The sequence below is a fragment of the Mycobacterium sp. NGS22 genome, from assembly GCF_059813095.1.
Genome location: NZ_JCALDY010000012.1, coordinates 57,672 through 115,342 on the forward strand (window position 1 = coordinate 57,672; position 57,671 = coordinate 115,342).

The window sequence follows — 57,671 nt, forward strand, 5'->3', positions numbered from 1 at the left end:
GCCGTGGTTCGACCAGACGATCCGCCCCCTCGACGAGGTGGTTGCCGTTCTCGAAGCGCAGCAGCATCGTCGCTTCATCAAGACCCACACCCCGCTGGACGGCCTGGTCCTCGATGACCGGATCACCTACATCTGCGTCGGTCGTGATCCTCGCGACGCCGCGGTGTCGATGCTGCATCAGTCCGCCAACATGGACCGGGACCGCGCCCGTGCGCTGTATGAAGCCGCGCTGCCGGCCGGCGAGCAGCACGGTTCGACGCGCTCGCCGGAACCCTGGCCGGCCATGCGGCACCCGGTCGAGGAGTTTCGGGACTGGATGGAGGGACCGGCGCATCCGCCGCCGGGACTGGGATTCGCCCCGCCGCGCGGTATCGGCACGTTGGCGAACATCCTCGACCAGTTCGGCAAGTCCTGGGAACTGCGCCACAGACCCAACGTCGCGCTGTTTCACTACGTCGACTTTCAGACCGACCTGGTCACCGAGTTCGTCCGGCTCGCGGCGGCCCTCGGCATTGACCTGACGCGGGACCGCGCGCAGCAGCTGGCCAGGTACGCCTCGCTGGACGAGATGCGCTCGCGTGCCACCGAGATCGCGCCGAACACCACCGACGGCATCTGGCACAGCGACGAACGGTTCTTCCGCCGGGGCGGGTGTGGGGAGTGGCAGCAGTACTTCGGTTTTCCCGAGTACCGCCGCTACAACGACCGGATCAACCAGTTGGCTGCGCCGGATCTGCTGGCCTGGGCGCACGAAGGACGCCGGGGGTGTGATCCCGAGATCTAGGCGTCGCGGAGCACGGTTCACGCGGTCGGGCGTTTGGGCCGGCGGCATGACTTCGGTTGTGAAGTCTTGGGGTTGATTGTGAACTGAGGGCTTTGAGGGTGAAGCCTGGGCGAGAAATTCGGCAGGATCCCGCCCAGGCTTCACGCGCAACGCCCAGGCTTCACGCGCAACGCCCAGGCTTCACGCGCAACGCCCAGGCTTCACGCCAGCCCGTCCGAACCGCCTGCGCCGAACAGGAATCCGCCGGCCGTCCGTGTCCTCTCGCTGTCCAGAGAACGAACACTTGCCAGGTTCGGCCACGCCGACAGCGAGCACGACTGATGATCTGACGGGGTCGTGTGTCGGTTTTGGGAGGGAACCTGCAATGAGTTTTTTCGTGCTGCCGCCGGAGGTCAATTCGGCGCTGATGTTTTCCGGCGCCGGCGTGGGGCCGATGGTGGCCGCCGCGACATCCTGGCAGGGACTCGCCGCGGAGCTGACCACCTCGGCCGGTTCGTTCTCGTCGGTGATCTCCGATCTCGCGGGACAAGCATGGCAGGGTAGTGCGTCGACCGCGATGGCCGCGACCGCGGCCAGATATGCGAGCTTCTTGAATGTGGCTGCGGCGCAAGCGGAATCGGCGGCAACCCAAGCGCAAGCCGTGATCAGTGCGTTCGAGGTGGCACAGGCGGCCACGGTGCGTCCGCTGATGGTGGCGGCCAACCGGCAGAATCTGGTGGCGCTGGTCGTCTCGAACCTGTTCGGGCAGAACGCACCCGCGATTGCCGCGGCGGAGTCCGTGTACGAGGAAATGTGGGCACGCGACGTGAGCGCGATGATCGGCTACCACGGCGGGGTCTCGGCTGCCGCGGCCCAACTGACGCCGTGGACCGCCGTCCTCGACGTCGTCAATGCGCCCACGCAGTTCATGTTGGGGCGCCCGCTGATCGGCAATGGTGCGGACGGCACCGCGAGCCGCCCCGCAGGCGGTGCCGGCGGGCTGCTGCTCGGCAGCGGCGGCAACGGTTTCTCGACGACCGCGCCGGGGGAGAGCGGTGGCGCCGGCGGCGCGGCCGGGCTGCTCGGAAACGGCGGAAACGGGGGCAGCAGCGTTGACCGTCTCGGGGGCGCCGGCGGTACCGGCGGCCTGCTGCTGGGCAGCGGTGGCGCGGGCGGTGCCGGCGCGGCCGGCGGCCAGGGCGGCAACACCGGCCTGTTCGGTTTCGGCGGAGCCGGAGGTGCGGCCACCGGACTGGGTCAACCCGGCGGCAACGGCGGCAGCGGTGGCGCGATCGCCGGCAACGGCGGCAGTGGTGGCTTCAGCGCGTCGGGCAACGGCGGTGCCGGAGGTAGCGGCGGTGCGATCGCCGGCAGCGGCGGCGACGGCGGCTCCAGCGAATCGGGCAACGGCGGTGACGGTGGGGCCGCGGCGGTCATGTTCGGCAACGGCGGTAGCGGCGGCAGTTCGTTGTTCGGCGGCGACGGGGGCGACGGGGGAGCCGGGGCCTCGCTGGCGGGCAGTGGCGGCAACGGCGGAAACGGCGGACAGGCCACCGTCACCGCCGGCGCCGGCGACGGCGGCAATGGCGGTGCCGCAGGCGATTTCGGCAGCGGAGGCGCGGGCGGTGCCGGTGGCAACGACCTGATCGGCGTGACCGGCGCGACCGGCGGGAACGGCGGCAACGGCGGCGCGTCGGTGATCGGCAACGCCGGCCCCGGTGGCAACGGTGGCATCGCCCAGACCGTGAATGGGACGGCCAACGGCGGAAACGGTGGAAACGGCGGCAGCTCAGCCGGATCCGGCACCGGCGGCTTCGGCGGACTCGGCGGTGACGCCCGCTCCACCAACGGCAACGCGAACGGTGGCCAGGGCGGCGACGGTGGCAGCGGCGGACTGACCGGCAACGGCGGTGTGGGTGGTGGCGGCGGAGACGCCGACGCCGGTGGGGTCGCCCGGGGCGGTAGCGGCGGCGACGGCAACGACGGCGGCATCGTCGCGCCCGGTGGCAACGGCGGCAACGGCGGCAACGGTTTCGGCGGCGTCGACGGATTCGGCGGCAACGGTGGCAACGGGGGCAACGGCTTCGGCGACGCGGACGGCGCCGGCGGTTTCGGTGGTTTCGGCAACACCGCCAACGGGAGTCCAGGTCTGCCCGGTTGACCGGACGCAGATTTCGTCACGGTTGCAGTTGGGCAAAGTTCCCGCAGCACACCCGTGGTGGCAGGGCCGCCACCGGTCGTGCGGCTATAGTGTTGGCTCCTATGACCAATCGCCGCGAGAAACTTTGGCGCACAGCGCTTCACGCCTTGGTGGCGGTGTTCGTGATCGGCTTCCCCGCCCTGGGTGCGGCACCCGTCGCTCAGGCGGCGGCGGCGTCGGCGACGCTGGTGGTGGAGCACACGTGGCAGGACGGTTTCATCGCCCGCTACAGCATCACCAATGCCAGCATGGCGCCGTTGACCGACTGGAGGCTGGAGTTCGACATGCCGGTCGGTCAGTCCATCTCGCACGCGTGGAACAGCACCGTCTCCCAATCGGGCACGCACTATGTCGTCAGTCCCGCGAATTGGAATCGCAGCATTGCGCCGGGCGGCTCGGCCACCGGCGGCTTCCGGGGTGTGCTGAGCGGTACCTACTCGCCCCCGTCCAACTGTCAGCTGAACCGGCAGGTTCCCTGCACCTGAGCACCTAGGGCGAGCAGACGCAAAAGCCCCTCATTTCCGCAGGAAATGGGGGCTTTTGCGTCTGCTCGCCACGGGTGCCGAGCACGCGTGTTAGGCTGCCCGGCAGCCGACATCCTTTAACGGACCGTCCAGAGAGGCGGAGAAGGAGGTCAATTTCTCGTATGGGTGCTGCCGCAGAACCGCGGGAGTTGATGTCAGCGGCCGACGTCGGTCGCACCATCTCGCGCATGGCCCATCAGATCATCGAGAAGACCGCACTGGACAACCCCGACTCCAATCGGGTGGTGCTGCTCGGCATCCCGACCCGTGGCGTGACGCTCGCGGACCGGCTGGCCGCCAACATCGCCGAATACAGCGGCGTCAAGGTCGGCCACGGGTCACTGGACATCACCCTCTACCGCGACGATCTGATGATCAAACCGCCGCGGCCACTCGAAGCGACATCCATCCCAGTCGGCGGCATCGACGACGCGCTGGTGATCCTCGTCGACGACGTGCTCTACTCCGGACGCTCCACCCGCTCCGCCCTGGACGCCCTGCGCGACGTGGGCCGCCCCCGCGCCGTGCAGCTGGCCGTACTGGTCGATCGCGGCCACCGCGAATTGCCGGTGCGTGCCGACTACGTCGGCAAGAACGTGCCCACCTCGCGCAGCGAGAGCGTGCACGTCCAACTACGCGAAGACGACGGTCACGACGCGGTGGTGATCACCCGATGACCCCGCGGCATCTGTTGGCCGCGGGCGACCTGAGCCGCGATGAGGCCACCGCGATCCTCGACGACGCCGACCGGTTCGCGCTGGCGTTGGTGGGCCGCGACATCAAGAAGCTGCCGACGCTGCGCGGCCGCACCATCGTCACCATGTTCTACGAGAACTCCACCCGCACCCGGGTGTCGTTCGAGGTGGCCGGCAAGTGGATGAGCGCCGACGTGATCAACGTCAGCGCGTCCGGATCCTCGGTCGGCAAGGGCGAGTCGTTGCGCGACACCGCACTGACGCTGCGGGCGGCCGGCGCCGACGCGTTGATCATCCGGCATCCCGCGTCCGGCGCGGCGCACCTGCTTGCGGACTGGACCAGCCACAAGGACGGCCCGTCGGTGATCAACGCCGGCGACGGCACCCACGAGCATCCCACCCAGGCGCTGCTGGACGCGCTGACCGTGCGGCAACGCCTCGGCGGCATCGAGGGCCGCCGCATCGTGATCGTCGGCGACATCCTGCACAGCCGGGTGGCGCGTTCCAACGTCATGCTGCTGCACACGCTGGGTGCCGAGGTGGTGCTGGTCGCCCCGCCGACCCTGCTGCCGCGCGGTGTGGAGAACTGGCCGGTCACCGTGTCCAACGACTTCGACGCCGAACTGCCCGTCGCCGATGCAGTGCTGATGCTGCGGGTGCAGGCCGAACGGATGAACGGCGGGTTCTTCCCGTCGGTGCGCGAATATTCGACCCTGTACGGGTTGTCCGCCCGGCGGCAGGCGCTGCTGCCCGGCCACGCCGTCGTGCTGCACCCCGGTCCTATGCTGCGCGGCATGGAGATCTCGTCGTCGGTGGCTGACTCTTCGCAATCCGCTGTGCTGCAACAGGTTTCCAATGGTGTGCATGTGCGGATGGCGGTGCTGTTCCATGTGCTCGTCGGGGCGGAGGAGGTCGCGGCGTGAGCGTGTTGATCCGAGGCGTCCGGTGCTACGGCGAGGGGGATCCCGTCGACGTTCTGGTCGACGCCTCCCAGATCGCTGAAATCGGTGCGAACCTGGACATTCCGGATCTGGCCGACGTCATCGACGCCACCGGCCAGATCCTGCTGCCCGGGTTCGTCGACCTGCACACCCACCTGCGCGAGCCCGGCCGCGAATACGCCGAGGACATCGAAACCGGCTCGGCCGCAGCGGCTCTCGGCGGTTACACGGCGGTGTTCGCGATGGCCAACACCAACCCCGTCGCCGACAGCCCGGTGGTCACCGACCACGTGTGGCATCGCGGCCAGCAGGTCGGCCTGGTCGACGTGCATCCGGTCGGCGCGGTCACCGTCGGGCTGGCCGGCAAAGAGCTCACCGAGATGGGCATGATGAACGCCGGCGTCGCCGGGGTACGGATGTTCTCCGACGACGGCATCTGCGTGCACGACCCGCTGGTGATGCGCCGCGCGCTGGAATACGCCACCGGTCTGGGCGTGCTGATCGCCCAGCACGCCGAAGAACCCCGACTGACCGTCGGCGCCGTCGCGCACGAGGGGCCCGCGGCCGCGCGGCTCGGGCTCTCCGGATGGCCGAGGGCCGCCGAAGAATCCATCGTCGCCCGCGACGCCCTGCTGGCCCGGGACGCCGGCGCCCGGGTGCACATCTGTCACGCCTCTACCGCGGGCACCGTGGAACTCCTGAAATGGGCCAAGGAACAAGGCATTTCGATCACCGCCGAGGTCACCCCGCATCACCTGCTGCTGGACGACAGCCGACTTGCCAGTTACGACGGCCGCAACCGGGTCAACCCCCCGCTGCGGGAAGCTTCGGACGCGGTCGCACTGCGTCAGGCGCTGGCCGACGGGATCATCGACTGTGTGGCCACCGATCACGCCCCGCACGCCGAGCACGAGAAATGTGTCGAGTTCTCCGCCGCGCGACCCGGCATGCTGGGGCTGCAGACCGCGCTGTCGGTGGTGGTGCAGACGATGGTGCAGCCGGGCCTGTTGAGTTGGCGCGACGTGGCCCGGGTGATGAGCGAGAACCCGGCGCGCATCGTCGGCCTGCCCGATCAGGGCCGCCCGCTCGAGGTCGGCGAGCCGGCCAACCTGACGGTGGTCGATCCCGACGCCACCTGGACCGTCACCGGCGACGGTTTGGCCAGTCGGTCGGCCAACACCCCCTACGAATCGATGACGCTCCCGGCGACGGTGACCGCGACCCTGTTGCGCGGCAAGGTCACCGCCCGGGACGGGAAGAGTCCGGCATGAACTCAGGCACCTTTGTGGGATCGCTGATCTTCGCGGCGGTCCTGGTGGTGGTGCTGGCGGTGGTGATCCAGCTGATGGTGCGTGGCTGGCGGCGCCGCGCCGAACGGCAGGTGGAGTTGGTCGGCGACCTGCCCGAGTTGCCCGTCGAGTTCGGTGCCGCGTCGATCACCACACCTGGGCTCTACGTCGGCTGTTCGTTGTCGCCGGCCTGGAACGACCGGGTCGCGGCCGGCGATCTGGGCTACCGCAGCAAGGCGGTGCTGATCCGTTATCCGGCCGGGATCCTGGTGGAACGCATTCGCGCGCAACCGATCTGGATTCCGCAGTCGTCGGTCAAGGACATCCGTTGCGAACGTGGCATCGTCGGCAAGGTGGGCCCGCGCAACGGGATCCTGGCGATCCGGTGGCGGCTGCCGTCGGGCACCGTGATCGACACCGGATTCCGCGCGAACAACCGCGACGAGTATGCGAAATGGCTGGAAGAGGAGGCCTCCTGTGAGTAAGGCGTTGCTGGTGCTCGAGGACGGTCGCGTCTTCACCGGCACACCGTTCGGGGCGATCGGCCAGACGCTGGGGGAGGCCGTGTTCAGCACCGGCATGTCCGGTTACCAGGAGACCCTGACCGACCCCAGCTATCACCGTCAGATCGTGGTGGCCACCGCACCGCAGATCGGCAACACCGGGTGGAACGGTGAGGACGCCGAGAGCCGTGGCGACAAGATCTGGGTGGCCGGCTACGCCGTGCGCGACCCGTCGCCGCGCGCCTCGAACTGGCGCGCCACCGGAACTCTCGAGGACGAGCTGGTGCGTCAGCGCATCGTCGGGATCTCCGGCATCGACACCAGGGCGGTGGTGCGCCACCTGCGCAGCCGCGGCTCGATGAAAGCGGGCGTGTTCTCCGGCGCGGCCCTGGCCGACCCCGACGAGTTGATCGAACGGGTGCGCGGGCAGGACGCGATGCTGGGCGCCGACCTGGCCGGCGAGGTCAGCACGCCCGACTCCTACCTCGTCGAACCCGAAGGCCCGCACCGGTTTACCGTGGCGGCACTGGACCTGGGCATCAAGACCAACACGCCGCGCAACTTCGCCAAGCGCGGGATCCGCAGCCACGTGCTGCCGGCGTCGGTGACCTTCGAGCAGATCACCGACCTGCAACCCGACGGTGTCTTTCTCTCCAACGGCCCCGGTGACCCGGCCACCGCCGACCACACCGTCGCGCTCACCCGTGACGTGCTCGGGGCCGGAATCCCGCTGTTCGGAATCTGTTTCGGCAACCAGATCCTGGGCCGCGCGCTGGGGCTGTCGACGTACAAAATGGTGTTCGGCCACCGCGGGATCAACATTCCGGTGATCGACCACGCCACCGGACGGGTCGCGGTGACCGCGCAGAACCACGGGTTCGCCCTCGAAGGGGAGGCCGGCCAGTCCTTCGACACCCCCTTCGGTGCGGCCGAAGTCAGCCACACCTGTGCCAACGACGGCGTCGTCGAAGGGGTCAAACTGAAGAACGGCAAGGCATTTTCGGTGCAATACCATCCGGAGTCGGCCGCCGGGCCGCACGATGCGGAGTACCTGTTCGACCAGTTCATCGAGCTGATGGAAGGGAACCGCTGATGCCGACGCTGCCGAGCGTGCACACATGTACGGCGACACGCCGTCAAGCTTGTACATTTGCGCACCTTCGCGCCTACGAAGGGAACAGCTAGTGCCGCGGCGGAGCGACCTCAACCATGTGCTGGTGATCGGCTCCGGCCCGATCGTCATCGGACAGGCTGCCGAATTCGACTACTCCGGCACCCAGGCCTGCCGGGTGCTGCGCGCCGAGGGGTTGCAGGTCAGCCTGATCAACTCCAATCCGGCGACCATCATGACCGATCCCGAGTACGCCGACTTCACCTACATCGAGCCCATCACCCCGGCGTTCGTCGAGAAGGTGATCGCCCAGCAAGCCGAGCGGGGCAACAAGATCGACGCCCTGCTGGCCACCCTGGGCGGCCAGACCGCGCTCAACACCGCGGTCGCGCTGTTCGAAAACGGCGCCCTGGAACGGTACGGGGTCGAACTCATCGGCGCCGACATCGACGCCATCCAGCGCGGTGAGGACAGGCAGCGGTTCAAGGACATCGTCACCAAGGTCGGCGGTGAATCCGCGCGCAGCCGAGTGTGTTTCACCATGGAGGAAGTCCGGGACACGGTCGAGGAGCTGGGTCTGCCGGTGGTGGTGCGCCCCAGTTTCACCATGGGCGGATTGGGTTCGGGCATGGCCAGTTCCATCGACGAGGTCGACCGGATGGCCGGCGCCGGGCTGGCCGCCAGCCCCAGCGCCAACGTGCTGATCGAGGAATCGATCTACGGGTGGAAGGAATTCGAGCTCGAGTTGATGCGCGACGGCCACGACAACGTGGTGGTGGTGTGCTCGATCGAGAACGTCGACCCGATGGGTGTGCACACCGGCGACTCGGTCACCGTGGCGCCCGCGATGACGCTCACCGACCGGGAGTACCAGCGCATGCGCGACCTGGGCATCGCGATCCTGCGCGAGGTCGGCGTGGACACCGGCGGCTGCAACATCCAGTTCGCCGTCAACCCCAGCGACGGCCGGCTCATCGTCATCGAGATGAACCCGCGCGTATCACGTTCCAGCGCATTGGCTTCCAAGGCCACCGGCTTCCCGATCGCCAAGATCGCCGCGAAACTGGCCATCGGCTACACCCTCGACGAGATCGTCAACGACATCACCAAGGAGACGCCGGCCTGCTTCGAACCCACCCTGGACTACGTGGTGGTCAAGGCGCCGCGGTTCGCGTTCGAGAAGTTCCCCGGCGCCGACGCCACGCTGACCACCACGATGAAGTCCGTCGGTGAGGCAATGTCGTTGGGCCGCAACTTCGTCGAGGCGCTCGGCAAAGTGATGCGGTCGCTGGAAACCACCCGCGCCGGGTTCTGGACCAAGCCCGATCCGCCGGACTCGTCCCTCGACCAGGTGCTGACCCGGCTGCAGAGCCCTACCGAAGGTCGGCTCTACGACATCGAATTGGCGCTGCGGCTGGGCGGTTCGGTGGAGCAGGTGGCCCGGGCCAGCGGTGTGGACCCGTGGTTCGTGGCGCAGATCGACGAACTGGTGGCGCTGCGCGCCGAACTGGTCGACGCCCCCGTGCTCGACGCCGACTTGCTGCGGCACGCCAAGCACTGTGGCCTCTCCGACCGCCAGATCGCGGCGCTGCGACCGGAGCTGGCCGGCGAGAACGGGGTGCGCTCGCTGCGCGGGCGACTGGGTATCCACCCGGTGTACAAGACCGTGGACACCTGCGCGGCCGAGTTCGAGGCCAAGACGCCCTACCACTACAGCAGCTACGAACTCGACCCGGCCGCCGAGACCGAGGTCGCCCCGCAGACCGAGAAGCCCAAGGTGCTGATCCTCGGTTCGGGTCCCAACCGGATCGGACAGGGCATCGAGTTCGACTACAGCTGCGTGCACGCGGCAACCACGTTGAGCCAAGCCGGTTTTGAGACGGTGATGGTCAACTGCAACCCGGAAACGGTGTCCACCGACTACGACACCGCCGACCGGCTGTACTTCGAGCCGCTGACGTTCGAGGACGTCCTGGAGGTGTTCCACGCCGAGGAGCAGTCCGGCGCCGGGGGTGCCGGGGTGGCCGGCGTGATCGTCCAACTCGGCGGCCAGACCCCGCTGGGTCTGGCGCAGCGCCTCGCCGACGCCGGGGTTCCGGTCGTCGGCACCCCGCCGGAGGCCATCGACCTCGCCGAGGACCGCGGCGCCTTCGGCGACCTGCTCAACGCCGCGGGCCTGCCCGCACCGAAGTACGGCACCGCCACCACCTTCGACCAAGCCCGCCGGATCGCCGCCGACATCGGTTACCCGGTGCTGGTGCGGCCCTCCTACGTGCTGGGCGGCCGCGGCATGGAGATCGTCTACGACGAAGAGACACTCAAGGGCTACATCACCCGCGCCACCGAGCTCTCACCCGAGCATCCGGTGCTCGTCGACCGCTTCCTCGAAGACGCGGTGGAGATCGACGTCGACGCGCTGTGCGACGGCACCGAGGTCTACATCGGCGGGATCATGGAGCACATCGAGGAGGCCGGCATCCACTCCGGGGACTCCGCGTGCGCGTTGCCGCCGGTCACGTTGGGCCGCAGCGACATCGAGAAGGTCCGCAAGGCCACCGAAGCGATCGCCCACGGCATCGGCGTGGTCGGCCTGCTCAACGTGCAGTACGCGCTCAAGGACGACATCCTCTACGTGTTGGAGGCCAACCCGCGGGCGAGCCGCACCGTTCCCTTCGTCTCCAAGGCCACCGCGATTCCGCTGGCCAAGGCGTGTGCGCGAGTCATGCTGGGCGCCAACATTTCTGCGCTCCGCAAGGAGGGATTGCTGGCCGAGTCCGGCGACGGCGCCAGCGCGGACCCCTACGCCCCGATCGCGGTCAAGGAAGCGGTGCTGCCGTTCCACCGGTTCCGCCGCGCCGACGGTGCCGCCATCGACTCGTTGCTCGGCCCGGAGATGAAGTCGACCGGTGAGGTCATGGGCATCGACCGCGATTTCGGCACCGCTTTCGCCAAGAGCCAGACCGCCGCCTACGGCTCACTGCCCGCCCAGGGCACCGTGTTCGTGTCGGTCGCCAACCGGGACAAACGGTCGCTGGTGTTCCCGGTAAAGCGCCTGGCCGACCTGGGTTTTCATGTCCTGGCCACCGAGGGCACGGCGGAGATGTTGCGCCGCAACGGAATTCCGTGCGACGAGGTCCGCAAACACTTCGAGGCGCCCCAGGACGGCCGTCCGGCGATCTCGGCCATCGACGCGATCCGCGCCGGTGAGGTCGACATGGTGATCAACACGCCGTTCGGCAACTCCGGCCCGCGCATCGACGGCTACGAGATCCGCTCGGCGGCGGTGGCGGTCAACATCCCTTGCATCACAACGGTTCAGGGCGCCTCGGCTGCCGTGCAGGGCATCGAGGCCGGCATCCGCGGTGACATCGGCGTGCTGTCCCTGCAGGAGCTGCATCGCGACCTCAGCACGCGCAACGGCCGGCATGACTAGTTTCGGGGCTCGGCTGGTCGAGGCGAAGGCACAGCGCGGCCCGCTGTGTCTGGGCATCGACGCCCATCCCGACCTGTTGCGGGCCTGGGAGCTGCCGGTCACGGCCGACGGGCTGGCCGCGTTCTGTGACATCTGCGTGGCCGCCTTCGCCGATTTCGCCGTGGTGAAGCCGCAGGTGGCGTTTTTCGAGACGTACGGGTCGGCGGGCTTCGCGGTGCTCGAACGCACCATCGCCGCGCTGCGGGCCGACGGGGTGCTGGTGCTGGCCGACGCCAAACGCGGCGACATCGGGTCGACGATGGCCGCCTACGCCGCGGCCTGGGCCGGCGACTCACCGCTTGCCGCCGACGCGGTCACGGTCTCGCCGTATCTCGGCTTCGGCTCGCTGCGTCCGCTGCTGGAGGTTGCGGCCGCGCACCAACGCGGGGTGTTCGTGCTGGCGGCCACCTCCAACCCCGAAGGGGCGACGGTGCAGCGCGCCGACGTCGGCGGGCGCACGCTGGCGCAGATGATCGTGGACCACGTGGCCGCGTGCAATCAGGGCGGCACCGGATCGGTCGGGGTGGTGGTCGGTGCCACCGCCCTGGAAGCGCCCGATCTGAGCGCCGTGAACGGTCCGGTACTGGTGCCCGGGGTCGGCGCCCAGGGCGGACGTCCCGAGGCCCTGGCCGGCTTGGGCGGGGCGGCGTCGCAGTTTCTGCTGCCGGCGGTGTCCCGGGAGGTGCTGCGGGCGGGACCCAGCGTCGCCAAGGTGCGCGCGGCCGCCGAACGCATGCGCGACACCGTCGCGTACCTGGCTCAGGTGTGACGACACGCGCGGACACGCCACACCAATCCGTGATCCGTGGCACTGCAAACCGTGGCCACGCTCCGACGGTGAGCGCCGCGGCACCATCACCCTGCCGGGACAACCGGGGTGCTAGGCTGAAACCGCTGGTGGGGGCGATTTACCCGAGCGTCCATGGGCGAAGGCCGTCGTGCCGGCCGCAACCGGTCAAGCAACTCCGGTTACTGCCACGGCGACCTTGGCTCGTCGTCACACGCTGGGCGTTTGCCCCCCAAACCGGGGGGTCGGGTTAGATTTCGTCGGGAACCGTGAGTACGGTCGTCTGCGCTGGCTGAACTACCCGGCCGACACAAACAGATATCCATGAGAGACGGAGGAATCGTGGCCCTTCCCCAGTTGACCGACGAGCAGCGCGCGGCAGCGTTGGAGAAGGCTGCTGCCGCACGTCGAGCACGAGCAGAACTCAAGGATCGGCTCAAGCGCGGTGGCACCAACCTCACCCAGGTGCTCAAGGACGCCGAGACCGACGAAGTCCTGGGCAAGATGAAGGTGTCTGCGCTGCTGGAGGCGTTGCCGAAGGTGGGCAAGGTCAAGGCGCAGGAGATCATGACCGAGCTGGAGATCGCGCCGACCCGCCGCCTGCGTGGGCTCGGCGACCGTCAGCGCAAGGCGCTGCTGGAAAAGTTCGGCTCCTAGTCGGCCGGCCGCCGACGATGCGGGCCAGCTGGCCTGAGCAGGAGGCGGGCGATCCAACCCGGCGACCGACCCGGGAGCGCAGATGAGCGTGGGCGGGGGACCGGACACAGGCCGCGTGGTCGTGCTGTCCGGTCCCTCCGCCGTCGGCAAGTCGACGGTGGTTCGGTGTCTGCGCGAGCGGATCCCGGACCTGCACTTCAGTGTCTCCGCCACGACGCGAGCACCGCGGCCCGGGGAAGTCGACGGCGTCGACTATCACTTCGTCAGCCCGGCCGGGTTCCAGCGCCTGATCGACCAGGGGGAGCTGCTGGAATGGGCGGACATTCACGGGGGACTGCACCGGTCGGGCACCCTGGCCGCGCCGGTGCGCGAGGCCACCGCGGCCGGGTTTCCGGTGCTCGTCGAGGTCGACCTGGCCGGTGCCCGGGCCGTCAAGAAAGCCATGCCGGAGGCACTCACGGTGTTCCTGGCCCCCCCGAGCTGGGAGGATCTGGAGGCCAGGCTGGTCGGCCGGGGCACCGAGACTCCCGATGTGATCCGGCGCCGGCTGGACACCGCGCGCGTCGAATTGGCAGCCCAGGGCGACTTCGACGTGGTGGTGGTCAACGGTCGATTAGAGTCTGCGTGCGCCGAATTGGTATCCTTGCTGGTTAGCAACCCATCCAGTTCTTGACTACTTGACCTTTTGAAGACCTTTTGAAGCTGCCCATGAGCAGCTTCGTGCAGCCAGGAGATTTTCTACGTGACCATTCCGCAGTCCGAGGCGTCGTTGTCCGCCGTCCCCGATCAGTTCGATCCGGCGGCCGGTGGGGCCGGTGCCTACGACACCCCGCTGGGCATCACCAACCCACCCATCGACGAGTTGCTGGACCGCGTCTCGAGCAAGTACGCGCTGGTGATCTACGCCGCCAAGCGGGCGCGACAGATCAACGACTACTACAACCAACTCGGCGAGGGCATCCTCGAGTACGTCGGCCCGCTGGTCGAGCCCGGTCTGCAGGAGAAGCCGTTGTCGATCGCTATGCGTGAGATCCACGCCGACCTGCTCGAACACACCGAGGGCGAGTAACAGGGGTCCGGCGCGCCATGGAGGGACAGCGCACTGAGCGCAGCTCCAAAAGGGTAATCGTCGGGGTCTCCGGCGGTATCGCCGCCTACAAGGCCTGCACGGTTGTCCGTCAGCTCGCCGAAGCCGGCCACGACGTCCGCGTCATCCCCACCGAATCCGCGCTGCGCTTCGTCGGTGCCGCCACCTTCGAGGCTCTTTCCGGTGAGCCGGTGCGCACCGGCGTCTTCGACGACGTCTCCGAAGTCCCGCATGTGCGACTCGGCCAGCAGGCCGACCTGGTGGTGGTCGCGCCGGCCACCGCTGACCTGCTGGCCCGTGCCGTGGCCGGGCGGGCCGACGACCTGCTGACCGCAACCCTGCTCACCGCGCGGTGTCCGGTGCTGTTCGCGCCGGCGATGCACACCGAGATGTGGTTGCACCCGGCCACGGTCGACAACGTCGCCACGCTGCGCCGTCGCGGCGCGATCGTGCTCGAGCCCGCCTCGGGGCGCCTGACCGGCTCCGACAGCGGCGCCGGACGGCTGCCCGAGGCCGAGGAGATCACCACCCTGGCTCGCCTGCTGCTGGAACGCCACGATGCCCTGCCGTACGACTTGGCAGGATGCAAAGTGCTGGTGACCGCCGGCGGCACCCGCGAGGCGATCGACCCGGTGCGTTTCATCGGCAACCGCAGCTCCGGCAAGCAGGGCTACGCCGTCGCGCGGGTGGCCGCCCAGCGCGGGGCGGAGGTCACGCTGATCGCCGGGCACACCGCCGGGCTGGTCGACCCGGCCGGCGTCAACGTGGTGCACGTCAGCTCGGCAGCGCAGCTCGGCGAGGCGGTGTCCAAGCACGCCCCGGAGGCGAACGTGCTGGTGATGGCGGCCGCGGTGGCCGACTTCCGGCCGACCGAGGTGGCGACCGCCAAGATCAAAAAGAACGTGGACACCCAAGTCGGCCCACCGCCGATCGAGCTGGTGCGCAACGACGACGTGTTGGCCGGGACGGTGCAGGCGCGCTCGCACGGCCAGCTACCCAACATGCGCGCCATCGTCGGGTTCGCCGCCGAGACCGGCGACGCCAACGGCGACGTGCTGTTCCACGCCCGCGCCAAGTTGCAGCGCAAAGGCTGCGACCTGTTGGTCGTCAACGCCGTCGGCGAGGGCAAGGCGTTTGAGGTGGACAGCAACGACGGCTGGCTGCTGACGGCCGACGGAACCGAGTCGGCTTTGCAGCACGGCTCCAAAACCCTGATGGCGAGCCGTATTGTGGACGCGATTGTCACGTTCCTGAACAGGGAGACATCCCAGTAACGTGTCGGGCGCCAGCAGCATCGGAGGCCCATCCGAATTTGCCAAAAACCCGGCGTAGCCGGTTGAGTAAGAGCCAAGATAATAATTCGCCTAACTAACCTTTGGGCGGGCGCGACTGGAAGGACACAGGGTGAGCGAGAAGGGCCGGCTATTCACCAGCGAATCGGTGACCGAGGGGCATCCGGACAAGATCTGTGATGCAATCAGTGACTCGGTCCTCGATGCGCTACTCGCGCAGGACCCCCGCTCCCGTGTCGCGGTCGAAACCCTGGTGACCACCGGCCAGGTTCACGTGGTGGGAGAGGTGACGACCTCGGCGAAGGAGGCGTTCGCCGACATCGCCAACACGGTCCGCAGCCGCATCCTCGACATCGGTTACGACTCGTCGGACAAGGGGTTCGACGGCGAGACGTGCGGGGTGAACATCGGCATCGGGGCGCAGTCACCGGACATCGCCCAAGGCGTCGACACCGCGCACGAGGCCCGCGTGGAGGGCGCGGCGGACCCGTTGGACCTGCAGGGCGCCGGTGACCAGGGTCTGATGTTCGGGTACGCGATCAACGACACCCCGGAACTGATGCCGCTGCCGATCGCGCTGGCCCACCGGCTGTCGCGGCGACTGACCGAGGTCCGCAAGAACGGGACGCTGGCCTACCTGCGTCCGGACGGCAAGACCCAGGTCACCATCGCCTACGAGGACCATGTGCCGGTGCGGCTGGACACCGTCGTGATCTCCACGCAGCACGCCGACGGGATCGACCTGGAGAAGCAGCTGGACCCCGACATCCGCCAGCATGTGCTGACCAGCGTGCTGAGGGAACTGGACCACCCGACCCTGGACTCCTCGGACACGCGGGTGCTGGTCAACCCGACCGGCAAGTTCGTCCTGGGCGGCCCGATGGGCGACGCGGGCCTGACCGGGCGCAAGATCATCGTCGACACCTACGGCGGCTGGGCCCGGCACGGCGGTGGCGCCTTCTCCGGCAAGGACCCGTCCAAGGTCGACCGCTCGGCCGCGTATGCGATGCGCTGGGTGGCCAAGAACGTGGTGGCCGCCGGATTGGCGGAGCGGGTCGAGGTGCAGGTGGCCTACGCCATCGGCAAGGCAGCGCCGGTCGGGCTGTTCATCGAGACGTTCGGCACCGAGGCCGTCGACCCGGTCAAGATCGAGAAGATCATCCCCGAGGTGTTCGACCTGCGTCCGGGTGCGATCATCCGCGACCTGAACCTGCTGCGGCCGATCTACGCCCAGACCGCGGCGTACGGGCACTTCGGCCGCACCGATGTCGAGTTGCCCTGGGAGCAGCTGGACAAGGTCGACGACCTCAAGCGCGCCATCTAGTCGCCTCCTACCGCGAGCAGACGCAGAATCGCACGATCTGGCCGCCGCCAGTGCGATTCTGCGTCTGCTCGCGCAGGCTAATCGGGCGGTAGCGGGTGGTCGGGATCCAGCCCGGCCAGCCCGTCGATACTGCGCTGGTTGCGGCCGATGACCTTCGAGTACGCCTCGGTCGGCTGCTTGCCGTGCAAGTCGTCCAGGACGGGCCGTTCGTCGACGAGTTCGTAGTAGGGCACCGAGAACCCGCAGGCGTCGGCGATGCGTTCCACGTCGACGACGATGGCCGACCGGATCCCCGGGCGGTGCCCGAAATGTGTTCTGATACGAGCGAATTCGTCGTCGTCGGGGCGCAGCGCCCGGCCGGTGCCGAACAGCCGCAGGATCCGGGAATTGCGGGTGAACGAGCAGAACATGATGGTGATGCGGCCGTTGTCCCGCAGGTGCGCAATGGTTTCCACGCCGCTGCCGAACAGGTCGAGGTAGGCCACGGTGTGGTCGTCGAGTACCGCGAATGTGTCGGCATAGCCCTTGGGCGACAGGTTGATCCGACCGCCCTGCGACGGGGCGGTCGCGACGAAGAACATGGCCTGTTCCGCTATGAACTCACGCAGCGACGCATCGAGGTGCGAGAACTCCTTCGCCATCCGCTGAGCGTAACGCGATGAACCCCAGCACGATCAGCAGCAGGCCGCAGCGCGGCACGCCGGACGTCTCCTTGGTAGAACCCGATCACGCGGGGGTCCATCACCCTACGCCACAGCGGCGGGAACACCGCCAGCACCAGCATCGCCGCGTAGCCGGTCGGCAGCTGCGGGGCCTCCTGCGCGTGGCGTAGCGCCTGATAGCCGCGCAGCGGGTTGGCGTGATGATCCGAATGTCGCTGCAGATGGAACAGCAGCACGTTGGACACAATCGAGTTGCTGTTCCAGCTGTGCGACGCCCGCACCCGTTCGTAGCGGCCGCTGGGCAATTTCTGTCGTCGCAGTCCGTAATGCTCCACGTAGTTGACCGCCTCGAGCAGGCTGAAGCCGACGACGGCCTGCCCGATCAGCCACGGCAGCACGACGGGCCGGAACCACACCGCCAGCACGGCGAACAGCAGGATGCTGAGCAGCCAGGCGCTGACGGCATGATTGTGCAGCGTCCAGGCCGACTTGCTCGACTTGGCCAACCTTCGCGACTCCAACTGCCAGGCAGACCGCAGACTGCCGACAACCGAACGTGCCAGGAACGCGTAGAGACTCTCGCCGAGGCGCGCGCTGGCAGGGTCCTCGGGTGTCGCCACCCGAACATGGTGTCCGCGGTTGTGCTCGACGAAGAAGTGGCCGTAGCACGTCTGCGCAAGCGCGATCTTGGAAAGCCGACGCTCGAAGTCCTCCCGGGTGTGACCCAGGTTGTGCGCAGCGTTGATCGCGAGTCCGCCGATCAGACCGACCGTCATCATCAGCCCCACCTTGTCGGCGAAACCCATCACCACCCAACCGCCGCCGGCCCAGAGCCAGCACGCGAGGATCAGCATCCCGTACTGGTGGGGCAGGTAGAGATAGGTCGCCCAGCGATAGAACCGGTTGTTTTCCAGCGACGCGAGAACACTGTCCGGCGGATTGTCCGAGTCCGATCCCACCAGACGGTCGAGAACCGGAACCACCACGAAGGCCAGCACCGAACCGGTCCACCAGAACGCTGCCACTCCGGTCGTCAGCACCAGCAGCCAGGACGCCAGGACCAGCACGGGGACGCCCGCCCCGAGCATCCACAGGTACCTTTTCGGATCCGTCCACGTGCCGGGGGAGCCTTGTCCGAAGCCGAATTCACCGGGTTGTAACTCTGCCTTGAGGCGTACCAACACCTTCATACTAGCGGTAGTACCATACTTTGAGTATGCTTAAACCGGTAATTAGCTGATACTCGGTTGGCTTCTAGGAGAGCTAAGAGATGAGCAGCGCACCGCGCGGAAGCGCCTTCACGCGCCGCCGGTTCCTGGGAGCCGCGGCCGGCATTGCCGTCGGGGCGCTGGGCGCCGGGGTCGTCGAACTCGGAACACGCCGCGAGGAGCCGGCGGCGAGTCCCCGTCCCCATTACCCGGCTCTCGTGATCGGCAGCGGTTACGGCGGCGGGGTGACGGCGCTACGTCTCGGTGAAGCCGGCGTCACCACCCTGATCCTGGAGAAAGGTCGCCACTGGGACGCCGCCGACGCCGACGGCAAGCGTTTCTCCAGGATGCTGCCCGCCGACAACCGGGCGGGATGGTTCACGTCGGTCCCGCCCAGCCTGGTGCCGTCGTTTCGCGGTGTCTCGATGGAACAGGTGGCCAGGAACGCGCCGTCCGCACAGCCCGTTCAGGCCGGGATCTGCGACAAGGTGGTGCACGGGGCGCACAGCGTGTTCCGCGGCATTGGCGTCGGCGGTGGGTCGATGATCAATGCCGCAATCGCGGCGATCCCCACCCCGGACCAGTTGCGTGCGGCTTTCCCGGACATCGATCCCGCCGTCTTCCTGGGAACCTACATCGAACGCGCGAAGACCATGCTGCACATCAGTTATCGCGACCCGGAGTGGTTCGAGCACACGCCCTGGTTCCAGTACGCGCGAGTCGGCCGGCAATATGCCGCGGCGGCGGGCTACAAAGTCGATTACAACGGCAGCGCCTACTCGTTCGACTATATGAGACGCGAAGAGGCAGGCCAGGTTCCGCGTTCCTCGCTGGATTTCGAGCAGCAGTACGGCAACAACTACGGCCGGTTCGGCAGCGTCGATCAGACCTACATCGCAGCCGCACTGGCCACCGGCAAGGTCACCCTGCGCCCGCTCACCGAGGTCACCGGAATCCGGCGCGAGCGCTCCGGTGAGTACGTCGTCTCGACCCGTGAGATAGACCGCTTCGGCAAGGAGGTACGCCGGGACGAAATCGGCTGCAACGAACTGCATCTCAATGCCGGGGTGCTGGGGACCACCGAGCTGTTGCTGCGGGCCAGGGAGACCGGGGCGCTGCCGGACCTCAGCGAGGAGATCGGCCGCGGCTACGGCAACAACGGCGACATCATGGTCGCGCACAACCTGGCGTCCGCAGACCCCGCCGGCACCCAGCAATCGCTGATGGGCATGATCAACCTCGACGGCCGAAACGATCCGGTGAATCCGGTGTACGCCAGTATGTTCTCGCTTCCGCTACCGGTCGAGACGTTCGCGTTGGGTTACTACGCGATGGTGCGCACCGGCGACCGTGCCGACATCCGCTACGACCGGGGAACCGATGCGATCCGCATCGACTGGCCCGAGGGCTACACCGAAAACCTGCGCAGCAGAGCCAAACTGGTGTTCGACAAAGTGACCCACGCCAACGGGGTCGACTACCGGGATGACCTGTTCGAAGGGAAAGCCCTCGCCCCCAACACCGTTCACCCGATGGGCGGGGTGGTGCGGGGCAAAGCCACCGACACCTACGGCCGGGTCAACGGTTATCCCAAGTTGTATGTCAACGACGCGTCGCTGCTGCCCGGCTATCTGGGCTGCAACCCGTTCATGACCATCACCGCACTGGCCGAACGCAACATCGAAGGGATCCTGCAGGGCCGAAAGTAGGTCAGGCCGTGAACTCGTAGTCGTCCAGATCGAAACGCCTACTCCGCCAATACGCTTCGACGGTGGTCGTGGGCCGCAACGGCACGTCGCCGTTCTTGTCGAAGTAGTAGCTGTTGGCCAGTCGGCAACTGTCCTGCCAGAAAACTTGCCGGTAGCGCCGGCGCATCATCTCGGCGAAATACCGGTCGTTGGCTTCCGGGGTCACCGCCACCCGCGTCGCGCCGTCGCGCTGCGCGCGTTTCAGGCACCGCAGGATGTGGTGGGTCTGGGTCTCGATCAGCGCGAAGTAGGACGATCCGACGTAGCCGTACGGGCCGAACACGGCAAAGAAGTTGGGGAACCCCGGAATGCTGACGCCTTCGTAGGCCTGCGTGCGGTGCTCGTCCCAGAACCGGCTCAGGGACTGACCGCCGGCGCCGGTGACCGCGAAGGTCAGCACGTCGTCGGTGTCGAGCACCTTGAAGCCGGTGGCCAGGATCAGCACGTCGATTTCGTGGCTGGTGCCGTCGGCCGTGACCACCGCGGACGGGGTGATCTTGCTGATCGGATCGGTGACCAGTCGCACGTTGTCGCGGTTGAAGGTGGCCAGATAGGTGTTGTGAAATCCGGGGCGCTTGCAACCGACGGCATAGCGCGGGGTCAGTTGGTCCCGCACCGCCGGGTCGCGGACCTGCTGGCGCAGATAACTTCGTCCCGCCGCGGCCATCCACCGGGCCATCGGGAAGACCTTGAAATAGTGCGCGGCGATGGGGAAGGTGGCTTCGACGTAGGCCTGACTCAGCGCCCGCTGCACCACCTTGCCGCCGGGAACCCGCATCGCCCACTTGACCGGCGCGGGCAGCGGCACGTCGAGCTTCGGGAAGCACCAGATGGGGGTGCGCTGAAACACGGTGAGCTGGCTGACGATCGGTGCGATCTCGGGGATGATCTGCACGGCCGAGGCGCCGGTGCCGATGATGGCGACGCGCTTGCCGGTCAAGTCCTGCGTGTGGTCCCAGCGCGCGGTGTGCATGGTGATGCCGTCGAAGGAGTCCACGCCGTCGATGTCGGGCAGCTTGGGCACCGTCAGCACGCCGCTGGCCCCGATCACGAACCGGGCGGTGATCTCACCGCCCGGATCCGTCTGCAGCCGCCACAGGTCCCGCTCGTCGTCGAACTCCGCGGAGATCACCTTGGTGTTGAACCGGATTCGGGACCTGATGCCGTACTTGTCGGCGCAGTGGTCGGCGTAGGCCTTGAGTTCCCGGCCGGGCGCATAGGTGCGTGACCAGTCCGGACTCTGCTCGAACGAGAACTGGTAGGAGAACGACGGAATGTCCACCGCGATACCGGGATAGGTGTTCCAGTACCAGGTGCCGCCGACCCCGTCGGCGGCTTCGATGATCAGATAGTCCGACAGTCCCGCCTCGTCGAGCTTGATGGCCGCGCCGATGCCGGAGAAACCGGCGCCGACGATGACGGTGTGGTAGTCGGGTGCGCCAACCATGGCGAAATTTCCTCCGATGACGGGTTCTCGGCTTTCCGGTTCAGCCTACGGCCCGCGAAACCGCGCCTATCCGTGCGCGCCCGGAAAGCGGCTATCGAAGCCGGTCAGGAATACAGCGCCTGCTTCAGCGCCGCCACCCCACGACTGGTCGCCTCGGCCGCGGCGGGCACCACCGGGGCGAAGCTGGCGTAGCCGTGCACCATGGACGGTTCGTTGCACAACTCGACCGCGACCCCGGCGGCGGCGAGTAGTTCCGCGTAGCGGGCTCCGTCGTCGCGCAGCGGGTCATGCTGGGCGGTGCCGATGAAAGCCGGTGGCAGGCCGGACAATTCGCCGTTTCCGGGGGCCAGTTCGGGCGGCAGCGCGGTGTGATCGGCGAGGTCGAGATGCGGGACGTACCAGCTCAGGAACGCATCCATGACTTCGCTGTCCAGGATCGGGTCGTCGGCGTACTCGATGAACGACGGCAGCGTCCGGTCACCGATGCACGACGGGTACCACAACAGCTGGTAGACCAGCGTCGGGCCGCCTCGATGGGCGTTGTCGCGGGCGCGCTGGGCCATCACCGCCGAGATGTTGCCGCCGGCGGAGTCGCCGGCCACCGCGATCCGGTTCGGGTCGCCGCCCAGCTCAGGGGCATTCTCGGCCACCCAGCGCAGCGCCGCCCAGGAGTCGTCGATCGCGGCGGGAAACGGATGCTCGGGAGCCAGCCGGTAGTCCACCGACACCACGATGGCCTCCGCGCCGACGGCGTGGGCGCGCGCGACGTGGTCGTGGGTGTCCAGATCGCCCAGTGCCCAGCCACCGCCGTGGTAGAACACGACCACCGGCAGGTCGCGCCGGGCTGCGGTGGGCGGCCGGTAGATCCGAACCGGGATATCGGTCAGCTCGCCGTAACCGATCGTGCGTTCCTCGATCCGAAGCTGAGGCAGCAGCTCCGGGGGGACCTTCAGCGCCGCCATCTGCGCGCGGGCAACCTGCACCCCGTCGGCCGCGCGGAACGTCATCGGGATGGCGTCGAGCAGCATCTTCAGCATCGGGTCGACAGGTTGCGTCGGCGGCTCGGTCATACCTTGACGGTACAAACTCCCGGGCTATCCGTGCAGCGCTGCGCACAGTGCGGTCAACCCGCGGTCCATCGCGGCGGTGGCGGCGGGCACCACGCCGGCGTAGCCGAGATAGCCGTGCACCATCGTCTCGGCGTTGTGTACCTCGACCCCGACGCCGGCGTCGGCCAGCAGCTCGCCGTAGCGGATGCCGTCGTCGCGCAGCGGGTCGTGGCCGGCGACGGCGATGTAGGCGTCCGGCAGGCCGGACAGGTTCTGCGCCCGGCCCGGAGCCATGCCCGACGGCGGGTTGGACATGTCGACATCGCCTGCATACCAACGGGAGAAGTCCGAAATCGCCTTCGTATCCAGGATCTGCGCTTCGGCATTCTCGGTGAACGACGGCAGCGAGTTGTCCCACATCGTGGACGGGTACCACAGCAGTTGAAACGCGATCGGTGGTCCACCCTCGTCGCGGGCCCGTTGGGCAACGGCGGCCGCGATGGTGCCGCCCGCCGAATCGCCGGCGAGTGCGACTCGACCGGTGTCGGCGCCCAGTTCCGCGCCGTGTTCGACGACCCATCGTGTTGCGGCCCAAGCGTCCTCGATGGCTGCGGGGTAGGGATGCTCGGGTGCCAACCGGTAGGCGACGGACACCACCATCGCGCCCGCGCCGACGGCATGCTGGCGTGCCGTGCCGTCGTGCGTGTCCAGGTCGCCCATCACGAAGCCGCCGCCGTGGAAGAACAGCACCACTGGAGCGTTCTCGGAATTATCTGGCGGCCAATAGATCCGGATGTCTATGGGGCCGCCGGGTCCGTCGATCGTCCGGTCCTCGACGCGCAGTTCGGGGTGCAGCGCCCGGCGGGGCAGGTCACGCAGCCGCTGTCGCACCGCGTCGATTCCGTCCTCGGTTGATAGCCGAAAGGGAACGGCATCCAGTACCTTCAGCAGGATGGAGTCCACACCGGGTTTCGCGTCGGCGGCGTTGTCCAAGTTGGGCATGGATGTACCGTACGCAGCCCGTCTGGTGCTCGGCGGCTGGGTGGCGGCGGGGTGGGCCGGTATCGCCTACGGCATCTACCTGACGGTGATCGCGCTGCGACTGGCGCCCGGTAGCGAACTGACCGGACACTGGACGTTCCAGCCGGCGTTCAAAGCATCGATGGCCGTGTTGTTGGCCGTCGCGGCGCTCGGGCATCCGGTGGTCCGCGAGCGGCGCTGGCTGGTGCCCGCCCTGGTGTTCTCCGCCGCTGGTGACTGGCTGTTGTCGATCCCCTGGTGGGGGCTTTCGTTCGTGCTGGGCCTGGGCTCATTCCTGTTGGCGCACATATGCTTTCTGGGCGCGCTGTGGCCGCACGTCGCACCGACGCGGGCGCGCATGGCGGCCGCCGCGGTGATGGTGCTGGCATCGGTGTCGATGCTGATCTGGTTCTGGCCGCATCTGGACGAGGGCACGCAGAACCTGACCATCCCGGTCGCGGTCTACATCACCGTGCTGACCGCGATGGTGTGCACGGCATTGTTGGCGCGCCTGCCCACCATCTGGACGGCGGTAGGGGCGGTGTGCTTCGCGGCGTCGGATTCGATGATCGCGATCGGCCGGTTCATTCTGGGCAACGAGGCCCTGGCGGTGCCGATCTGGTGGTCCTATGCGGCCGCGGAGATCCTGATCACGGCCGGTTTCTTCTTCGGTCGCGACGACCTGGCGGACGCCCCGGTTACCGACGCGCCCGTCGAGAACTGATCAACAACCTCGGCGAGAGATATCTTGGCCAGCAACGCATCTCGCAGTTCTGCGCCTGCCGAGGTGGAGCCGATCGCGCGGGTGCTGCCGATGCTGACGGTGCCACACCTGGATCGCGATTTCGACTATCTGGTGTCACCCGAGCAGTCCGACGACGCGCAGCCGGGCGTGCGGGTGCGGGTGCGATTCCACGGCCGCCTGGTCGACGGGTTCGTCCTGGAACGCCGCAACGACACCGATCACCAGGGCAGACTCGGCTGGATCGATCGCGTCGTATCGCCCGAACCGGTGCTGACGCCCGAGGTCCGGCGGCTGGTCGAAGCGGTCGCCGCGCGCTACGCCGGCACCCGGCCTGACGTGCTGCGACTGGCGATACCGGCCCGGCACGCCAGGGTGGAGAAAGAGGGCGCCGGAACCCCGTCACGGCCGGTGGTCGCGCCGGTCGACGCGTCGGGTTGGGACGTCTATGGCCGCGGCGGCCAGTTCCTGGCCGCGCTGGCCGAGTCCCGCGCCGCCCGCGCGGTGTGGCAGGTGCTGCCGGGGGAGTCGTGGGCCGACCGGTTTGCCGAGGCGGCGGCCCAGACGGTCGCAGCCGGCCGCAGCGTCCTGGCGATCGTGCCTGATCAACGCGATTTGGATGCGCTGTGGCAGGCGGTCATCGCCCGTGTCGAGGAGAACAGCGTGGTGGCGTTGTCGGCCGGGCTGGGACCCGCCGCGCGTTACCGCAGGTGGCTGGCGGCACTGCGAGGCGCCGCGCGGGTAGTGCTCGGCACCCGCAGCGCGGTGTTCGCACCGACGGCCGACCTGGGTCTGGTCATGGTGTGGGCCGACTCCGACGACAGCCTGGCCGAGCCGCGGGCGCCCTATCCGCACGCCCGGGAAGTGGCGATGCTGCGCGCCCATCAGGCCCGCTGCGCGGCGTTGATCGGTGGTTACTCCCGGACCGCCGAAGCGCATGCACTGGTGCGCAGTGGCTGGGCACACGACATCGTCGCGTCCCGGCCGGTGGTGCGGGCCCGCACACCGCGCGTGGTTGCCCTCGACGACAGCGGCTTCCTCGACGAACGCGACCCGGCGGCGCGCACCGCGCGGCTGCCGTCCATCGCGCTGCGCGCCGCCCGGTCGTCACTGGCCGCCGGAGCGCCCGTGCTGGTTCAGGTGCCCCGCCGGGGGTATGTGCCGTCACTGGCGTGTGGACGCTGCCGGGCGATCGCCCGCTGCCGGCACTGCACGGGCCCGTTATCGCTGCTGGAACGGGGTGCGGGCACCACCTGCCGATGGTGCGCCCGGGTCGACCTGGCGCCGCGGTGCGCGCGGTGCGGATCGGACGCGGTGCGGGCGGTGGTCGTCGGGGCCCGCCGCACCGCCGAGGAACTCGGGCGGGCGTTTCCGGGTACGGCGGTCATCACGTCGGCGGGGGAGGCCATCGTGGCGGAGGTGCCCGCCCAACCAGCGCTGGTCGTCGCCACTCCCGGTGCCGAACCGCGCGCACCGGGCGGTTACGGGGCCGCACTGCTGCTGGATACCTGGGCGCTGCTCGGCCGTCAGGACCTGCGCGCGGCCGAGGAGGCAATGTGGCGATGGATGAGCGCCGCCGCGCTGGTGCGCGCCCGGTCGATGGGCGGCCTGGTGACCGTGGTCGCCGAATCCTCCCTTCCGACAGTGCAATCGCTGATCCGCTGGGATCCGGTTGGGCACGCCGACGCCGAATTCGCGGCCCGCAACGAAGTAGGGCTGCCGCCCTGTGTGCACATCGCCGCACTGGACGGCAGTGCCGACGGGGTGGCCGCTCTGCTCGCCGAGGCGAGACTGCCCGGCTACGCGGAAGTGCTGGGACCGGTGGACCTACCGGCAGGCGTGCGTCGCCCGGCGGGGACTGCCGCCGGCGCGCCCGTCACGCGGATGTTGGTGCGCGTTCCGCGTGAGCACGGACTCGCGCTGGCGGCGGCGCTGCGCGGTGCGCTCGGTGTGCTCAGCGCCCGCCAGACCCACGACCCCGTCCGCGTGCAGATCGATCCCCTGCACATCGGATAGCCTTGCGCGAAAATGTGTACATAGGAAACAATGAATGCCTACGCTGGTAGGAAGTTGCGACGCTTTCTTTGCCGTAGTCGAGTGTGGGGAAGGGGATTCGGTGACTTCGGAAAACTCGACAGTGGTCGATGAATCGCTGGACATGATCACCGATTCGCTGCTGACCGCCTCCCGTTTGCTCGTGGCGATCTCGGCACGTTCCATCGCGCAGGTCGACGAGACCATCACCATTGCGCAGTTCCGCACGCTGGTGATCCTGTCCCACCGCGGCCCGGTGAACCTGGCCACGCTGGCCACGCTGTTGGGCGTGCAGCCCTCGGCAACCGGCCGGATGGTGGACCGCCTGGTCGGTGCCGGGATGATCGATCGCCTGCCGCATCCGACCTCGCGCCGGGAGTTGCTCGCCGCGCTGACCAAACGTGGTCGGGACGTCGTTCGCCAGGTGACCGCGTACCGGCGCAAGGAGATCGCGCGCATCGTCGAGCAGATGCCGCCCGCGGAACGGCACGGCCTGGTCCGTGCGCTGACGGCCTTCACCGCTGCCGGCGGCGAACCCGACGCCCACATCGACATCGAAGGCATCTAGCGCGGCGGTCGGGTCGGCCCTTTCTAGACTGACCCGGTGCGCCTCGTCTTCGCCGGCACCCCCGAACCCGCGCTGCCCTCGTTGCGTCGGCTCATCGACTCACCCCAGCACGACGTGGTCGCCGTGCTGACCCGCCCGGATGCGGCCTCCGGGCGACGGGGCAGGCCCGAGCCGTCGCCGGTCGCCCGTGAGGCGCTCGATCGGGGCATTCCGGTGCTGCGACCCTCGCAACCCAACTCCGCCGAGTTCGTCGCCGAACTGTCGGAGCTGGCGCCGCAATGCTGCGCCGTGGTGGCGTACGGGGCACTGCTGAAAGACGGGCTGCTGGCGGTGCCGTCGCGCGGCTGGGTCAACCTGCACTTCTCGCTGCTGCCGGCCTGGCGGGGTGCCGCCCCGGTACAGGCGGCGATCGCCGCCGGGGACACCATCACCGGGGCCACCACGTTCCAGATCGAGCCGAGTCTGGACTCCGGACCGGTGTACGGCGTCGTCACCGAAACCATCCGCCCGACCGACACCGCCGGCGATCTGCTTGCGCGACTTGCGGTTTCGGGGGCGGCGCTGCTGTCGGCGACCCTGGACGGTATCGCCGACGGGTCGCTGACGCCGCAACCGCAGCCGGCCGACGGGGTCAGCCTGGCGCCGAAGATCAGCGTAGAACAAGCCCGGGTCCGCTGGGATCTGCCGGCGCCGGTGATCGAACGGCGCATCCGCGCGGTGACGCCACATCCCGGTGCCTGGACCCTGATCGGCGACCTGCGGGTGAAACTCGGTCCGGTGCAGCTCGACCCGGCGACAGCCCCGAAGTTGCTGCAGCCCGGGAAGATTCACGTCGACCGCAAGGCCGTCTGGATCGGGACGGCATCGGAACCGGTGCGGCTGAACCAGATTCAGCCGCCGGGCAAGAAACCGATGGATGCGGCGGCGTGGGCGCGTGGCGCGCGGCTCGACGACACGGTCACGGCCTCATGAGCCCGGCCCAGGACAAACCGCACCGGAAGCGACCGGACCGCAATCCCCAACGGCCGCAACCGTCTTCGCGCCGGCCGCCCAGACCCCGGCGCAAACCCCTGGACCCGGCGCGACAAGCCGCTTTCGACGCGCTGCGGGCGGTCAGCGAACGCAACGCCTACGCGAACCTGGTGTTGCCCGCCCTGTTACGCGAACGCGGTATCACCGGCCGCGACGCCGCCTTCGCCACCGAACTGACCTACGGCACCTGCCGGACCCGGGGACTGCTCGACGCCGTCATCGCCGCCGCCGCCGGCCGGCCCCCCGACACGATCAACTCGGTGCTGCTGGAATTGCTCCGATTGGGCAGCTATCAACTGCTGCGCACCCGGGTCGACGCGCACGCCGCGGTATCCACCACCGTCGAACAAGCCGGAATCGAATTCGACTCGGCGCGAGCAGGTTTCGTCAACGCGGTGCTACGTAAGATCGCTGACCGCGACGAGAAGTCCTGGGTCGACGAACTGGCCCCGCGCAACGACCCGGTGGGCCGGGCCGCGTTCGTGCACGCGCACCCGCGCTGGATCGCCCAGGCCTTCACCGACGCGCTGGGCGCCGACGCCGGTGAACTCGAGGCGGTACTGGCCGCCGACGACGAACGTCCGCTGGTCCATCTGGCCGCCCGCCCCGGGGTGCTGACCGCCGACGAACTCGCCGCACAGGTCAACGGCACGGTCGGCCGGTTTTCGCCGTACGCGGTGTATCTGCCGGGCGGGGACCCCGCGGCGCTGCCGTCGGTCCGCGACGGTCAGGCCCTGGTTCAGGACGAGGGCAGCCAGTTGGTGGCGCGGGCGCTGACCCTGGCGCCGGTCGACGACGACGCCGGCCGCTGGCTGGATCTGTGCGCCGGACCCGGTGGCAAGACCGCACTGCTGGCCGCACTGGGCGCGCAGACGGGGGTCACGGTGACGGCGGTGGAGCCCGCCCCGCACCGGGCGGACCTGGTGGCGGAGAACACCCACGGGTTGCCGGTGGAGGTGGTGCGGGCCGACGGGCGCGAATCCGGCCTGCAACCGGGCTTCGACCGGGTGCTGGTCGACGTGCCCTGCACCGGACTCGGCGCCTTGCGCCGACGGCCGGAGGCCCGCTGGCGGCGACAGCCGTCCGACGTTCCGGCGCTGGCCCGGCTGCAACGGGAGCTGCTGGCCGCCGCGATCGCGCTGACCCGGCGCGGTGGCGTGGTGCTGTATGCCACCTGCTCCCCGCACCTGGCCGAGACGGTCGGCGTGGTCGCCGACGCGCTGCGCCGCCACCCGGTGCAAGCCATGGATACCCGAGCGTTGTTCGAGCCCGTCGAGTTGGGCGAGGGGCCCTACGTGCAGCTGTGGCCACACCGACACGGCACCGACGCGATGTTCGCGGCTGCTCTGCGCCGCCAGTAAGGTGTCGCTCATGCCTGCTACGGGGGGGCCGCTGATCGCGCCGTCGATCCTGGCCGCCGACTTCGCCCGACTCGCCAAGGAAGCCGCCGCCGTGGACGGCGCCGACTGGCTGCACGTCGACGTGATGGACAACCATTTCGTGCCGAACCTCACGATCGGCCTGCCGGTGGTGGAAAGCCTGCTGGCCGCCACCGAGATCCCGATGGATTGCCATCTGATGATCGACAACCCGGACAAGTGGGCCCCGCCGTACGCCGAGGCCGGCGCCTACAACGTCACCTTCCACGCCGAGGCCACCGACAACCCCATCGGCGTGGCCCGCGACATCCGGGCCGCGGGAGCCAAGGCCGGCATCAGCGTCAAACCCAAGACCGCGCTCGAGCCCTACCTGGACATCCTGCCGCACTTCGACACCCTGCTGATCATGTCCGTCGAACCCGGCTTCGGCGGGCAGAGCTTCATCCCCGAGGTGCTGAGCAAGGTACGCATGGTCCGCAAACTGATCGACGCCGGGGAGTTGACGATCCTGGTCGAGATCGACGGCGGCATCAACGAAGACACCATCGAGGAGGCCGCCGAAGCCGGCGTGGACTGTTTCGTCGCCGGATCGTCGGTGTACGGCGCCGAGGACCCGGCCGAAGCGGTCGAAAAGCTGCGCCGGCAGGCCGCGGCCAAGTCACCTCATCTGAGCGGCCGATGACCGGCCCGAACCTCCCCGAGCAGGTCAAAAGCATCGACGAGGCCATGCGGCTGGCCATCGAGCACTCCTACCAGGTCAAGGGCACGACGTATCCGAACCCGCCGGTCGGAGCCGTCATCGTCGACCAGGAAGGCCGCGTCGTCGGGGTCGGCGCCACCCAGCCGGCCGGCGGCGACCACGCCGAGATCATGGCGCTGCGCCGGGCCGGCGGTCTGGCCGCCGGCGGCATCGCGGTGATCACGATGGAGCCGTGCAACCACTACGGCAAAACACCGCCGTGCGTCAACGCGCTGATCGAGGCGCGGGTCAGCACGGTGATCTACGCCGTCGACGACCCGAACGGCATCGCGGGCGGCGGCGCCGGGCGGCTGACGGCGGCCGGGCTGCAGGTGCGCTCCGGCGTCCTGGCCGACGCGGTCGCGGCCGGCCCGTTGCGGGAATGGCTGTTCAAGCAGCGCACCGGGCTGCCCCACGTGACGTGGAAGTACGCCACCAGTATCGACGGCCGCAGCGCCGCAGCGGACGGGTCCAGTCAATGGATCTCCAGCGAGGCCGCCCGCGCGGACCTGCATCGTCGCCGCGCGATCGCCGACGCGATCGTGGTCGGCACCGGCACCGTCCTCGCCGACGACCCGGCGCTGACCGCGCGGCTGCCCGACGGCTCGCTGGCCCCGCAGCAGCCGCTGCGCGTGGTGGTGGGACGACGCGAGATACCGCCGGAAGCCAAGGTGCTCAACGACGACTCCCGCACCATGGTGATCCGCACCCGCGAGCCCGTCGAGGTGCTACGGGCACTGACCGACCGCACCGACGTGCTGCTCGAAGGCGGTCCCACCCTGGCCGGGGCGTTCCTGCGGGCCGGCGCGATCAACCGCATCCTGGCCTACGTGGCGCCGATCCTGCTCGGCGGCCCGGTGACCGCGGTCGACGACGTGGGAGTGTCCAGCATGGCCCAGGCGCTGCGCTGGCAGTTCGACAGCGTCGAGCAGGTAGGGCCCGATCTGCTGCTCAGCCTGGTAGCTCGGTAGCCGCCGGGGCTTCTTCGGGTTCGAGTGTCTTGCGCTCGGGCGCGGCCGGCGGCTCCTCGGCCTGCTCCTGGCGGCCGCTGATCAGCAACCCCAACAACGCCCCGACCACACAGATCACCACGGTGACCTTGAAGATGTCGCCGTACATCAGCGCGAACGCCTGCAGGTAGGACCCGGCTTCGCGCGGCAGGCCGGCCAGGATCTGGTTGAACCGGTAGAGACCCCACGCGCTGAGCGCGGCCACCCCGATCAACATGCCCGTCATCCGGGCCACCACCACCGCCGCCGAGGCGATGCCGTGCTGAGCCGCCGGCACCACCCGCAGCGCGGCCGAGGACAGCGGCCCGATCACCAGGCCCAACCCGAACCCGGCCACCAGCAGGTCGCTGTGCACCGACGGCACACTGACCAGTCCCAGAATGTCGTGGTGACGCGTCGCCAGGTCGGCTCGCCAATACGAGATCAGCCAATAGCCGCCACCGGCGATCAGCAACCCGACGAACACGACAATGCGGTCACCGACCCTGGTGGCAACCCACCCGCCGAGCAGCGCCCCGACCGGCAGGGCGATCAGGAACCACAACAGCATCGCCGCGGCTTCGTTCTGGGTCTTCCCCAGCACGCCCTGGCCGAACAGCTCCACGTTGACCAGCGTCACCATCAGCGCCGCGCCGGCGCAGACCGACGAACCCAGCGCGGACAGGAACGGCCGGAAGTGCACCCCGGCAGGCTCGATGAGCCGGGTGCGCGCGAAGCGCTCCCACACGAAGAACAACGCCGCGGCCACCACCGCGCCGATCACCAGCGGTAATCCGTAGCTGGGCAACACCTGCTTGCCGTCGGGAGTGGGGTTGTACAGGCCGATCACCGCAAGCCCGAGCGACAGGGCAAGCAGCAGACCACCCACCACGTCGATGCGTTCGGGTTTCGCATCGCGATCGTGCGACGGCAGGCTGAAATGGATCATCAGCATGGCGATCAGGGTCAGCGGCACGTTGACCCAGAACACGTCGCGCCAGTCATGGAACAACCACACGATGAAGATCCCGTACAGCGGACCCAGCACGCTGCCGAGTTCCTGCGCGGCACCGATACCGCCGAGCACCCCGGCCCGGTTCCGCTCTGCCCACAAGTCGGCGCCCAGCGCCAACGTGACCGGCAGCAAGGCGCCGCTGGCGACGCCCTGAATGGTGCGGCCGGCGATGAGGATGTGGAACGCGCGGTTCGGATCGGGATTGACCATGTAGTCGCCGAACTCCGGATTCCAGTTGCCGAGCTTCACCGACAGCGCGGTCACCACCGAACCCACGATGAACAGGGCCAGGCTGGATTGCAGGACGAACTTGCGTCCGAACCGGTCCGAAGCCCGGCCCAACAGCGGCATGGCGGCGATGTAGCCCAGCAAATAGAGCGTGACGATCCAGGTGATCCGTTGCAGCTGGTTCACCGGGATGCCGACGCTGTTCATGATGTCGCGCATGATCGTCACCACGACGTAGGTGTCGAGGGCACCCAGCAGAACTGCGAGACTGCCCGCGCTGATCGCTACTCGTCGTCCCGTACGCATTTGCATCATCGGGTCAGCTCCCCGGCTTCGTGACCTGGACGGTCTGGTTCCAGTTCGACAGGGTCATCTGGACCGAGTTGCCCGAGCCCTTGTCGAGCAGTACCTGCGCCAGATGGTGCTCACCGGCCTCCTGAATCCAGACTGTCGTCGGGATCGGTTCTTTCGCGTTCAGCGGTGCGAGCTTGTTCACGGCCTCGGGGCTCACCTTGCCGCTGATGCGGACCGCGGTCTGCCCGTTGATCGAGTCGCGGCCCTCGGCCTTGGGGTCGCTGAGGTTCGCCAGCAGGTTGGCGACGCCGGTATCCGGGCTCAGAATCGCCGACGGGTCGTAATGCAGGAGGTCGTCGATCTTGCCGAAGTTGGTCCATTGACCCGGCGACAAGGCGGTGGTGTACAGCTCGCCGTCCAGGATCACGAAATCGGCCTCGACCTCGTTGCCGAAGACGATGATCCGCGCGTTGCCCTTACCGGCCGTCGTGGGTGTGGTGGTGAGATCGCCGCTGAGCGTCTTGAGGGGGAGTTCGGCGATTTTGCCGTTCACCGTCAGGACCAGGTGCGCGCTCTTGACGCCTTTGGTGACTTCGACGGACTGGTTGACCAGTGTTTTCGCGTCGGGAAGGGGACCGCCCTTGGGTTTCTTGCTGATCGTGCACCCCGAGACGAGCGTGACGGCGACGCTCAGGACGGCGAGGACGGCTAACAGTCGTCGGGGGGTTTGCATAACGTGCATCGTAGAGGGTGACGATCGGCTGCCCGGGGAGCCAGGCGGGTGCGGGTGCCGGCTCACAGTCATTAACCTGGTGCGATGTTCACCGGAATTGTCGAGGAACTCGGGGAGGTGACCGGCCGGGATGTCCTGGCCGACGCCGCGCGACTGACCATTCGCGGCCCGGTTGTCACCTCCGACGCCGGGCACGGCGACTCGATCGCCGTCAACGGGGTGTGCCTGACGGTGGTCGAGGTACTGCCCGACGGGCAGTTCAGCGCCGACGTGATGGCCGAGACGCTGAACCGTTCGAATCTGGGCGAGCTGCAGCCCGGCAGCCGGGTGAACCTGGAACGCGCGGCCGCGGTCAACAGCAGGCTGGGCGGGCACATCGTGCAGGGACACGTGGACGGCACCGGGGTGATCGTCGGCCGCACGCCCTCTGAGCACTGGGAAGTGGTGCGGGTGGAGATGCCGGCGACGGTGGCCCGGTATGTCGTGGAGAAGGGCTCGATCACCGTGGACGGGATCTCGCTGACCGTGTCGGGCCTCGGTGCGCAACCCCGCGACTGGTTCGAGGTGTCGCTGATTCCCACCACCCGAGAGCTGACGACGTTGGGGTCCGCCCCGGTCGGAACCCAGGTGAACCTCGAGGTCGACGTCATCGCCAAATACGTCGAGCGGCTCATCGCGAAGTGACGCGGCTCAACTGCCGTCGCGAATAACGGGGACCCGCCGGTGGTTCATACTGAGTGCAGGCGAACGCTCCTATCAGCAAGGTGACAACGATGACGAGGTTGGACTCCGTCGAACGGGCGGTTGCCGACATTGCGGCGGGCAAGGCCGTCGTCGTCATCGATGACGAGGACCGCGAGAACGAGGGCGACCTGATTTTCGCGGCGGAGAAGGCCACCCCCGAGCTGGTGGCGTTCATGGTCCGCTACACCTCCGGCTACCTGTGCGTGCCGTTGGACGGCGAGGTCTGCGACCGGCTGGGTCTGCTGCCGATGTACGCGGTGAACCAGGACAAGCACGGCACCGCCTACACCGTTACCGTGGATGCGAGAATCGGTGTGGGAACCGGCATTTCGGCATCGGATCGGGCCACCACGATGCGGCTGCTGGCCGACCCGGCCAGCATCGCCCAGGATTTCACCCGCCCGGGGCACGTGGTTCCGTTGCGCGCCAAGGACGGTGGCGTGTTGCGCCGTCCCGGCCACACCGAGGCGGCGGTGGATTTGGCCCGGATGGCCGGTCTGCAGCCCGCAGGCGCCATCTGCGAGATCGTCAGTCAGAAGGACGAGGGCTCGATGGCCCAGACCGACGAACTGCGGGTCTTCGCCGACGAACACGGCCTGGCGCTGATCACCATCGCCGACCTCATCGAGTGGCGGCGCAAGCATGAGAAGCACATTGAGCGGATCGCCGAAGCCCGGATCCCGACGCGGCACGGTCAGTTCCGGGCCATCGGCTACGCCAGCATCTACGAGGACGTCGAGCACGTCGCGCTGGTGCGCGGTGACATCGCCGGACCCACCGGTGACGGTGACGACGTGCTGGTGCGCGTGCACTCGGAGTGCCTGACCGGCGACGTGTTCGGGTCCCGCCGTTGTGACTGCGGGCCGCAGCTGGACGCGGCGATGGCGATGGTGGCCCGTGAGGGCCGCGGCGTGGTGCTCTACATGCGTGGCCACGAGGGCCGCGGCATCGGCCTGATGCACAAACTGCAGGCCTACCAGCTGCAGGACGCCGGCGAAGACACCGTGGACGCCAACCTCAAGCTCGGATTGCCCGCTGACGCACGCGATTACGGGATCGGCGCGCAGATCCTGGTCGACCTGGGTGTGCGCTCGATGCGGCTGCTGACCAACAACCCGGCCAAGCGGGTCGGTCTGGACGGCTACGGGCTGCACATCATCGAGCGGGTGGCGCTGCCGGTACGGGCGAACGCCGAAAACATCCGCTACCTGATGACCAAGCGTGACAAGATGGGCCACGACTTGGCGGGTCTGGACGATTTCCACGAATCCGTCCATCTGCCAGGTGAATTCGGCGGTGCGCTGTGACGCGCCGGCGCCTATGCAGTGGGTGCGCCGCCCACTTGCGGGGGACGCAGCGATGCTGAGGAGCGGCGCAAAATGAGTGGTGGGGCCGGCATCCCGGACATTCCGGTGCTGGATGCGTCCGGTGTGCGGTTGGGCATCGTCGCCAGCACCTGGCACGGCACCATTTGCGACGCGCTGCTGGCCGGCGCGCGCAAGGTCGCAACCGAGTCCGGCGTCGACGACCCGACGGTGGTACGCGTGCTCGGTGCGATCGAAATCCCCGTCGTGGCACAGGAACTGGCCCGCAATCACGATGCCGTCGTCGCACTGGGCGTCGTGATACGCGGTCAGACACCGCACTTCGACTATGTCTGCGACGCCGTCACCCAGGGGCTGACCCGGGTCTCGCTGGACGCCGCCACCCCGGTGGCCAACGGGGTGCTGACCACCAACACCGAAGCGCAGGCGCTGGATCGCGCCGGGCTTCCCTCGTCCGTCGAAGACAAAGGTGCCCAGGCCGCCGCGGCCGCGCTGAGCACCGCACTGACCCTGCGCGACTTGCGCGCCCGATCATGATGGCCAAACCCGAACCGGGCGAGTGGGAACTGGTGTGCCGTCCCCGATTGACGCCGTTGTTCGCCTACGGCGCGGCGCTCGTCATCCTGGTGACCCACATCGGCGGCGGTCTGATGCTGAAGCGGGGAACCAGCGGGGTGGTCTTCCAGACAGCCGACCAGGTGGCGATGGCGCTGCTCGGGACGGTGCTCGCGGGCGCGGTGTTGTTGCTGACACGGCCCCGGCTACGTGTGGGAGCTGCCGGCCTTTCGGTTCGTAATGTGCTGGGCGACAAGCTGGTTCCGTGGTCCGACGTCGTCGACGTGTCGTTTCCCCTCGGCAGTCGGTGGGCGCGCATCGACCTTCCGGACGACGAGTACATTCCCGTGACGGCAATTCAGGCGGTGGACAAGGAGCGCGCAGTCGCTTCGATGGACGCCGTCCGCGCGCTGCTGGCCCGATACCGTCCCGACCTGGTCCGCTCGCCGGACTGACGCGCCGAACCGCCCGAACGCCCCGGCCGAGCACGGGTGACCCGCCTATTAGCCTGGATGGGTGCCAGATCCCGCCACCTATCGCCCCCCGCCCGGGTCCATCCCGGTCGAGCCCGGCGTGTACCGGTTCCGGGATACGCACGGCCGGGTCATCTACGTCGGCAAGGCCAAGAGCCTGCGCAGCCGCCTTACCTCGTACTTCGCCGACGTCGCCGGCCTGCACCCGCGCACCCGGCAGATGGTGACCACCGCCGCCAAGGTCGAGTGGACGGTGGTCAACACCGAGGTCGAGGCGCTGCAGCTGGAATACAACTGGATCAAGGAGTTCGATCCCCGCTTCAACGTCCGCTACCGCGACGACAAGTCCTACCCGGTGCTGGCCGTCACCCTCAACGAGGAGTTCCCGCGTCTGATGGTCTACCGCGGCCCGCGGCGCAAGGGTGTGCGCTATTTCGGGCCGTACTCACACGCGTGGGCGATCCGGGAAACGCTGGACCTGCTCACCCGGGTGTTTCCGGCCCGAACCTGCTCGGCCGGAGTTTTCAAGCGACACAGCCAGATCGACCGGCCGTGCCTGCTCGGGTACATCGACAAATGCTCGGCGCCCTGCATCGGCCGGGTCAGCGCGGAGCAGCACCGCCAGATCGTGATGGACTTCTGCGATTTCCTGTCCGGCAAGACCGACCGCTACGCCCGCGAACTCGAACAGCAGATGCACGCGGCTTCTGACGAGTTGGACTTCGAGCGCGCCGCCCGGCTCCGGGACGACCTGGGCGCCCTCAAGCGGGCCATGGAGAAGCAGGCGGTGGTGTTCGGCGACGGCACCGACGCCGACGTGGTGGCCTTCGCCGAGGACGAACTGGAAGCGGCGGTGCAGGTGTTCCACGTTCGCGGCGGGCGGGTTCGTGGTCAGCGGGGTTGGATCGTGGAGAAGTCGGCCGATCCCGGCGACACCGGCGCCGAGCAGTTGGTCGAGCAGTTCCTGACGCAGTTCTACGGCGAACAGGCCGAATTAGGTGGTGCCGCAGACGAATCCGTCAACCCGGTGCCCCGCGACGTGCTGGTGCCTTGTCTGCCGTCCAACCACGACCAACTGACCGACTGGTTGTCGGGCTTACGCGGCGCCAAGGTCTCGTTGCGGGTGCCGCGCCGCGGCGACAAGAAGGCGCTGGCCGAAACCGTGCACCGCAACGCCAAAGATGCGCTGCAGCAACACAAGTTGAAGCGGGCCGGCGACTTCACCGCCAGATCCGCTGCGTTGCAGAACATTCAGGAAGCCCTCGGCTTGGCCGAAGCCCCGCTGCGCATCGAATGCGTCGACATCAGCCACGTGCAGGGCACCGACGTCGTCGGCTCGCTGGTGGTCTTCGAGGACGGCCTGCCCCGCAAATCGGACTACCGGCACTTCGGGATCCGGGAAGCGGCGGGGGAGGGCCGCTCGGACGACGTGGCGTCCGTCGCCGAGGTCACCCGGCGACGGTTCTGGCGGCACCTCAGCGAGCAGAAGGACCCGAATCTGCTGTCCCCGGAGGGCAAGTCGCGGCGCTTCGCCTACCCGCCCAACCTCTACGTCGTCGACGGCGGCGCCCCGCAGGTCAACGCCGCCAAAGCCGTGCTCGACGAACTCGGCATCACCGACGTCGCCGTCATCGGGCTGGCCAAACGGCTCGAAGAGATCTGGGTGCCCGCGGAGCCGGACCCGATCATCATGCCGCGCAACAGCGAGGGCCTCTACCTGTTGCAGCGGGTGCGCGACGAAGCCCACCGGTTCGCCGTCGCCTACCATCGCAGCAAACGATCCAAGCGGATGACGGCCTCGGCACTGGACTCCGTGCCCGGCCTCGGCGAGCACCGTCGCAAGGCGCTGGTCACCCACTTCGGGTCGCTGGCCCGCCTCAAAGAAGCCACCGTCGACCAGATCACCGCCGTTCCCGGTATCGGCGTGGCGACCGCCACGGCGGTCCTGGAAGCTCTGGCGCCGACACCGCCGGCACCGCAGCCGGAATCCCGATCGGACGAGGAGGGGCCCCCGAATTGACCACTGACGACGCGCCGGCCGGCATCGACGTCGTGCTGGTGACCGGGCTCTCGGGCGCCGGGCGGGGCACCGCGGCCAAGGTGCTGGAGGACCTCGGCTGGTACGTGGCCGACAACCTGCCGCCCCAATTGATCACCCGGATGGTCGATTTCGGGCTGGCCGCCGGATCCCGCATCACCCAACTCGCGGTGGTGATGGACGTGCGGTCCCGCGGCTTCACCGGCGACCTCGACGAGGTGCGTAACGAACTGGCGACCCGCAACATCACTCCGCGGGTGGTGTTCATGGAGGCCTCCGACGACATGTTGGTCCGCCGCTACGAGAACAACCGGCGCAGTCATCCGCTGCAGGGGGAGCAGACCCTGGCCGAAGGGATCGCCGCCGAACGCAGGATGCTGGCTCCGGTGCGCGCCAACGCGGACCTGATCATCGACACCTCGACGCTGTCGGTGCGAGGTCTGCGGGAAAGCATCGAGCGCGCGTTCGGCAACACCACGGCCGCGACCACCAGCGTCACCGTGGAATCCTTCGGATTCAAATACGGGCTGCCGATGGACGCCGACATGGTGATGGATGTCAGGTTCCTGCCGAACCCGCACTGGGTGGACGAACTGCGCCCGCTGACCGGCCAGCACGAGGCGGTCCGCGACTACGTCTTGCGCCAACCCGGCGCGGCGGAGTTCCTGCGGACCTACCATCAGTTGCTGTCGCTGGTGGTCGGCGGCTATCGGCGGGAGGGTAAGCGCTACATGACGGTCGCGGTCGGTTGCACGGGCGGCAAGCACCGCAGCGTGGCGATCGCCGAGGCGCTGATGGGATTGCTGCGGTCGGATCCACAGCTGGCGGTGCGGGTGCTGCACCGGGATCTGGGCCGCGAGTGAGCGCCCCGATAGCGCAGAGCATCGTCGCGCTGGGCGGCGGGCACGGCTTGTATGCGACCTTGTCGGCGGCCCGCCGGCTGACCCCGTACGTCACCGCCATCGTGACCGTCGCCGACGACGGCGGCTCGTCGGGCCGCCTGCGCAGCGAGCTGGACGTGGTGCCGCCGGGTGATCTGCGAATGGCGTTGGCGGCGTTGGCTTCCGACAGTCCGCACGGACGGCTGTGGGCGACCATCATGCAGCACCGCTTCGGCGGCAGCGGCGCGCTGGCCGGGCATCCGATCGGCAATCTGCTGCTGGCCGGGCTGTCCGAGGTGCTGGCCGATCCGGTGGCGGCGCTCGACGAGATCGGACACATCCTCGGCGTCAAGGGCCGGGTGCTGCCGATGTGCCCGATCGCGCTGCAGATCGAGGCCGACGTGTCCGGCCTGGAGTCCGACCCGCGCATGTTCCGGTCGATCCGCGGCCAGGTGGCGATCGCGACGACCCCGGGCAAGGTGCGCCGGGTGCGGTTGCTGCCCGCAGATCCGCCGGCCACCCGGCAGGCCGTCGACGCCATCATGGCCGCCGAGCAGGTGGTCCTGGGACCCGGTTCCTGGTTCACCAGCGTGATCCCGCACGTGCTGGTCCCCGGTCTGCGGGAGGCGTTGCGGGCCACCGCCGCCCGCAAGGCCCTGGTGCTCAATCTGGTGGCCGAACCGGGGGAGACCGCCGGGTTCTCGGTGGAACGCCATCTTCATGTGCTCGTCCAGCACGCCCCGGAGTTCACCGTGGACGACATCATCATCGATGCCGAACGGGTGCCGAGCGATCGGGAGCGCGACCAACTGCGCCGCACCGCGACGCTGCTACAGGCGGAGGTCCACTTCGTCGACGTCGCCAGACCTGGTACACCTTTACATGACCCGGGCAAGCTGGCGGCAGTCCTGGACGGGGTGCGGGTGCGCGGCAAGGCTCGTCTCGAGGACCCCACGGGGCTCGGAGTGGCGGCCACGACAGAGCTGCCGATTGACGGTGACCGTCGGGAACGAACCAAGGGGTGACGACGCGTGGCGATGACGACCGAAGTCAAGGACGAGCTGAGCCGTCTGGTGGTCAAGTCGGTCAGCGCGCGCCGTGCCGAAGTCACGTCGCTGCTGCGGTTCGCGGGCGGGTTGCACATCGTGGCCGGGCGTGTGGTCGTCGAAGCCGAGGTCGACCTGGGCAGCATCGCGCGCCGGCTGCGCAAGGACATCTTCGACCTCTACGGCTACAACGCCGTCGTGCATGTGTTGTCGGCCAGCGGGATTCGCAAGAACACCCGATACGTGCTGCGGGTCGCCAGTGACGGCGAGGCGTTGGCGCGCCAGACCGGTCTGCTGGACATGCGCGGGCGTCCGGTACGCGGGCTGCCGGCGCAGGTGGTCGGCGGCAGCGTCGCCGACGCCGAAGCAGCTTGGCGGGGAGCGTTCTTGGCGCACGGGTCGCTGACCGAGCCGGGTCGGTCCTCGGCGCTGGAGGTCAGCTGCCCGGGGCCGGAGGCGGCGCTGGCGCTGGTCGGTGCGGCGCGCCGGCTAGGGGTCAGCGCCAAGGCGCGGGAGGTGCGCGGCGCCGACCGGGTGGTGGTCCGCGACGGCGAAGCGATCGGCGCGCTGTTGACCCGGATGGGGGCTCAGGACACGCGGCTGGTCTGGGAGGAACGCCGGCTGCGCCGCGAGGTCCGGGCCACGGCCAACCGGCTGGCCAACTTCGACGACGCCAACCTGCGCCGTTCGGCGCGTGCGGCGGTGGCGGCGGCCGCCCGGGTGGAACGCGCCCTGGAGATCCTGGGCGACACCGTTCCCGACCACCTGGCCACTGCCGGGCGGCTGCGTGTCGAGCACCGGCAGGCCTCGCTGGAGGAACTCGGCCGGCTGGCCGACCCGCCGATGACCAAAGATGCTGTGGCGGGCCGTATTCGGCGGCTGCTGTCGATGGCTGACCGCAAGGCGAAAGTGGACGGCATCCCCGACACCGAGGCGGCGGTGACGCCGGACCTGCTCGAGGACGCCTGACCGACGGTTCGCGTCGCGCGAGCGTCCCCAAAATGCCAGAAAACCGGTGCTTTGCCGTACATTTTGGGGCCCCTCGCGGGTATCGGCGTGCTCCACGCCTTCGGTGCGTGACACCGGAAGCCCTCGGACTGACACCGGAAGCCCACGGACTCACGCGAGAGATAAAGTCCGACGCGCTGTGAGATTTGCCGAGGTTGCTGGCTTCGGCGGGTGGCTGCGGGCTACGGTCGTTGGATGAAACGGCTCTCGAGTGTTGACGCGGCGTTCTGGTCGGCAGAGACCGCCGGCTGGCACATGCACGTCGGTGCGCTGGCGATCTGCGACCCAAGAAAAGCGCCTGACTACAGTTTCCAGCGTCTGCGGGAACTGCTCATCGAGCGATTGCCGGAGATCCCGCAGCTGCGCTGGCGGGTCGAGGGTGCACCGCTGGGTCTGGACCGGCCGTGGTTCGTCGAGGACGAGGAACTCGACATCGACTTCCATGTCCGCCGTATCGGTGTCCCGGCGCCCGGCGGGCGGCGCGAGGTCGAGGAGCTTGTCGGCCGGCTGATGTCCTACAAGCTGGACCGCTCCCGGCCGCTGTGGGAACTGTGGGTCATCGAAGGCGTCGAGGGCGGCCGCATCGCGACGTTGACCAAGATGCATCACGCCATCGTCGACGGGGTCTCGGGAGCCGGGCTCGGCGAGATCCTGTTGGACGTCTCGCCGGAACCGCGCCCGCCGCAGAAGGAGACGGTCGGCTTCGTCGGGTTCACCATCCCCGGTCTGGAGCGCCGCGCGCTCGGCGCCCTGGTCAACGTCGGCGTCATGACCCCGTTCCGCATCGCCCGGTTGGTGGAGCAGACGGTGCGTCAGCAGATCGCCGCGCTCGGTGTCAGCACCCGACCGCCCCGCTATTTTGACGCGCCCAAGACCAGGTTCAACGCGGCGGTGTCACCGCATCGGCGTATCACCGGCTGCCGCGTCGAGCTGGAGCGGGCCAAGAAGGTCAAGGATGCGTTCGGCGTCAAGCTGAACGACGTCGTGCTCGCGCTGGTGGCCGGGGCGGCGCGGGAATACCTGCAGAAGCGTGACGAGCTGCCCTACAAACCGTTGATCGCCCAGATCCCGGTGTCCACCCGCACCGAGGAGAACAAGTCCGACGTCGGCAACCAGATCAGCTCGATGACGGCGTCGCTGGCCACCGACATCGACGACCCGGGTGAGCGGCTCCTGGCGATCCACGAAAGCACCCGCAGCGCCAAGGAAATGGCCAAAGCGCTGTCCGCGCACCAGATCATGGGGCTGACCGAGACCACGCCGCCGGGCCTGCTGCAGTTGGCCGCGCGCACGTACACGGCTTCGGGCCTGTCGCGCAATCTGGCGCCGATCAACCTGGTCGTGTCGAACGTGCCCGGTCCGCCGATCCCGCTCTACATGGCCGGCGCCAAGCTCGACTCGCTGGTCCCGCTCGGGCCTCCGGTGATGGACGTCGCGCTCAACATCACCTGCTTCTCCTACCAGGACTGCCTGGACTTCGGGTTCGTCACGACGCCGGAGGTGGCCAACGACATCGACGAGATGGCCGACGCCATCGAACCGGCGCTGGCCGAACTGGAGCGGGCCGCGGGCCTGTAGCTGCCCAGCTAATCCTTCGCCGAGTTCTTCGTCACGTACACCCAGGACAGGAACCGGGCGACCGCCTCGGCGGACTTGTTCGCCCGCGGGGACTCGAAGATGTCGAAGGCGTGTTGTGCGTTGGGTAACTCCGCGTAGGCGACCGGCGACTTGGACACCGCACGCAACTCCTCGACGAACTCGCGGGCCTCTTCCACCGGGATCAGCGAGTCGTCGGTTCCGTGCAACACGAAGAACGGCGGCGCGTCCGGACCCACGTAGGTGATCGGGGACGCGTCGACGTAGATCTGCCGGTGCGTGCTGAGTTTCTTCTTGACGACCAGTCGCGCCAGCACTTCCAGGAATTCGCCCCGTCCCGGCTCGTCGATGGAGAACCAGTCGTAACGGCCGTAGAACGGGACCGCCGCCACCACGGAGGTGTCTGCGTCTTCGAACCCGGGCTGGAACTTCGGATCGTTGGGCGTCAGGGCGGCCAGCGCCGACAGATGCCCGCCGGCCGAACCACCGCTGATCGCAACGAAATTGGGGTCGCCACCGTAGTCGGCGATGTTCTCCTTCACCCACGTCAGCGCCCGCTTGACGTCGACGATGTGGTCCGGCCAGGTGTGCAACGGCGAGACGCGGTAGTTCATCGACACACACACCCAGCCGCGCGAAACCAGGTGTCCCATCAAGGGATACGCCTGCGGACGGCGCCACCCGATCATCCAGGCGCCGCCGGGCACCTGTAGCAGCACCGGGGCCTTGCCGTCCTTGGGCAGGTCGCGGCGACGCCAGATGTCGGCCAGGTTGGCCCGCCCGTGCGGCCCGTAACGCACGATGTTCTCTTTGTCCACATAGCGTCGCCGGGCACCGGTGGACCGAAGCGGCGGATTGCGGCGGCCGGATCGCTCGGCGATCTCGGTGGGCAGGTCGCGAAGTTCGTCGGCGTAATCGGCTCCGAGTTCTTCGGTCAGCGCGGACTCCAGCACCGGTCCGGGAGTCTTGACGCCGCGGTAGCCGATCACGCCCAGCATCACCCAGGACGCGGCCGTCAGCGCCAACGCCAGCTTCCCTTTCGGTCCGGCGAAATCACCGCGACGGCCGCGACGCACCGCGTCCAATGCCGACACTGCGCCGTACAGCGCCGGCACCTCCGAGGTCGGCCAGCCGAACCAGAACACCGTCGGGGCGGCCCAGGGGTTGCGGGTGATCGGCCGTAAACCGTTGGCGGCGTTGACGAATTCGACCGCGCCGCGGGTCAGCGGCCGCGGGCGGCGCAGTTGGGTCAGCAACGGACGGAGGTTCACGAGCCGCTCGCTTTCTCCTTGAGTTCGTTGCGCAGGATCTTGCCGGTGCTGCCGCGTGGCAGTTCGTCGAGCACGGTGATCTCGCGGGGCACCTTGTAGTTGGCCAGGTTGTCCCGCACGTGCTGTTTGAGGGTTTCGACGTCGGCGTTGGCGCCCGGCTCCAGGACCACGAAGGCCGCCAACCGCTGGCCGTACTTTTCGTCGTCCACGCCGATCACCGATGCTTCGGCCACCTCGGGATGGGTGGCCAGCGTCTTCTCCACCTCGATGGGATAGATGTTCTCGCCACCCGAGACGATCATCTCGTCGTCACGGCCGACGACGAACAGCCGGCCGTTCTCGTCGAGGTAACCGACGTCGCCCGACGACATGAACCCGGCGTGGAAATCTTTGGTCTTGCCGGATGTGTACCCGTCGAACTGGGTGTCGTTGTGTACATAGATGGTGCCGGTCTCGCCGGTGGGCAATTCCTGAAAGTCGTTGTCCAGGATACGAATTGTGGTTCCGCCGGCCGGTTTGCCCGCGGTGTCGGGGGCGGCGCGCAGGTCCTCCGGCGTCGCGGTGGCGATCATGCCGGCCTCGGTGGCGTTGTAGTTGTTGTAGATCACGTCGCCGAACTGGTCCATGAACGAGATGACGACGTCGGGTCGCATCCGGGAACCCGACGCCGCGGCGAACCGCAACGAGCGCCCGCTGTACCGGTTGCGGACCTCGTCGGGCAGCTCCATGATGCGGTCGAACATCACCGGCACCACCGCCAGGCCGGTGGCCTGGTGGCGGTCGATGAGATCCAGCGTCGCTTCCGGGTCGAACTTGCGACGGGTGACGATCGTGCAGGCCAGCGACGCGGCGAAGATCAACTGCGAGAAGCCCCATGCGTGGAACATCGGGGCGACGATCACGATCGTCTCCTCAGCCCGCCACGGGGTGCGGTCCAGAATCGCCTTGAGCGTGCCTACTCCGGCATTACCGCCAGATTGCTTGGCGCCCTTCGGTGTTCCGGTGGTGCCCGAGGTGAGCAGGATGATCTGGCCCTTGCCGCCGTCGCGCCGTGGTTGTTGGCCGATGTGCGCTGTGATCAGTTTCTCGACAGTCACGTCGTGCTCGGAGTCGGTCCACGCCAGGATGCGGACGGTGTCCGGCCGGTCGGCCACCGCGCGGTCGACCGTCTCGGTGAACTCCTCGTCGTAGATCACCGCGTCGACGCCCTCGCGGTTCACCACTTCGGCGAGTGCCGGTCCGGCGAAAGACGTGTTGAGCAACAGCACGTCGGCGCCGATCCGGTTGGCGCCCACGACCGCTTCGACGAACCCGCGATGGTTGCGGCACATGACGCCGACGACCTTGGGCCGGCCCGACGGCAGCTGCTGCAGGGCCGCGGCCAGCGCGTTGATCCGCTCGTCCAGTTGCCGCCACGTCAGCGTGCCCAGCTCGTCGATCAGGGCGGGACGGTCCGGACAGCGCTGCGGTGCGCCGGCGAAACCCGTCGTCATGCCCATGCCCTCGCGACGCATGGCAAGAATCATCTTCACGTAGCGGTCGGGGCGGATCGGCGCGATCATTCCCGCGCGCGTCATGGTGCGGACGACTCCGAGGACCTCTTCGATTCGAGATGCCATGGCTCAGCCCAGGATCGGGAATCGACGCTTGGCGGCGAGCTCGTTGAGACCCGCTTGCATCACCGACCGCACGTGCTCGTCGACGGCCTCGATGTCGGGGTCTTCGCCGAACTCCTTGGTGATGTCGATCGGTGCCAGCACCTGCGTCACGATCTTGGACGGTAGTGGCAGGTTGGGCGGGATCGGACTGGTCAGGCCGAACGGAAAGCCGATGGACAGCGGCAGGATGTCGCTGCGCAGCAGGCGCTTTAACCCGAGTCGCTGGGCCAGCCAGGTGCCACGGGTCAGATACAGCTGGGTCTCCTGGCCCCCGATGGAGACCATCGGGATGATCGGGACTCCGGCTTCGATGGCGGTGCTGACGTATCCCTTGCGGCCGTTGAAGTCGATGACGTTCTCGGCAGCCGTCGGCCGGTAGGCGTCGTAGTCGCCACCGGGGAACACCACCACCACGCCGCCCGAACGCAACGCCTTGGCGGCATTCTCCCGGTTGGCCCGGATGTAGCCGACCTTGCGGAAGAAGTCGCCGGTCGGGCCGGTGAACAGGATGTCGTGGCTCAATGTCAACACCGGACGGTCGTAGCCGAACTTGTCGTAGAAATCGACGCTGAAGATCGGCACGTCCATCGGGAACTGACCGCCGGAATGATTCGCCACCACCAGGCCGCCACCGGGGGGGAACGAATCCAGGCCATGCACCTCGCTACGGAAGTACGTCTTCAACATCGGGCGCATGACCGAGATCATCCGCTGGGTCATGCCAGGGTCGAATTTGCCGATGTCGTCTTCGCTCACTGAGGCTCCTTTGCCGACGAGTTCCTAGATCGTAGCGAGCGCCCCGAGGCACCGGCAGCCACGTCACCGGCATCCCGACGAGCGCGGCGCGCTGGTCACCGCAGCGGGCGGAGCTGCGAGCGGCGAAAACCTTCCCGTCGTGCGCCCGGTGCGGGCACAGTGGTGGTGACGGTTCTGCGGAAGGGGCCCAGAGATGGCTGATCCGGACACCGAATCCCACGGTCAGCTGTCGGTGATCGCGCGGCAGATGGAGATGATTCGCGACGAGTTCGTCACCGAGTTGTTCGCCACGATGAAAAAAGAGATCCCCGGCCTGGACTACGACAGCCGAATGCTGGCGTTGTGGCGGGGGAGCCTGACCGAGAACATGGTTGCGGGCATCCACTACCTGGAGCGAGATCCGCCCGAACCGTTCCTGGAAGCTCCGGCGGCCGCTCTGGCCTACGCGCGGGCCGCGGCACAACGCGATGCCCCGCTGTCGGCTCTGGTTCGAGCGCACCGCATCGGGCACGCACAGTTCCTACAGCAGGCGATGCAGTTCGCTGCCCTGATGGAACCCGCCCAGCGGATGCCGGCGGTGATCGAGCTGGTCAACCGCTGCTCGCGCTTCGTGGATGTGGTCGGTGACCAGCTGATCGTGGCCTACGAGCAGGAACACGACCGCTGGGTGAGCCGCCGTAGCGGACTGCAGCAGCAGTGGGTGACCGACGTGCTGTCCGGCACCCCGATCGACGTCCAGCGCGCCGAGATGGTCTTGGGGTACCCGTTGCACGGCGCGCACCTTGCGGCGGTGCTGTGGGCGGACGCCACCGTGACCGCCCACGACGTGGCGGCGATGTTCGACAAGGCCGGGTCGATGATGGCGGGTGAAATGGGTGCCGCGGGACGCTACCTGATGGTGCCGACCGACGAGCGCGAGGCCCGCCTGTGGTTTTCGCCGCTGCCCACCGGGGAAACCGTCCCGGCCGACCCGGTGCGGCTGCGTGCGGCGTTCGAGTCGGCCCGCATCGATGCGAACCTCGCGTGCGGGCGGGTCGAGCACGGACTGGACGGCTTTCGGACCTCGTTGCGGCAAGCCGAACGTGCCAAGACGGTGGCGCTTGCCCGTGGTGACCATCCCCGCCAACGGGTCGTCTGCTACGGCGACGTCGCGCCGATCGCGTTGATGGCCAGCGACCCAGAAGAGCTGCAACGGTTTGTCGCCGACGCGCTGGGCGCCCTCGACACCGACGACGAACGCAACCGCTGGTTGCGCGAGACGCTGCGCGAATTCCTGGTCCGCAACCGCAGCTATGTGGCCACCGCTGAGGCAATGACCCTGCACCGCAACACAATCCAGTATCGGGTCAGCCAGGCGATGAAGCGCTGCGGACAGGACTTCGACGACCCCGTTGCCGTGTTCAGGGTGCAGATGGCGCTCGAGGTCTGCCGGTGGATGGGTCCGACGGTGTTGCGCGGGTCCACGTCGTGAGCACGTTCGTGCTGCGCGCACAAAAGAGGTGGTGAGCTTCGGCGTCGCGACACATGGTATCGGCACGATAATGGACGTTATCGTTCCTTCGTGGACGTCTCGGCTCTCCTGCGCGCGCACCAGCCCGGTGCGCTGTTCTCGCGGAACGTGGGCGTCCATCAACGCCGGGTCGGTGACGAAAACAATTACCATGCAGAGAATTTCGTGCCGTCACCGCCGCCGCAACCGCCCGGGCCGGCCGCCCCCCGATATGCCGCCGAGCCGCTCGTGGGGGATCGGCGTCAAGGCGAGTATTTTCTCGCCCTGTTCAGGCTGAACCTGCGACGCATCGACTACCGGATCGAGAAATGCCGCGCCGCGATCACCTATTCACAGGCCGCCGGCGACATCGAGAACGTCATCGGATTCCGCGACCTGCTGCGGCTCGAGCAGCAGGAGCGGCGGGCGGTCGAAGCGATGATCGTGAATCTGCAGCGACGCTTCCCCGGCCCACACTCCGAAGCTCCGTGATCTGCCCGGCCGGCCGGTAGTTCCGCCGATCGGGCCGCCGCCGGTCCGAGTAGGCATTGCCCGGCCCGATACATTTGGACCCACTGCGTGCTACCTCGGAATTGGAGCCGTCATGGGATTCATGTCACCAGACCTTCCAGACGTCGATCGCGACACCTGGCCAAGCCTGCCGCGGGCCGAACGCCTGCAGGTGGTGACCCGGCACTGGGCCGAGAACGGCTTCGGCACACCGTATGCCGTGTACCTGATCTACCTGCTGAAGATCATCCTGTACGTCGCCGTGCCCGCCGCCGTCATCTCCCTGACTCCCGGCCTGGGCGGCCTGGGCAACATCGCCCAGTGGTGGACGCAGCCCATCGTCTACCAGAAGTTCATCGTGTTCACCCTGCTCTTCGAGGTGCTGGGTTTCGGTTGCGGGTCCGGGCCACTCACCGGTCGCTTCATGCCACCCATCGGTGGATTCCTGTATTGGTTGCGTCCCAACACAATTCGTCTCCCACCGTGGGGCGACAAGGTCCCGTTCACCCGCGGTGACTCCCGTTCCATCGCCGACATCGTGCTCTACGTTGTCGTACTGGCCAGCGGGGTGTGGGCGATGCTGGCACCCGGAGACGGGCCGATCGGCAACGACGGTGATGTGGGTCTGCTCAACCCCGTCCTGGTGATTCCGATCATCGTCGCGCTGGCACTGTTAGGGCTGCGCGACAAGACCATTTTCCTGGCCGCGCGCGGCGAGCACTACTGGCTGAAGTTGTTCGTGTTCTTCTTTCCGTTCACCGACCAGATCGCGGCGTACAAGCTCATCATGCTGTTGCTGTGGTGGGGAGCGGCGACCTCGAAGCTCAATCACCACTTTCCCTACGTCGTGTCGGTGATGACGAGCAACAACGCCCTGCTGCGCAGCAAACTGTTCACCCCGCTCAAGCATCGGCTCTACCTCGACCCTGTCAACGACCTGCGGCCCACCGTGATACCGAAACTGATGGCCCATGTCGGCGGCACCACCGCGGAATTCGTGGTCCCGACGATTCTGGTTTTCGTCGCCGGTGATCAGCCCTGGCGCTGGTTCCTGATCGGGTTCATGGTGATCTTTCACCTCAACATCCTGTCCAACCTCCCGATGGGAGTTCCGTTGGAATGGAACGTGTTCTTCATCTTCTCGCTGTTCTACCTGTTCGGTCACTACGGCTCGGTCCGGGCCACCGACCTCCACTCGCCGCTGCTGCTGGCGCTGGTGCTGACCGCGGCCGCGGTCGCGGTGGCGGGAAATCTGTTCCCGGCCAAGATTTCCTTCCTGCCCGGCATGCGCTACTACGCCGGGAACTGGGCCACCAGTGTGTGGTGTTTCGGCCCCGGCGCGGAGGAAAAGATCGACGCCGAAGTCGTGAAAAGCTCTGCGCTGGTGGTGAATCAGTTGGCCAGGCTCTACGACCCGGCGACCGCTGAGATCATGGCGGACAAAACCGCCGCGTTCCGTGCCATGCACACCCACGGTCGGGCGCTCAACGGGCTGCTGCCCCGCGCGATCGACAACGAGGCCGACTACAAGATCCGCGAAGGTGAGATCGTGGCCGGCCCGCTGGTCGGCTGGAACTTCGGCGAGGGCCACCTGCACAACGAGCAACTGCTCGAGGCGGTCCAGCGTCGGTGCAACTTCGAGGAGGGCGAGGTCCGCGTCGTCGTCCTCGAAGGTCAACCGATCCAGCATCAGAAGCAGTGGTATCGGATCTTCGACGCCAAGACCGGTCTGATCGAGGCGGGTTACGTCAACGTCGCGGACATGCTCACCCGCCAGCCGTGGCCGGAGCCCGGCGACGAGTTCCCCGTCCACGTCACCACCCAAACATCCTCTCCCGCATGACTTCCGCGGTCGTCGTCGGCGCCGGGCCCAATGGGCTGGCCGCCGCGATACAGCTGGCCCGTCAGGGCGTGGACGTGCAGGTGCTCGAGGCCGACGACACCATCGGCGGGGGAGCGCGCTCTGGTGAGTTGACGGTGCCTGGGGTCATCCACGATCACTGCTCGGCGTTTCACCCGCTCGGCGTCGGTTCACCGTTCTGGCAAGAGATCGACCTGCAGAGTTACGGCTTGACGTGGAAATGGCCGGAGGCCGACTGCGCCCATCCGCTCGACGACGGCACGGCCGGTGTGTTGTACCAGTCGATCACCAAGACCGCCAAGGGACTTGGACCCGACCGCAGACGGTGGCGGGCCGCGATCGGCGGTCTGGCGAAAGGTTTCGACAGCCTGGCCGAGGACCTGCTGCGCCCGGTGCTGCACGTGCCGCGCCATCCGCTGCGCCTGGCGCTGTTCGGTCCGCGGGCGGTGCTGCCCGCGACGGCGGTGGCCGGCTGGTTTCGCACCGAGCAGGCGCGCGCCCTCTACGGCGGCGCGGCCGCGCACGCCTACACCCGGTTGAACCGCCCGCTGACCGCTTCGCTGGGGCTGATGATCCTGGCCAGCGGCCACCGGTACGGCTGGCCGGTCGCCGAAGGCGGGTCCGGTTCGATCACCCGCGCGCTGGGGGCGGCGCTGCAGGCGCACGGCGGTCGGGTGACCACCGGCGTGACGGTGACCAGCCGCCGCGACATCCCCAACGCCGACGTCGTAATGCTCGACCTGAGCCCCGCGCAGGTGCTGCAGCTCTACGGCGATGCGATGCCCACTCGGATCAAGCGGTCGTATCGGCGGTATCGGGAAGGGTCGTCGGCGTTCAAAGTCGACTTCGCGATCGAAGGCGACATCCCCTGGACGAACCCCGACTGCGGGCGGGCCGGCACGGTCCATCTGGGTGGCAGCTTCGACGAGATCGCCGACACCGAACTGCAACGCGCGCAGGGCACCATGGTGCCGCGACCGTTCGTCCTGCTCGGCCAGCAGTACCTGGCCGACCCGTCCCGATCGGCGGGCAACATCAACCCGATCTACGCCTACGCCCACGTGCCGTTCGGCTACACCGGAGACGCCACCGCGGCGATCGTCGACCAGATCGAACGATTCGCGCCCGGATTCCGGGAGCGCATCGTCGCCACCGTCAGCACCGGCACCGCCGAGCTGCAGGCGCACAACCCCAGTTTCATCGGCGGCGACATCATCGGCGGCGCCAACGACCGGCTGCAGATCATCTTCCGGCCGCGGATCGCCCTCGACCCGTATGCGATCGGTGTCCCGGGCATCTACCTGTGTTCACAATCCGGCCCACCGGGCGCCGGCATACACGGATTGTGCGGCTATCACGCCGCCGAATCGGCGCTGCGGTGGTTGCGGCAGCGACACTGACGTTCGCGGTGGCCGAATTGTAACTAATCTTCGGTCGAAAAACACGGGGTGCGCGCTTTTCGAACGGTTCGGCCAACCAGCATCGCTATTGTAAGCCCGCCGAATTGACGCGCAATTGCGACGGTAATGTGATCAATCGCGGTATTGCGCTGCATTTCCGGATGCGCATTTCTTCAGCGCACGCTTCGGCGCGCGAATATGCCGCGACGGCAATTTCTGCGCCTGGTGCAAAAACGGCGGATTTATGTCAGCCGTTAGGTCCGGGCGATAAAGGCTGACCGGGCACCGGTCCACCAGTCGGCGCCGGACGGCTCGGGTCGCCCTTGCCGGTCCTGGACATGTCGGTGATCGGCGCGGTTGCCGCTCCACCCTCCGGACCCAGGGCGATCAACGGGGTACCCGCCGGGATAACCGGGGCGACAGGTGCGCCCACCGGAACCGGGGCGCCCACCGGGACGGGTGCGCCCACCGGAACCGGGGCGCCCACGGGCACGGGTGCGCCGACCGGCACGGGTGCGCCGACCGGGACGGGTGCGCCCACCGGGATGGGGCCACCTATGGGCACCACCGCACCGCCGGGACCAGGCACGACCACCGGAACACCGGCCATGCCGGTGATGGGAGCACTGGCAGGACCGCACACACCGGTGGGCGTGGCGCCGGCCGGTGCCGGGCCGCCACCCGGTGCCGGGCCGCCGGCCGGTGCTGGTGCACCACCGGGAACCGCGCCACCCGCGGCCGGGCCGCCTGCGGCTGCGGGCCCACCCGCTGCTCCCGCACCGCCGTATGCACAGCACGCCGCGGCCCCGCCGGCACCGGCAAGCGCCGCGCCGTCGGCTGTGCCCGCCATGCCCTGGATGCATCCGTAGCCGCCTGTTTTCAGCGGGACCGCGGCCGCGGCCGGGCTCAGCGAGAGGGCGGCCCCGCACAACCCGGCGCCGACAGCAATAACTTTGATGTTGAATCGATCAAAGATCGTCATCAACGCCAACTCCTTTATCCGTGCTCACATATTTCCTCGTGGTCCCGCAGAACCGCATAGCCGAAGTCTCCGAACGACCGGCCCAATTGTCAGCCGCCGTTGTTCAACACATGACACACCGCGCCGCGCCGTTTCCAAATGGTGACGTTCGCTCGGATTCAGCCCCGGGACAGTCTGCAAAGAGAATGGCGCGGACGCCGTCAAATCCGCGCCGCCTCCCACCGACAGCATCGCCAGGATTGGAGATGAATGCCGCCGAAACGGCGCCAGTCGCGCGCCGGGTAGGTGAGCCGGCAGTCTTACCGGCCCCAGCGACCCCGGTTGCACTGATCTAGGCTGGCCACGAGCGCTTATCAGCGGACACGAAAGAAGACGAGGAGAGACACCGTGACGGTCCGAGTAGGCATCAATGGGTTTGGTCGAATCGGACGCAACTTCTACCGCGCCCTTTTGACCCAGCAGGAGCAGGGCAAAGCCGACGTCGAGGTGGTGGCCGTCAACGACCTCACCGACAACGCCACGCTGGCGCATCTGCTGAAGTTCGACTCGATCCTGGGCCGCCTGCCTGCCGACGTCAGCCTCGACGGCGACGACACCATCGTCGTCGGCGACCACAAGATCAAGGCCCTGGCCGTCAAGGAGGGTCCGTCCGCGCTGCCGTGGGGTGACCTGGGTGTCGACGTCGTCGTCGAGTCCACCGGTATTTTCACCAACGCCGCCAAGGCCAAGGGTCACCTGGACGCCGGGGCCAAGAAGGTGATCATCTCCGCGCCGGCCACCGATGAGGACATCACCATCGTTCTGGGCGTCAACGACGACAAATACGACGGCAGCCAGAACATCATCTCCAACGCCTCGTGCACCACCAACTGCCTGGGACCGGTGGCCAAGGTGCTCAACGACGAATTCGGCATCGTCAAGGGCCTGATGACCACCATCCACGCCTACACCCAGGACCAGAACCTGCAGGACGGCCCGCACAAGGACCTGCGCCGCGCCCGGGCCGCCGCGCTCAACATCGTGCCCACCTCCACCGGAGCGGCTAAGGCCATCGGCCTGGTGCTGCCGGAGTTGAAGGGCAAGCTGGACGGGTATGCACTGCGGGTGCCGATCCCGACCGGATCGGTCACCGACCTGACCGCGGAGCTGTCGAAGTCGGCCAGCGCCGACGAGATCAACGCCGCGTTCAAGGCCGCGGCCGACGGACCGCTCAAGGGCATCCTGAAGTACTACGACGCCCCGATCGTGTCCTCCGACATCGTCACCGACCCGCACAGCTCGATCTTCGACTCCGGCCTGACCAAGGTCATCGACAACCAAGCCAAGGTCGTGTCCTGGTACGACAACGAGTGGGGCTACTCCAACCGCCTCGTCGACCTGGTCGAGCTCGTCGGCAAGTCGCTCTAGCCGTGAGCATCCCGACCCTCGAAGACCTTCTCGCCGAAGGTGTTTCAGGTCGCGGTGTGCTGGTGCGCTCCGATCTGAACGTGCCTCTCGACGATGACGGCAACATCACCGACCCCGGCCGCATCACCGCTTCGGTGCCCACGCTGCAGGCGTTGCTCGACGCCGGCGCCAAACTGGTGGTCACCGCGCACCTCGGCCGGCCCAAGGACGGGCCGGACCCCAAATACTCGCTGGCGCCGGTCGCCAAGGCGCTGGGCGAACAACTCGGTCGGCACGTCCAGCTGGCCGGGGATGTCGTCGGTACCGACGCGCTGGCCCGGGCCGAGGGTCTGACCGACGGCGACATCCTGCTGCTGGAGAACATCCGCTTCGACAAACGTGAGACCAGCAAGGACGACGACGAACGCCTGGCGCTGGCTAAACAACTCGCCGAATTGGTCAGTCCCGGAGGGGCTTTCGTCTCCGACGGGTTCGGTGTGGTGCACCGCAAGCAAGCCTCGGTGTACGACGTCGCCACCCTGCTGCCGCACTACGCGGGCAAACTCGTCGCCGACGAGATCAAGGTGCTCGAGCAGCTGACCAGTTCCACTGAGCGGCCCTACGCCGTGGTGTTGGGCGGCTCGAAGGTGTCCGACAAGCTCGGTGTCATCGAGTCGCTGGCGACCAAAGCCGACAGCATCGTCATCGGCGGCGGGATGTGCTTCACATTCCTTGCCGCACAAGGTTATTCGGTCGGCAAATCGCTGCTCGAAGAGGAGATGGTCGACACCTGCAGCAAGTTGTTGGAGACCTACCACGACGTGCTGCGACTGCCGGTGGACATCGTGGCCACCGAGAAGTTCGACGCCGATTCGCCGCCGCAGACCGTGGCCGCCAACGAAATTCCCGACGACCTGATCGGCCTGGACATCGGACCCGGTTCGGTGAAGAGGTTCACCACGCTACTGTCCAACGCGCAGACCGTCTTCTGGAACGGCCCGATGGGGGTGTTCGAGTTCCCGGCCTACGCGGAAGGCACGCGCGGAGTTGCCGAAGCGATCGTCGCGGCGACCGGCAAAGGCGCGTTCAGCGTCGTCGGCGGCGGCGACTCCGCAGCGGCGGTCCGCGCGCTGGGCATTGCCGAGGACGACTTCTCGCACATCTCCACCGGCGGGGGCGCGTCGCTGGAATATCTCGAGGGCAAGACACTTCCGGGCATCGAGGTGCTGGGTCAGGCCCAGCCCGAGCAAGACTAAGAAGGGCAAACAGTAGTGAGTCGCAAGCCGCTGATCGCCGGCAACTGGAAGATGAACCTCAATCACTTCGAGGCGATCGCGCTGGTCCAGAAGATCGCATTCGCGTTGCCGGACAAGTACTTCGACAAGGTCGACGTCACCGTGATCCCACCGTTCACCGATCTGCGCAGTGTGCAGACCCTGGTCGACGGCGACAAACTACGCCTCACCTACGGGGCGCAGGACTTGTCGCAACACGACTCCGGTGCCTACACCGGGGAGATCAGCGGGGCCTTCCTGGCCAAGCTGGGCTGCACGTTCGTCGTCGTCGGACACTCCGAGCGGCGCACCTATCACGACGAAGACGACGCGTTGGTGGCCGCCAAGGCCGCCGCCGCGCTCAAGCACGAACTGACCCCGATCGTCTGCATCGGCGAGCACCTCGAGGTCCGCGAGGCCGGAAATCACGTGTCGCACAACGTCGAACAGCTCCGCGGCTCGTTGGCCGGGTTGTCGAACGAGCAGATCGAGAAGGTCGTGATCGCCTACGAGCCGGTCTGGGCGATCGGCACCGGGCGGGTGGCCAGCTCGGCCGACGCCCAAGAGGTGTGTGCGGCGATCCGCGAGGAGCTGGGAAAGATCGCTTCACCGGAGATCGCCGAGGTGGTGCGGGTGCTCTACGGCGGTTCGGTGAACGCCAAGAACGTGGGTGACCTTGTCGCGCAACAGGACATCGACGGCGGCCTGGTGGGTGGGGCGTCGCTGGACGGCGAGCAGTTCGCCACGCTGGCGGCGATCGCGGCCGGGGGCCCGCTGCCCTGACCCCGCTGCCCTGACGGCAGCGGGACCCGCCCTACCGGTGCGCGGTCAGCCTGCCGTATTTCCCGGCCCGGACTATGGCGTGCGATCGCCACAATTGGCGCTGCATCGAGTCGAACACGTGGTCCGCAATGGATTTCGCGAGCTGCAACTGCTCGCTGGTGAGCGGCCCGGGCGCGCTGATGACGACACTGTCCCCGTCCGATCCGGTCGGCGGGTCATGCCGGCCGGCCAGATAGTCCAACCGGCCGCCGGTCTCGCTTTCCGCCGCCAACGCCAGCGGGCGCGTCTGGGCGAAGAATTCTTCGCCGGTCGATTCCAGCGCCACCAGCATCCACCAACGCAGTACCGGATCTTCTTGTTGCAGAGCGATTTTGGCGAACTCGATCATGTTCTGCCGGTGCACGTCCATGTCCGGATCGAAGAACAGCCACTCCAGCGCGTCACTGGCGGTGTGGTCGAGTAGGTCGTCGAGTCCGAGCGCATCCCAGTCCGACAAGAAGAGCTGGCTGTGCTCGGAAAGTCGCGAAGCCCACGCGTTGACCTCATGCTGCGCGGCGGACGACGGTTCGTCGAACGTCATCGCGTATTTGGTCAAGTCGCGGTAGCCGAGGATGTCCATCACCCACATCGGGATGAATTGACGAAGTTTGTCCGCGGGACCGTGTTGGTCGCTGCGCAGCCAGTCGTAGAACGGGTGCGCGCGCAATTTGTTCTTGTGCTCTTCGATGTAGGACACCAGCTCGGCGTCGCGGTCGTCACGGGGGGCGACGACCAGCGCGGGTGCTGTCCAGTCGTCGCGGGCCAGTGCGGGCAGTTCCGGACGACGCGGGACGGTGCCGTTGTCGAGGTAGGCGTTCGCGTAATGCAGGAATCCGTCGAAGATGTCGTCGAAGATGCCGAACATGCGCTGGCAGGCCTCGGCCGCACGCTCGCGGCGTGCAGGGTCCAGCGAGACCGTTTCGAAGATGCCTTCGGTATTCCCGACGTGCCCCGACTCCAAATCCAGGTGGTACGGGCCGAAATAGCGGTATTCCAGTCCGGTTTTGCTCGACAGCGTGGCCGCGACCCGGGCCGTATTGCTGAGCATGACGTGACCCGTCGCT

General features: G+C 68.0%; 50 protein-coding genes and 1 pseudogene (2 of these 51 cut by a window edge). 39 read left to right on the top strand and 12 right to left on the bottom strand.

Features of this window, described 5'->3' with window-relative positions; all coding sequences use genetic code 11:
* From AC5Y47_RS13470 to metK, 15 genes are all read left to right on the top strand, one after another.
* On the top strand, positions 1–784 hold the 3' portion of the coding sequence (locus AC5Y47_RS13470) for a sulfotransferase domain-containing protein (RefSeq protein WP_499944489.1). It extends 194 nt beyond the left edge of the window; only the last 784 of its 978 coding nucleotides appear in the window; its start codon lies off the left edge, out of view; its stop codon occupies positions 782–784.
* Between the two features lie 364 nt (positions 785–1,148).
* A complete protein-coding gene (locus AC5Y47_RS13475; protein WP_499944490.1) occupies positions 1,149–2,924 on the top strand; it encodes a PPE family protein in 1,776 nt (591 codons plus the stop codon).
* 101 nt (positions 2,925–3,025) lie between these two features.
* Positions 3,026–3,448, top strand: coding sequence for a cellulose-binding domain-containing protein (locus AC5Y47_RS13480; protein WP_499944491.1), 423 nt, complete (start codon positions 3,026–3,028; stop codon positions 3,446–3,448).
* A gap of 161 nt (positions 3,449–3,609) precedes the next feature.
* On the top strand, positions 3,610–4,164 hold the full coding sequence (gene pyrR, locus AC5Y47_RS13485) for a bifunctional pyr operon transcriptional regulator/uracil phosphoribosyltransferase PyrR (RefSeq protein ID WP_499944492.1): 555 nt from the start codon (positions 3,610–3,612) through the stop codon (positions 4,162–4,164).
* Positions 4,161–5,105, top strand: coding sequence for an aspartate carbamoyltransferase catalytic subunit (locus tag AC5Y47_RS13490; RefSeq protein WP_499944493.1), 945 nt, complete (start codon positions 4,161–4,163; stop codon positions 5,103–5,105). The genes pyrR and AC5Y47_RS13490 overlap by 4 nt, the downstream gene beginning before the upstream one ends.
* Positions 5,102–6,394 carry a dihydroorotase gene (locus AC5Y47_RS13495; protein ID WP_499944494.1) on the top strand — a complete coding sequence of 431 codons (1,293 nt, stop codon included), beginning with the start codon at positions 5,102–5,104 and terminating at the stop codon, positions 6,392–6,394. Before AC5Y47_RS13490 ends, AC5Y47_RS13495 begins: the two co-directional genes overlap by 4 nt.
* On the top strand, positions 6,391–6,897 hold the full coding sequence (locus AC5Y47_RS13500) for a PH-like domain-containing protein (protein WP_499944495.1): 507 nt from the start codon (positions 6,391–6,393) through the stop codon (positions 6,895–6,897). The genes AC5Y47_RS13495 and AC5Y47_RS13500 overlap by 4 nt, the downstream gene beginning before the upstream one ends.
* Positions 6,890–8,008: a glutamine-hydrolyzing carbamoyl-phosphate synthase small subunit gene (gene carA / locus AC5Y47_RS13505; protein WP_499944496.1), complete on the top strand. Its 1,119-nt coding sequence runs from the start codon at positions 6,890–6,892 to the stop codon at positions 8,006–8,008. Before AC5Y47_RS13500 ends, carA begins: the two co-directional genes overlap by 8 nt.
* Before the next feature lie 91 nt (positions 8,009–8,099).
* The gene (gene carB, locus AC5Y47_RS13510) at positions 8,100–11,459 is read left to right on the top strand and encodes a carbamoyl-phosphate synthase large subunit (protein ID WP_499944497.1); all 3,360 of its coding nucleotides are present in this window, start codon (positions 8,100–8,102) and stop codon (positions 11,457–11,459) included.
* Positions 11,452–12,267 (top strand): orotidine-5'-phosphate decarboxylase, encoded by an 816-nt coding sequence (pyrF, locus tag AC5Y47_RS13515; RefSeq protein ID WP_499944498.1) that lies wholly within the window; start codon positions 11,452–11,454, stop codon positions 12,265–12,267. Before carB ends, pyrF begins: the two co-directional genes overlap by 8 nt.
* 360 nt (positions 12,268–12,627) lie before the next feature.
* Positions 12,628–12,942, top strand: coding sequence for an integration host factor, actinobacterial type (mihF, locus tag AC5Y47_RS13520; protein ID WP_007171927.1), 315 nt, complete (start codon positions 12,628–12,630; stop codon positions 12,940–12,942).
* Between the two features lie 82 nt (positions 12,943–13,024).
* Positions 13,025–13,615, top strand: coding sequence for a guanylate kinase (gmk, locus tag AC5Y47_RS13525; protein WP_499944499.1), 591 nt, complete (start codon positions 13,025–13,027; stop codon positions 13,613–13,615).
* A gap of 69 nt (positions 13,616–13,684) precedes the next feature.
* Positions 13,685–14,011 (top strand): DNA-directed RNA polymerase subunit omega, encoded by a 327-nt coding sequence (rpoZ, locus tag AC5Y47_RS13530; protein ID WP_499944500.1) that lies wholly within the window; start codon positions 13,685–13,687, stop codon positions 14,009–14,011.
* A 17-nt stretch (positions 14,012–14,028) separates the two neighbouring features.
* Positions 14,029–15,303, top strand: a complete 1,275-nt coding sequence (coaBC, locus tag AC5Y47_RS13535) for a bifunctional phosphopantothenoylcysteine decarboxylase/phosphopantothenate--cysteine ligase CoaBC (protein ID WP_499944501.1) — start codon at positions 14,029–14,031, stop codon at positions 15,301–15,303.
* Between the two features lie 130 nt (positions 15,304–15,433).
* Positions 15,434–16,645, top strand: coding sequence for a methionine adenosyltransferase (gene metK, locus AC5Y47_RS13540; RefSeq protein WP_499944502.1), 1,212 nt, complete (start codon positions 15,434–15,436; stop codon positions 16,643–16,645).
* Positions 16,646–16,722: 77 nt separating this feature from the next.
* Here the strand turns inward: metK and AC5Y47_RS13545 are convergent, their stop codons facing one another.
* Positions 16,723–17,286, bottom strand: a complete 564-nt coding sequence (locus AC5Y47_RS13545) for a pyridoxamine 5'-phosphate oxidase family protein (protein WP_499944503.1) — start codon at positions 17,284–17,286, stop codon at positions 16,723–16,725.
* A complete protein-coding gene (locus AC5Y47_RS13550; protein ID WP_499944598.1) occupies positions 17,238–18,395 on the bottom strand; it encodes an alkane 1-monooxygenase in 1,158 nt (385 codons plus the stop codon). Before AC5Y47_RS13550 ends, AC5Y47_RS13545 begins: the two co-directional genes overlap by 49 nt.
* A gap of 182 nt (positions 18,396–18,577) precedes the next feature.
* Here AC5Y47_RS13550 and AC5Y47_RS13555 point away from each other — a divergent pair, with 182 nt between their 5' ends.
* Positions 18,578–20,224 (top strand): GMC oxidoreductase, encoded by a 1,647-nt coding sequence (locus AC5Y47_RS13555; RefSeq protein ID WP_499944504.1) that lies wholly within the window; start codon positions 18,578–18,580, stop codon positions 20,222–20,224.
* 1 nt (position 20,225) lies between these two features.
* Here AC5Y47_RS13555 and AC5Y47_RS13560 read toward each other — a convergent pair whose 3' ends face one another.
* The 3 genes from AC5Y47_RS13560 to lipI all read right to left on the bottom strand — a co-directional run bounded on the left by AC5Y47_RS13560 (position 20,226) and on the right by lipI (position 23,761).
* Positions 20,226–21,710, bottom strand: a complete 1,485-nt coding sequence (locus AC5Y47_RS13560; RefSeq protein ID WP_499944505.1) for a flavin-containing monooxygenase — start codon at positions 21,708–21,710, stop codon at positions 20,226–20,228.
* A gap of 104 nt (positions 21,711–21,814) precedes the next feature.
* Positions 21,815–22,780 (bottom strand): alpha/beta hydrolase, encoded by a 966-nt coding sequence (locus AC5Y47_RS13565; RefSeq protein WP_499944506.1) that lies wholly within the window; start codon positions 22,778–22,780, stop codon positions 21,815–21,817.
* A gap of 24 nt (positions 22,781–22,804) precedes the next feature.
* Positions 22,805–23,761 carry an esterase LipI gene (gene lipI / locus AC5Y47_RS13570; RefSeq protein ID WP_499944507.1) on the bottom strand — a complete coding sequence of 319 codons (957 nt, stop codon included), beginning with the start codon at positions 23,759–23,761 and terminating at the stop codon, positions 22,805–22,807.
* Between lipI and AC5Y47_RS13575 the strand changes: the two genes are divergently transcribed.
* The 7 genes from AC5Y47_RS13575 to ribD all read left to right on the top strand — a co-directional run bounded on the left by AC5Y47_RS13575 (position 23,760) and on the right by ribD (position 31,244).
* Positions 23,760–24,503, top strand: a complete 744-nt coding sequence (locus AC5Y47_RS13575) for a lysoplasmalogenase (protein ID WP_499944599.1) — start codon at positions 23,760–23,762, stop codon at positions 24,501–24,503. The genes lipI and AC5Y47_RS13575 overlap by 2 nt on opposite strands.
* Positions 24,504–24,593: 90 nt before the next feature.
* Positions 24,594–26,537, top strand: a complete 1,944-nt coding sequence (locus tag AC5Y47_RS13580) for a primosomal protein N' (RefSeq protein ID WP_499944600.1) — start codon at positions 24,594–24,596, stop codon at positions 26,535–26,537.
* A gap of 142 nt (positions 26,538–26,679) precedes the next feature.
* Positions 26,680–27,123 (top strand): MarR family winged helix-turn-helix transcriptional regulator, encoded by a 444-nt coding sequence (locus tag AC5Y47_RS13585; protein WP_499944601.1) that lies wholly within the window; start codon positions 26,680–26,682, stop codon positions 27,121–27,123.
* Positions 27,124–27,159: 36 nt separating this feature from the next.
* Positions 27,160–28,095: a methionyl-tRNA formyltransferase gene (gene fmt, locus AC5Y47_RS13590; protein WP_499944508.1), complete on the top strand. Its 936-nt coding sequence runs from the start codon at positions 27,160–27,162 to the stop codon at positions 28,093–28,095.
* Positions 28,092–29,516 (top strand): RsmB/NOP family class I SAM-dependent RNA methyltransferase, encoded by a 1,425-nt coding sequence (locus AC5Y47_RS13595; protein ID WP_499944509.1) that lies wholly within the window; start codon positions 28,092–28,094, stop codon positions 29,514–29,516. Before fmt ends, AC5Y47_RS13595 begins: the two co-directional genes overlap by 4 nt.
* 1 nt (position 29,517) lies before the next feature.
* A complete protein-coding gene (gene rpe / locus AC5Y47_RS13600) occupies positions 29,518–30,216 on the top strand; it encodes a ribulose-phosphate 3-epimerase (protein WP_499944510.1) in 699 nt (232 codons plus the stop codon).
* The gene (gene ribD, locus AC5Y47_RS13605; RefSeq protein WP_499944511.1) at positions 30,213–31,244 is read left to right on the top strand and encodes a bifunctional diaminohydroxyphosphoribosylaminopyrimidine deaminase/5-amino-6-(5-phosphoribosylamino)uracil reductase RibD; all 1,032 of its coding nucleotides are present in this window, start codon (positions 30,213–30,215) and stop codon (positions 31,242–31,244) included. The genes rpe and ribD overlap by 4 nt, the downstream gene beginning before the upstream one ends.
* Here ribD and AC5Y47_RS13610 read toward each other — a convergent pair.
* On the bottom strand, positions 31,225–32,811 hold the full coding sequence (locus AC5Y47_RS13610) for an MFS transporter (protein ID WP_499944602.1): 1,587 nt from the start codon (positions 32,809–32,811) through the stop codon (positions 31,225–31,227). The genes ribD and AC5Y47_RS13610 overlap by 20 nt on opposite strands.
* A gap of 13 nt (positions 32,812–32,824) precedes the next feature.
* The gene (locus AC5Y47_RS13615) at positions 32,825–33,532 is read right to left on the bottom strand and encodes an LppX_LprAFG lipoprotein (RefSeq protein ID WP_499944512.1); all 708 of its coding nucleotides are present in this window, start codon (positions 33,530–33,532) and stop codon (positions 32,825–32,827) included.
* Positions 33,533–33,616: 84 nt separating this feature from the next.
* On the opposite strand from AC5Y47_RS13615, the gene AC5Y47_RS13620 reads away from it, so the two are divergent.
* The 9 genes and pseudogenes from AC5Y47_RS13620 to AC5Y47_RS13660 all read left to right on the top strand — a co-directional run bounded on the left by AC5Y47_RS13620 (position 33,617) and on the right by AC5Y47_RS13660 (position 43,180).
* Positions 33,617–34,216: a riboflavin synthase gene (locus AC5Y47_RS13620; protein ID WP_499944513.1), complete on the top strand. Its 600-nt coding sequence runs from the start codon at positions 33,617–33,619 to the stop codon at positions 34,214–34,216.
* Between the two features lie 89 nt (positions 34,217–34,305).
* Positions 34,306–35,583 carry a bifunctional 3,4-dihydroxy-2-butanone-4-phosphate synthase/GTP cyclohydrolase II gene (locus AC5Y47_RS13625; protein WP_499944514.1) on the top strand — a complete coding sequence of 426 codons (1,278 nt, stop codon included), beginning with the start codon at positions 34,306–34,308 and terminating at the stop codon, positions 35,581–35,583.
* A gap of 72 nt (positions 35,584–35,655) precedes the next feature.
* A complete protein-coding gene (gene ribH / locus AC5Y47_RS13630) occupies positions 35,656–36,138 on the top strand; it encodes a 6,7-dimethyl-8-ribityllumazine synthase (protein WP_499944515.1) in 483 nt (160 codons plus the stop codon).
* Positions 36,138–36,611: a PH domain-containing protein gene (locus AC5Y47_RS13635; protein WP_499944603.1), complete on the top strand. Its 474-nt coding sequence runs from the start codon at positions 36,138–36,140 to the stop codon at positions 36,609–36,611. The genes ribH and AC5Y47_RS13635 overlap by 1 nt, the downstream gene beginning before the upstream one ends.
* Before the next feature lie 61 nt (positions 36,612–36,672).
* The gene (gene uvrC / locus AC5Y47_RS13640) at positions 36,673–38,649 is read left to right on the top strand and encodes an excinuclease ABC subunit UvrC (protein ID WP_499944516.1); all 1,977 of its coding nucleotides are present in this window, start codon (positions 36,673–36,675) and stop codon (positions 38,647–38,649) included.
* Positions 38,646–39,530, top strand: coding sequence for an RNase adapter RapZ (gene rapZ, locus AC5Y47_RS13645; protein ID WP_499944517.1), 885 nt, complete (start codon positions 38,646–38,648; stop codon positions 39,528–39,530). Before uvrC ends, rapZ begins: the two co-directional genes overlap by 4 nt.
* Positions 39,531–39,538: 8 nt before the next feature.
* A pseudogene (gene yvcK, locus AC5Y47_RS13650) lies at positions 39,539–40,589 on the top strand (uridine diphosphate-N-acetylglucosamine-binding protein YvcK).
* Entirely contained in the window at positions 40,586–41,563 is a 978-nt protein-coding gene (gene whiA, locus AC5Y47_RS13655; RefSeq protein ID WP_499944604.1) for a DNA-binding protein WhiA, read from the top strand. Before yvcK ends, whiA begins: the two are co-directional and overlap by 4 nt.
* 234 nt (positions 41,564–41,797) lie before the next feature.
* A complete protein-coding gene (locus tag AC5Y47_RS13660; RefSeq protein ID WP_499944518.1) occupies positions 41,798–43,180 on the top strand; it encodes a WS/DGAT/MGAT family O-acyltransferase in 1,383 nt (460 codons plus the stop codon).
* 8 nt (positions 43,181–43,188) lie between these two features.
* Here the strand turns inward: AC5Y47_RS13660 and AC5Y47_RS13665 are convergent, their stop codons facing one another.
* Genes AC5Y47_RS13665 through AC5Y47_RS13675 form a run of 3 tightly spaced genes read right to left on the bottom strand, consistent with a single transcriptional unit; the run spans position 43,189 to position 46,847 of the window.
* Positions 43,189–44,469: an alpha/beta hydrolase fold domain-containing protein gene (locus AC5Y47_RS13665; RefSeq protein ID WP_499944519.1), complete on the bottom strand. Its 1,281-nt coding sequence runs from the start codon at positions 44,467–44,469 to the stop codon at positions 43,189–43,191.
* Complete coding sequence (gene fadD12 / locus AC5Y47_RS13670) at positions 44,466–46,088, bottom strand: acyl-CoA ligase FadD12 (protein ID WP_499944520.1); 1,623 nt, start codon at positions 46,086–46,088, stop codon at positions 44,466–44,468. Before fadD12 ends, AC5Y47_RS13665 begins: the two co-directional genes overlap by 4 nt.
* 3 nt (positions 46,089–46,091) lie before the next feature.
* On the bottom strand, positions 46,092–46,847 hold the full coding sequence (locus AC5Y47_RS13675) for a 1-acyl-sn-glycerol-3-phosphate acyltransferase (protein ID WP_499944605.1): 756 nt from the start codon (positions 46,845–46,847) through the stop codon (positions 46,092–46,094).
* Positions 46,848–47,076: 229 nt separating this feature from the next.
* Here AC5Y47_RS13675 and AC5Y47_RS13680 point away from each other — a divergent pair, with 229 nt between their 5' ends.
* The 4 genes from AC5Y47_RS13680 (at position 47,077) to AC5Y47_RS13695 (ending at position 52,143) form a co-directional block, all read left to right on the top strand.
* A complete protein-coding gene (locus AC5Y47_RS13680; RefSeq protein ID WP_499944521.1) occupies positions 47,077–48,354 on the top strand; it encodes a PucR family transcriptional regulator in 1,278 nt (425 codons plus the stop codon).
* 90 nt (positions 48,355–48,444) lie between these two features.
* The gene (locus AC5Y47_RS13685) at positions 48,445–48,864 is read left to right on the top strand and encodes a hypothetical protein (RefSeq protein ID WP_499944522.1); all 420 of its coding nucleotides are present in this window, start codon (positions 48,445–48,447) and stop codon (positions 48,862–48,864) included.
* Positions 48,865–48,976: 112 nt separating this feature from the next.
* Positions 48,977–50,725, top strand: a complete 1,749-nt coding sequence (locus AC5Y47_RS13690; protein WP_499944523.1) for a DUF3556 domain-containing protein — start codon at positions 48,977–48,979, stop codon at positions 50,723–50,725.
* Positions 50,722–52,143: a phytoene desaturase family protein gene (locus AC5Y47_RS13695; RefSeq protein WP_499944524.1), complete on the top strand. Its 1,422-nt coding sequence runs from the start codon at positions 50,722–50,724 to the stop codon at positions 52,141–52,143. Before AC5Y47_RS13690 ends, AC5Y47_RS13695 begins: the two co-directional genes overlap by 4 nt.
* Before the next feature lie 247 nt (positions 52,144–52,390).
* Here AC5Y47_RS13695 and AC5Y47_RS13700 read toward each other — a convergent pair whose 3' ends face one another.
* Positions 52,391–53,125 carry a beta-xylosidase gene (locus AC5Y47_RS13700; protein WP_499944525.1) on the bottom strand — a complete coding sequence of 245 codons (735 nt, stop codon included), beginning with the start codon at positions 53,123–53,125 and terminating at the stop codon, positions 52,391–52,393.
* Between the two features lie 387 nt (positions 53,126–53,512).
* Here AC5Y47_RS13700 and gap point away from each other — a divergent pair, with 387 nt between their 5' ends.
* The 3 genes from gap to tpiA are packed head-to-tail and all read left to right on the top strand — an operon-like array spanning position 53,513 to position 56,568.
* A complete protein-coding gene (gene gap / locus AC5Y47_RS13705) occupies positions 53,513–54,532 on the top strand; it encodes a type I glyceraldehyde-3-phosphate dehydrogenase (RefSeq protein ID WP_499944526.1) in 1,020 nt (339 codons plus the stop codon).
* Positions 54,533–54,534: 2 nt separating this feature from the next.
* Complete coding sequence (locus AC5Y47_RS13710; RefSeq protein ID WP_499944527.1) at positions 54,535–55,767, top strand: phosphoglycerate kinase; 1,233 nt, start codon at positions 54,535–54,537, stop codon at positions 55,765–55,767.
* A gap of 15 nt (positions 55,768–55,782) precedes the next feature.
* A complete protein-coding gene (gene tpiA, locus AC5Y47_RS13715; RefSeq protein ID WP_499944528.1) occupies positions 55,783–56,568 on the top strand; it encodes a triose-phosphate isomerase in 786 nt (261 codons plus the stop codon).
* 31 nt (positions 56,569–56,599) lie between these two features.
* On the opposite strand, the gene AC5Y47_RS13720 is transcribed toward tpiA, so the two are convergent.
* A protein-coding gene (locus AC5Y47_RS13720) for a hypothetical protein (RefSeq protein WP_499944529.1) crosses the window boundary here: on the bottom strand, positions 56,600–57,671 show its 3' portion. It continues 434 nt past the right edge of the window; only the last 1,072 of its 1,506 coding nucleotides appear in the window; its start codon lies beyond the right edge, outside the window; it ends in the stop codon at positions 56,600–56,602.

Excerpts from the sequence above, each read along its gene's own strand:
- AC5Y47_RS13610 (WP_499944602.1), bottom strand. The coding sequence starts at position 32,811 with ATGCGTACGGGACGACGAGTAGCGATCAGCGCGGGCAGTCTCGCAGTT.
- AC5Y47_RS13565 (WP_499944506.1), bottom strand. The coding sequence starts at position 22,780 with ATGACCGAGCCGCCGACGCAACCTGTCGACCCGATGCTGAAGATGCTG.
- pyrR (WP_499944492.1), top strand. The coding sequence starts at position 3,610 with ATGGGTGCTGCCGCAGAACCGCGGGAGTTGATGTCAGCGGCCGACGTC.
- gmk (WP_499944499.1), top strand. The coding sequence starts at position 13,025 with ATGAGCGTGGGCGGGGGACCGGACACAGGCCGCGTGGTCGTGCTGTCC.
- AC5Y47_RS13675 (WP_499944605.1), bottom strand. The coding sequence starts at position 46,847 with ATGACCCAGCGGATGATCTCGGTCATGCGCCCGATGTTGAAGACGTAC.
- AC5Y47_RS13690 (WP_499944523.1), top strand. The coding sequence starts at position 48,977 with ATGGGATTCATGTCACCAGACCTTCCAGACGTCGATCGCGACACCTGG.
- AC5Y47_RS13660 (WP_499944518.1), top strand. The coding sequence starts at position 41,798 with ATGAAACGGCTCTCGAGTGTTGACGCGGCGTTCTGGTCGGCAGAGACC.
- ribH (WP_499944515.1), top strand. The coding sequence starts at position 35,656 with ATGAGTGGTGGGGCCGGCATCCCGGACATTCCGGTGCTGGATGCGTCC.
- AC5Y47_RS13490 (WP_499944493.1), top strand. The coding sequence starts at position 4,161 with ATGACCCCGCGGCATCTGTTGGCCGCGGGCGACCTGAGCCGCGATGAG.
- AC5Y47_RS13695 (WP_499944524.1), top strand. The coding sequence starts at position 50,722 with ATGACTTCCGCGGTCGTCGTCGGCGCCGGGCCCAATGGGCTGGCCGCC.
- AC5Y47_RS13560 (WP_499944505.1), bottom strand. The coding sequence starts at position 21,710 with ATGGTTGGCGCACCCGACTACCACACCGTCATCGTCGGCGCCGGTTTC.
- AC5Y47_RS13625 (WP_499944514.1), top strand. The coding sequence starts at position 34,306 with ATGACGAGGTTGGACTCCGTCGAACGGGCGGTTGCCGACATTGCGGCG.
- AC5Y47_RS13475 (WP_499944490.1), top strand. The coding sequence starts at position 1,149 with ATGAGTTTTTTCGTGCTGCCGCCGGAGGTCAATTCGGCGCTGATGTTT.
- AC5Y47_RS13480 (WP_499944491.1), top strand. The coding sequence starts at position 3,026 with ATGACCAATCGCCGCGAGAAACTTTGGCGCACAGCGCTTCACGCCTTG.
- AC5Y47_RS13550 (WP_499944598.1), bottom strand. The coding sequence starts at position 18,395 with ATGCTCGGGGCGGGCGTCCCCGTGCTGGTCCTGGCGTCCTGGCTGCTG.
- lipI (WP_499944507.1), bottom strand. The coding sequence starts at position 23,761 with ATGCCCAACTTGGACAACGCCGCCGACGCGAAACCCGGTGTGGACTCC.
- AC5Y47_RS13680 (WP_499944521.1), top strand. The coding sequence starts at position 47,077 with ATGGCTGATCCGGACACCGAATCCCACGGTCAGCTGTCGGTGATCGCG.
- pyrF (WP_499944498.1), top strand. The coding sequence starts at position 11,452 with ATGACTAGTTTCGGGGCTCGGCTGGTCGAGGCGAAGGCACAGCGCGGC.
- fadD12 (WP_499944520.1), bottom strand. The coding sequence starts at position 46,088 with ATGGCATCTCGAATCGAAGAGGTCCTCGGAGTCGTCCGCACCATGACG.
- coaBC (WP_499944501.1), top strand. The coding sequence starts at position 14,029 with ATGGAGGGACAGCGCACTGAGCGCAGCTCCAAAAGGGTAATCGTCGGG.
- AC5Y47_RS13585 (WP_499944601.1), top strand. The coding sequence starts at position 26,680 with ATGATCACCGATTCGCTGCTGACCGCCTCCCGTTTGCTCGTGGCGATC.
- whiA (WP_499944604.1), top strand. The coding sequence starts at position 40,586 with ATGACGACCGAAGTCAAGGACGAGCTGAGCCGTCTGGTGGTCAAGTCG.
- AC5Y47_RS13595 (WP_499944509.1), top strand. The coding sequence starts at position 28,092 with ATGAGCCCGGCCCAGGACAAACCGCACCGGAAGCGACCGGACCGCAAT.
- AC5Y47_RS13500 (WP_499944495.1), top strand. The coding sequence starts at position 6,391 with ATGAACTCAGGCACCTTTGTGGGATCGCTGATCTTCGCGGCGGTCCTG.
- AC5Y47_RS13615 (WP_499944512.1), bottom strand. The coding sequence starts at position 33,532 with ATGCAAACCCCCCGACGACTGTTAGCCGTCCTCGCCGTCCTGAGCGTC.
- AC5Y47_RS13620 (WP_499944513.1), top strand. The coding sequence starts at position 33,617 with ATGTTCACCGGAATTGTCGAGGAACTCGGGGAGGTGACCGGCCGGGAT.
- AC5Y47_RS13580 (WP_499944600.1), top strand. The coding sequence starts at position 24,594 with ATGCTGACGGTGCCACACCTGGATCGCGATTTCGACTATCTGGTGTCA.
- AC5Y47_RS13635 (WP_499944603.1), top strand. The coding sequence starts at position 36,138 with ATGGCCAAACCCGAACCGGGCGAGTGGGAACTGGTGTGCCGTCCCCGA.
- AC5Y47_RS13555 (WP_499944504.1), top strand. The coding sequence starts at position 18,578 with ATGAGCAGCGCACCGCGCGGAAGCGCCTTCACGCGCCGCCGGTTCCTG.
- AC5Y47_RS13700 (WP_499944525.1), bottom strand. The coding sequence starts at position 53,125 with ATGACGATCTTTGATCGATTCAACATCAAAGTTATTGCTGTCGGCGCC.
- AC5Y47_RS13545 (WP_499944503.1), bottom strand. The coding sequence starts at position 17,286 with ATGGCGAAGGAGTTCTCGCACCTCGATGCGTCGCTGCGTGAGTTCATA.
- AC5Y47_RS13575 (WP_499944599.1), top strand. The coding sequence starts at position 23,760 with ATGGATGTACCGTACGCAGCCCGTCTGGTGCTCGGCGGCTGGGTGGCG.
- ribD (WP_499944511.1), top strand. The coding sequence starts at position 30,213 with ATGACCGGCCCGAACCTCCCCGAGCAGGTCAAAAGCATCGACGAGGCC.